We start from the raw sequence: 46,323 nt of genomic DNA on the forward strand, positions 1-46,323 counted from the left end.
GGCGGCGTGCTTGAGCTCATTGATTATATGGAAACTTATTCACCTGATGCATGGATGCTGAACTATTCAAACCCGGCCGCAATCGTTGCCGAAGCGACGAGAAGGCTGCGGCCGACATCAAAAGTGCTGAACATTTGCGATATGCCGATCGGTATCGAAGACAGGATGGCGCAAATTCTCGGGCTGTCTTCGCGGAAAGAGATGGTCGTCCGTTATTACGGTCTTAATCATTTTGGCTGGTGGACGTCAATCTGTGACAAAGACGGCAACGATCTGATGCCGGCGATCAAGGAGCATGTCAGGAAGTTCGGCTATATTCCGGAACATGAACATGAAAAGGCTGAGGCCAGCTGGAACGACACGTTCAAAAAAGCGCGGGAAGTATTTGAACTCGATCCTGAGACGCTTCCAAATACGTATTTGCAATACTATTTTTATCCCGATGATATGGTGAAAAAATCAAATCCTGAATTTACGCGGGCGAACGAAGTAATGGAAGGGCGGGAGACATTCATTTTCGGCGAGTGTGAAAAAATCGCAAAAGCCCAATCCAGCGCCGGCAGCAAAATCAAAATTGATGACCATGCTTCATATATTGTCGACCTTGCGCGCGCCCTTGCGTTTAATACCGGTGAACGGATGCTTTTAATCGTTGAAAATAACGGATCGATCCAAAACTTCGATTCATCGGCGATGGTTGAGGTGCCTTGCATTGTCGGCAAAAACGGTCCGGAGCCGATCACAATCGGCAAGATACCGCAGTTCCAAAAAGGGCTGATGGAACAGCAGGTGTCGGTTGAAAAACTTGTCGTTGAAGCCTGGATTGAAAAATCGTATCAAAAGCTTTGGCAGGCTCTGATTTTGTCGCGGACCGTGCCGAATGCAAGAACAGCCAAACTGATTCTCGATGATCTGATTGAAGCGAACAAAGCATATTGGCCGAAGCTCTCTGTGGAGAATCTTCAGCCGTCGCTTTAAGGATGAAAACGCCTGGGCTCCTGAGCCATACCGGTCAGCCCAGGCATATCTCCCATTTATTCTCGTATTTTATATAATAGAGACAGAGAATAAATGGGGTGAAAATGATGCAGTTGGAAGAATTAATGAACAAGCATTATAAAAAATTGAACGAAAACGACTTTCATGTTTTGAAATACATTTTGAACCATCAAGACACTTGCTACAAGCTGGGCATCAACGAATTAGCAAAGAAGTGCAATGTATCCCGCACATCGATTTTAAGACTTTCACAAAAACTGGACTTCAGCGGGTACAGCGAGTTCAGGGTGTTTCTGAAATGGGAGGCTGAGAAACGGGAAGAAGAGCGGGAAGATTGCCGTTCCTTTGAAAGCCTCATGAGGGATATGGAAGCAAGCATGAAGTATTTGAAAAATACGGATTTGCGAAAGATGTGTCAGCTTATTGACGAAGCGGACCGCATTTTTGTCTATGGTTCAGGTACGGCTCAGACGACGTGCGCTTATGAGCTGCAGCGAATGTTTGTTTCTCAGCACCGTTATTTGACGGTGATCAAAGATCAAATCGATTTCGATCTCATGTTTCCTGATTTTAGCCCGGCCGATCTGATCATCATCATTTCGCTGTCAGGAGAAACCCCGTCGCTGATTCCGCAGGCACAGTCTCTGTCGGCAAAAGGCATTCCTTTTATCTCTTTGACCAATTTGAAAAATAATCTGCTCGCCCAGCTCACGCCTTACAATCTCTATGCGCCGAGCCAGACGGTGACGGTTTGTCCAAAAACAGAGCTGACTGCTTTTGCGCCCTTTTTTCTCGTTGGGGAAGCGCTGTTTCGCAGTTATGTCGACTATGCTGAAGAAAAGAAAAATCAGGAATAACAGGGGGGATTCACATTGATGCAAAAAGTACAGCGGTTCGGAAGCGCCATGTTTGTGCCGGTTTTGCTATTTGCTTTTGCCGGGATCGTCGTGGGCCTCAGCACATTATTTAAAAATGAGCAGCTGATGGGATCGCTTGCCCGTCAGGACACCTTTTGGTATCAATTCTGGTATATCCTTGAGGAAGGCGGCTGGACCGTCTTCAGGCAAATGCCGCTGTTGTTTGCGGTCGGAATTCCGATCGCACTGGCGAAAAAAGCGCAGGCGCGGGCATGTTTGGAAGCGCTTACTACCTATCTGACCTTCAATTATTTTGTCAGTGCCATTTTGACTGTATGGGGCGGTTTTTTCGGTGTTGATATGACTCAGGAAGCCGGAGGAACAAGTGGTCTTGCGGAAATTGCCGGCATCAAAACCCTTGATACGAACATTATCGGGGCGATTCTGATTTCATCGATTGTCGTTTATATCCACAACCGCTACTTTGATAAGAAGCTGCCCGATTTTTTAGGGATTTTTCAAGGCTCTTCATTCGTCGTTATCATTTCATTCGCGATTATGCTTCCGGTAGCACTTGCGACCGCGTGGATTTGGCCGATGGTGCAGGGCGGCATTGCGTCGCTGCAAAGCTTTCTTGTCGCCTCAGGAGCCTTCGGTGTCTGGGTTTACACATTTTTAGAAAGAATTTTGATCCCTACGGGCCTGCATCATTTCATCTACACGCCGTTTGTTTTCGGCCCGGCCGTAGTTGAAGGCGGAATTGTCACCTATTGGGCGCAGCATCTCAGCGAGTTCTCAGCAAGCTCTGAGCCGTTGAAAGAGCTCTTTCCTCAAGGCGGATTCGCGCTCCACGGAAACTCTAAAATCTTCGGAATTCTGGGGATCGCGCTCGCGATCTATGTAACAGCCAAAAAAGAAAAGAAGAAAATCGTTGCCGGTCTGCTGATTCCGATCACGCTGACAGCGGTGATTGCGGGGATCACGGAGCCGATTGAATTTACGTTTTTGTTTATTTCGCCGCTGTTGTTTTTCGTACACAGTCTCTTGGCCGCGACGATGGCGACCTTGATGTATGCTGCAGGGGTGGTCGGAAATATGGGCGGCGGTTTAATCGAGATTTTAACACTCAACTGGATCCCTCTGTTTCATCAGCATGGCAGCACTTATGTTTTTCAAATTTTGATCGGCTTGTCTTTCACCGTCATTTACTTCTTCGTATTCAAGTTCTTGATTTTAAAATTAGATATTGCCACACCGGGGCGTGAAAAAGACCAGCAGCAGGAGACAAAATTTTATTCGAAAAAAGATTACAAGGCGAAAAAAGAATCCGAAAAAGAGGTTTCTGCGGCGCAGGAAATGGCTGAGACCGATCAGGCAGTTCTTTGCATCGAAGCGCTCGGCGGAAAAGAAAACATTGCTGAAGTGACGAATTGTGCGACAAGACTGAGAGTCAGCGTGTATGACGAGTCAAAAGTGGAGCCGGACAGTACGTTTAAGTCCTTCGGCGTTCACGGTGTCGTCAGAAACGGAAAAGCCTTGCAAATTATTATCGGTCTTTCGGTTCCGCAAGTCCGTGAAAGGGTCGAGAAGCTGCTGAATCAACCATAATTACGCCGGGGCAAATAGCATCTCCTGAAATGACAAATGCAAGCTGCAGAGACTTGCATGTGCGATTGGGGGATGCTCTTTTGATGCAGAGACAAGCTAACGCTTCACAGGTTATCCGCATTAGCTCGCTGCATGCCAATTATTATCTTTTTTTACAGTTCAGCACGTAAATTTCATTCTTCAGCTGTTCAGATGTTTTAATGACGACTTTTTCACTGTCCTGAAAATCCAATATGCCGTCGTATCTTTCAATGACTTCGTCAATATGTTTGAAGTGGCGGACGTGGGCGCGCGAATCGTAGTTAGGCACAGAAATCACCATATCGCTCCCTTGAGGAAGACTTGATAAAAACGCTTTGTCTTTCTCTATATGCTCTAACACTTCCAGCAAAACAAAAACATGATATTTTTGCAGCATCCGGACGATCGCCTCATCATATACATTTCCTTCGATGAAAGTAAACGAGGGATTATACCTTTTGGCTTCTTCAAGCATTCCTTTGGAAAAATCGATGCCTAAATATTTTCTGTATCCTTTGTCAAATAAAAGCTTTGCGAATCTTCCTGTGCCGCAGCCGATATCAACAATTGTTTCATCTTTGGACTCCGGCAATAAACGTGCAGCTTCTTCATACACCTTTCTCCAAGGGCTTTTTTCAAGCGGAATCAGATGTCGGTCAATAAATTGATCATAAAATTCAGCGGGCATTTCCGTTCCCATGTTTTTCACCTCGAAATCTTTTAAATCATCAGTAATAGAAATATATGTCCGGAAAGAAAATGTGTGCGGGAAGAACCCCGCCGGAAAAGAAAAATGGATCCATTCATCACCGTTCCTGCTGCTCTAAAAAATCTAGTATCGCGTCTGCTATTTCTTGTGCACGCGCATGATAGGTATGCCGTGAATGAACGAGATGGTAACCGTTGTCTGTGATACGCTGCCTTTCTTTTTCGTTTTGAAGATAGTATTTTGCTTTGTCATAAAAGTCTTCAACTTCACAAGCAATGAAATGGGTGCCGTCTTTAAAGCCAAGATCGAAAATATCTTGATTTGGCTCCGCCAGCAACAGCGTTCTGCAGGCAGGGGCTTCAAAAAATTTTAACAACGGGTAGCGGAGGGCGCTTCCGCATGTGAAAAATATCTTTGCTCTGTTCAATTCCTGGGCATACTTTTCATTCAAAAAAGCCTGCTTGATTTCTTCTTCATCAGTTATGACATTGCCGGGATGAGGGTGATGAACAAACCCTTTTTCATGCTTCATCGTCTGCAAAACAGCCTCCCTAAAAAGGTATTTTCCTTTTGGGGGGTATCTTTTGTTTCCTTCATGTACGAGCCCCATGAGCAAATAGTCTATCGTTTTCTTCAACTTCCAGTCCTTGAATATTTCTGGATCAACTGCCCATGGAACCCATCTGAATTTGTCTTTGTACTGGGGGAATTCATTTAAAAAATGCTCTTTTGTCACTGAAAAAATTAAATCAATTTGGTTTTCTTCGAAATAGCTGCTTCTGATCTGTTTATTAAAATGGGAATCGATCACAAACGCGCCGGTGGGGATGTTTGTATCCTTGAGCCCCCTAATGTTTGGGGACAATGAGAAGCCGTAGGCAATGTCGTAATGGAAAATGAAATCAGGACGAAATTGGATTCTGTTCAATATATCCGGAAGATAGCCGTCTGTATGCCAATACATGACTTCGGCAAACTCCTCCAGAGATTTCATCATTTTATACTTTACTTCATGTTTGGGCATGGTCTTCCAAAACGTTTTAATCAAAACTAATATTTTCAAGCATCTCCGCATTTCTTTCTCCTCTCAGGATATCTTCGTCATCTTTCCCTATTTAATATATGAGGATTAAAAATTGATGTTCAGGCAAGCGTTAAAAAGGCGGGGAATGGGGATTCAGCTTGAAAAATGTGCGGAATAAAATGAAAGCGGCAAAACAAAAAGGCGATGCACCTGAGATGCACGCCTTTTTTAATGATTTTCCCGTTCATTGGCTTCGTCCAGATCGATCCATTCCTGCGACCATTTTTCCATTCCTTTAAGGACCTGTTCGAGCGCCTGCCCTTTTTCAGTCAGGGAGTATTCGATCCGCACCGGGGTTTCTGGATACACGTGCCGGTGGATGATGCCCTCATGTTCGAGTTCTTTTAATCTTTCGGATAACAGCCTTCCGCTGATGGGAAGGGAAGATTCTATATGACAAAACCGCTGCGGGCCGTTAAGAAGCTGGTGAATGATGAATCCGTTCCAGCGCTGACTTATCATTTTCATTCCTTTTTCGAATTTCGGACATAAAGATGATAGGCTCATATTCCTCACCTCTCTAGGTCTATTATAACGGTATATTAATGAATGAGCAAAGCTCATAAAATGTCTTGACGTAAGTTTGTTATTTATATATACTAACTTACACAAAGTAAGTAACGAACGAAAAAAGGAGGACACTGCAGACTTCTTATGCGGATGATATGTTGATAGATGGATAAATTTGGCGTTCGTCATTGGTTTTAAAATAAAAAATGAACAAGAGGAGAAAATAATGAACAACAAATACGAATTAGGTGCATTTATTTTACGTTTGGTTACCGGTCTTACATTTTTGCTTCACGGGCTTTCTAAATTTCAAGGCGGGATTGAAAATACTGTAGGATTTTTCAGCAGTGTCGGAATTCCGGGCTTTCTCGCCTATATCGTAGCGATTATCGAATTGGCCGGAGGGGCTTTGATGATTCTCGGACTCGGTACGCGTGTGATTGGCCTTTTATTTGCGATTGTCATGCTGGGGGCCATTTTCACTGTTAAGCTATCCGCCGGTTTCATGGGAACAGATGGAGGCGCAGGCTATGAACTAGATGTAACGCTTCTTGCAATGTCTGTATACCTGGGCTTGAGCGGAAGCCGCATGCTGTCCCTTGGGGAAATCATCCTGAAATCAAGGAAAGAAGGAAAAACAGATGACGCAGCAAATCCACCCGGGCACTGAGCTCGGTTATGTCAAGCTGAAAGTGAGCCGTCTTGAAAGATCGGTTTCTTTTTACAGAGATGTGATCGGTTTTCAAGTATTAAAACGGGACGGCAAAACGGCGGAGTTCACAGTTGACGGGAAAAATCCGCTTCTGATCATTGAAGAGATTCCAAATGCTGTTGTGCTCCCTGAAAGATCGGCAGCAGGCCTTTATCATTTTGCCATTTTGCTTCCAAACCGAAAGCAGCTCGGCATGGCTGTGAAGCATTTGATTCGCTCAGGTATCGAACTCGGCCAGGGAGATCACCTTGTCAGCGAGGCGCTTTACTTGTCAGATCCTGATCAAAACGGAATCGAAATCTACCGTGACCGTCCGCGGGAGGGATGGAAGCGTGATGAGCAGGGAAACTACGTGATGGGCACGGAACCGGTTGATGTCCAAGGTCTTCTTGAAGAAGCCGATGGCCATGAATGGCAAGGTCTTCCCCCAGAAACAAAAATCGGACACGTCCATTTTCACGTCAGAGATTTGAAGCAGGCGAAAGAATTTTACCACTCTGTACTGGGATTTGATATCACAGGAGATTATCAAAACATGTCAGCGCTTTTCGTCTCTGCCGGAGGCTACCATCATCATATCGGTTTAAACATCTGGGCCGGACAACATGCGCCATTTGCTCCGCTTAATGCGGCAGGCATGGCGTATTACACGGTTCTTCTCCCGAGTCAAACGGAACTTGACCGCATCGTAAAAAAACTGAAAAGCTCAGGTTATGCCGTTGACCATCAAGAAAACGCTTGGTTTATTAAAGACCCGGCTTCAGGCATTGAGATCAGATTGACCGTTTGAAAAGGCGAAACTCCAGTTTCGCCTTTTTTTATGCGATTCAATCAAAGAACAACAAAAGCAAAGAATGAGAAAAAACAGACATTAATAACAAAGATTCAGGGGCAGCAGCTGTGTTAACATGAATTTGCAAATCTGGAAATGAAACAGGGGTGAGAATGGATGGCAAAAAGCCTGACTGGGAAGGCGAAACATCCGCCTGTCTGGAATCCGAACATTGACGGCGGGCGGTTTTGCAATCCCGTTCTGTTCATGGACTACTCAGACCCGGATGTCGTTCGGAAAGGCAGCGACTTTTTTATGGCGGCCTCAAGTTTTTCCTGTTTTCCCGGAATTCCTATTTTGCACTCGACAGATTTGGTGAATTGGTCTTTGATCAGCCATGTGTTTGACGAGCTCCCCTTCGGCGAATACGAGGCCCCCGCTCACGGCAAAGGAGCATGGGCGCCGAGCATTCGGTACCATAACGGGGAATTCTGGGTGTATTTCGCAACGCCTGATGAAGGAATCTTCATGAGCAAAACATCAGATCCGTTTAAAGGATGGGAGCCTCTCATACACGTCAAAAAGACAAAGGGCTGGATTGATCCTTGTCCATTTTGGGATGACGACGGAAATGCCTATTTGATTCATGCGTACGCAAACAGCAGAATCGGAATTAAGAGCAAGCTGAACCTTTGCCGAATGAAAAAAGACGGAACGGCTTTGGAAGACGATGGAGAGATTGTCTTTGACGGCACGATGAATCACCCTACGATTGAAGGGCCGAAACTGTATAAAAAAGACGGCTATTATTATATCTTTGCTCCGGCCGGAGGGGTGAAGACAGGCTGGCAGACGGTTTTGCGGAGCAAGCAGATTTACGGTCCCTATGAAGACAAGGTTGTCCTCCACCAAGGAAATACGGCCATTAACGGTCCGCACCAGGGAGGCTGGGTTGAGCTTGATTCCGAAGAATCATGGTTTATCCACTTTCAAGATTGCGGACCATTCGGCAGAGTTGTGCACCTTCAACCTGTCCGCTGGATCGACGGCTGGCCGCTGCTGGGCGAAGACATAAACGGCGACGGAATCGGCGAACCGGTTTTGCAATGGGAAAAGCCGAAGACGAACGCCAAAGAAGTGAAACAACCCTTTGACCATGCCAATGATGATTTTTCTTCAGATCGCCTTGCGCTTCATTGGCAATGGGAAGCGAATCCGAAGCAAGAATGGTACTCTCTCAGCGCCAGACCCGGCCGGCTTCGCTTGTACAGCCGCGGCATCCCGCATCCGTTCAAACTGAGCCGCCTGCCGAACCTTCTGATGCAGAAATTTTCGGGGCCAAGCTTCACAGCAACGGTCAAATTGTCGCTAAACGCCTTGTCGGAAACTATGATTGCCGGCTTGGCTGTCATGGGAAGGGAATACGCCTATCTCGGCTTTTCGAAATCGGAAAACGGTTATCGGCTTTCTGTATACGAAGGCCGTATGGAAGGTGAACAGGAAGATATCAAAACAGAAGAGCGCGGCGTACATACGGAAACGGTCTATTTGCGCGTGACTGTTGATGAACAGGCGGTCTGCCGTTTCAGCTACAGCATGGATCAGCGTCAATTCACACAGATTGGGGATTCGTTTCAGGCTGTTCCCGGGCTGTGGACAGGTGCCAAAGCAGGTGTATATTGCGCCGATACCGGAGGAGCAGACGGACAGGACGGCTGGTGCGATATCGATTGGTTCAGTGTCGAACCGGCAAGGGGGGAATGCCATGAACGGTGAACACACATATACGAACCCGGTGTTGACCGGCTTTCATCCGGATCCTTCAATCATCAGAGTCGGGGAAGATTATTACATGGTGAACTCAACGTTTCAGTATTTCCCGGCAATCGTTATTTCCCACTCTAAAGATTTAGTTCATTGGAAGATCATCGGCCACGGAATCACGGAAAATGACGGATTGGACCTGTCTGATATCAATGATTCGCACGGCATTTGGGCGCCCGATATCTCGTATCATGACGGAACCTTCTACATTTTCGCGACACACAGGCTGAACGGACCGACCGTCATCAATGGCCGAAAGCTGATCCGCAGGCAGATCATGATCAAGTCCAGCCGCCCTGAAGGGCCTTATTCAAAGCCCGTTTTCATTGATGAAGGCAGCGGCATCGATCCTTCTCACTTCGTTGACGGCGACGGGAAACACTATATGCTGCTCAGTCCTGCCTGCACGCTCTTTCCTTTAAATGACGAATGCACAGACATCTCCGGCGAGCCGGTTCAGATTTGGGAAGGGACCGGAAGGAGGGCGCCTGAAGGGCCGCATTTGCTGAAAAAAGACGGTTATTACTACGCGATATTGGCAGAAGGAGGCACCGGATATTCCCACTCGATCACGACAGCCCGCTCAACGCATTTGTACGGCCCTTATGAGCCCTGCCCGTATAATCCGATTTTAACGCAGACAGATCCGGATGCTCCGATTCAAAGAGCAGGGCACGGCAAGCTCGTTGAAACCCAGAATGGAGAATGGTGGGCGGTGTATCTATGCGGACGGCCCAATGAGGGAAAGTATACAACGGTTGGGAGGGAGACCGCTTTGGATCCCGTCGAATGGAAGGATGACGGCTGGTTTGTCATCAACAGCTTGAACGGCCCGAGCCTGATCCAGCGCGCTCCAAACCTTCCCCCGGTCAAATGGGATGAAAAGAATTTCGACGATTTTGACGATGATACGCTCGGTCTTGACTGGCAGTTTGTCAGAAATCCCGATCATTCCGGCTGGTCTTTGACCGAAAGACCGGGATATCTCAGGCTGTGGACAGGTGATTGGGATTTACACGACATCCGTGCAAAAAATACGGTCGTCAGAAGGGAAAAGCACCACCAATACAGCGCCGGTGTAAAACTCGACTTTTCACCTGCGGCGTCCGGCGAGCAAGCGGGGATCGTCTGCTACTACAGCACGAATAATTATTTGAAATGCTGCCTGACCTATGAAGAAGGATTAAAGATCAAGGTCGTGGAAAATCGCTCCGGCTTCCAAAAAACGCTGGAGGAAAAACATGCCGAGGCCGGCCCGCTGTTTTTAAAAGCTGTCATCAATAAGCAAAAGAGGGATTTTTACTACAGTTATGAAGGGAAGCATTGGCATCACGCAGGCGGTACTGATGACGCCCGTTTCTTAAGCGATGAGGGGTCGCGTGACGCAAAGGGCCATACGGGAACGATGGTTGGGGTATTCGCCAATAACGGCGGAAACGGCAGAAAGGCCGCCGCTGATTTTGACTGGTTCCGTTATACCGCATATTAAATGTCTCTGCTTTTTTTTCTGTATTGAAGCGGCGGGATGCCGACGATTTCTTTAAATACTTTATTAAAGTGGCTGATATGCTTAAAACCGGTATCCGCGGCGATGTCCAATATTTTCTCGTCTGTATCACGAAGCCGTTTTTTCGCTTCGCGGATTCTGATATGCCGGATATACTCCTGAAGATGAAAGCCGGTCACTTTTTTAAACACTCTGCTTAAATAGGATGGGCTGATATAAAATTGTCCGGCCAGCCCGTTTAACGTCATCGTTTCTTGAAAGCTGCCATTGATATATGAAGCGATTTCCGAGATTTTTTCATCCATCGGGTGAAGCGGCCGTGTTTGATTGCGTCCGCCACCCGCAAGGTTCCGGTAAATGGTGAAAAGCAACTGAAACAGCAGCGCCCTGACGACATCTTCGTACCCTTCTTTTTTCAACTTGCACTCCTTTTTCATCTCCATCAGCAGATGTTCGACTGCCGCCTGTTCACGGAGGGAAAATGCGATGAAATTTTGGTTTTCCGGAAACGGAAGAAGCCGATAATGGCTGCACTCAAGCAAAGGTTCAATGAAATCGTGCGAGAAATTAATCAGGATGCGTTCGAACTCTTGAACTTCCGTGCTTGACGTTCGGTGGAGGTCGTGGGGGTTGATGATGATCATTGAGCCTTTTTCCGCGGTATAGACGCTTTGGTTAATAAAATACGTGCGTTCTCCGCTGAGCAGATAATACAGTTCATAACCTTCATGAACATGCGGCGCGTTCATCTCGGTAAATCCTTTTCTCTGCATATATTGAATCGAAAAAGAATGCTCGGCTATGAAATATTTAGGATGGAGCATGTCGGGCATTCCTCCTTGAAAGCGTTTTCTTAACAAATGGGAGGGATCATATGAAAAAGTTATGTTGCCTGATCTTGATTTTGGTTTTTTCAGCGGGCTGTACTCAGCAAAAGGCGTCAACGGAAAAGGACGGGGCGCTTGAAATCGATTGGCTCGTACCGCTCCACACACCGCACCCTCCGAAGGAGAAGGCGCTCGATATCATTGAAGACAAAACGAATACAAAGCTGAAGCTCATCTGGGTTCCGGATTCAACAAAAGAAGAGCGGATCAATACAACCCTTGCAAGCGGAAGCATGCCTAAAGTGATGACATTGCCTGATCTTGAAGATTCAGCGGTTGTCAGCGCGCTGCGATCGGGAATGTTCTGGGAAATCGGACCTTATTTAAAAGACTATCCGAATTTAAGAAAACTTGATAAAACCATTTTAAAAAATATCTCGGTTGATGGCAAAGTTTACGGGATTTATAGAGAAAGGCCCATGGCCAGGCAGGGAGTCGTGATTCGGAAAGACTGGCTCGACAATCTCGGATTGGAAATGCCGGAAACCGTTGATGACCTTTATAAAATAGCAAAAGCATTTACAGAGCAGGACCCCGATCAAAACGGAAAAGACGACACGTTCGGTCTCTCCGACCGCAATGATCTCACCTTCGGAGCGTTTAAAACCCTGGCTTCATACTTTGGCGCACCGAATGAATGGGGAACGGACGAAGACGGAAATCTGTTCCCTTATTTTAAGCATGAGGCCTATAAAGACGCAATGGCATATCTGAAAAAGTTTTATGAAGAAGGCCTGATGAACCGGGACTTTGCGGTGACAAGCAAAACGCAGCAGCAGGATCTAATGATTCAGGGAAAAGCGGGAATCTATATCGGCGCGATGAGCGATGCCATGAACTTGCGTGATCAGGGACTCGCTTTGAACCCCGGCTTTCAGCTTGATATCGCAAACCGGATCAAGGGACCCGACGGCAAGGAGCGCACATGGGCGCTCGGCGGGCATGGCGGGATGTTCGCCATTTCGAAATCAAGCGTCAAGACTGAAGAAGAGGTCAAAAAAATCCTCGCATTTTTTGACAGAATCGCTGAAGAAGACCTCAACAATTTAATGTTGTATGGAATAGAAGGCGTACACTATGAAAAGAAAGGCGACAGCGGCTATTTTCGAAAACAGGAAAACTACCATCTGTGGGAAGCGGAAATTCAGCCGCTAAATCAGCTGATTGGCGTCAATAAACAAGCTTTAAAAAGCGCTGAAGATCCGCTCCGCGCCAAAAATGAAAAGCTTGAGGAGGACAACCGGGCAATCGCAGTCCAGAACCCGGCCGAACCGCTGTATTCTGCCACACAGATGGACAGGGGAACAGAATTGAAGAAAATCATGGATGATGCCACATTCAAATTTATTCTCGGGGAAATCAATGAAAATAGCTTTGATCAGGCAGTCGTGAAATGGGAGAAGCATGGCGGCGGAAAGATTATGAAAGAACTGAATGAGGATCTGAAAAAGGCAAACTAAACAGAGAACCCTTTCCGGCTTTTCAAAAGGAAAGGGTTTTTCATATCATGTTCGATCCAAGTTTATTTTCTTTAAATTCTGCAAAATAAACAATATAATTCCATCAAAGGACGAAAAGGAGGAAGCGATATGCAGACTGCCGTTATATATGCGCACCCAAATCCAAACAGTTTCAACGGAGCTATTTTACATCAAGTCATAAGGGCGCTTGAGGACGGTAAACATTCTTATGACGTCATTGATTTGTACAAAGACCGATTTGATCCCGTTCTTTTATTTGATGAAAAGAAAAGGCGGTCTGATATGAAACGTGACCCGGAAACCGCCGAATATCGAAGAATTGTCAAAAACGCCGACCATCTGATTTTCATTTATCCGCTTTGGTGGGGCGGGATGCCGGCGATCATGAAAGGATTTATTGACCGCGTTTTTGCCGCCGGAGAAGCCTATACATATCAAGGAAAGCTGCCAAAAGGCCTGCTGAAGGCGCGAACGGCAACGGTTTACTACACGGCTGACGCTCCGTCATGGTATTTGCGGTTTTGGCGGCGGGATGCCGACTGGGTGACGGTTAAAGATGTGATGTTGAGGTTTTGCGGCGTACGGCGGGTAAGGCGCCTGCTGTTTGCCGGCGTGAAAGACAGCACTGAAGAAAAACGCACGCAATGGCTTGACCGTGTCTACCGGTCTATAGCTCCTGCAGATCGGGGGATCAGCGAATGACAAAGGATCTGAAATGGCTGGATTGGGCAAAGGAAATTCAAGCCATCGCCCAGGCGGGGCTTGCCTATACAAAAGATGACTTTGATCGTGAACGTTTTGAGCGGCTTCGCGAGCTGAGCTGCGAAATCATCGCCGATTATGCGGAAACCGATTTCTCGAAAGTGAAAGAGCTTTTTGCCGGGGAATCGGGCTATCAAACGCCTAAAGTCGATGTGAGAGCCGTGATTTTTAAAGATCGCAAGATCCTCCTTGTCCAGGAAAAAGCAGACGGTAAATGGGCGCTGCCAGGCGGATGGGCAGACATCGGCTTTACGCCGAAAGAAATAGCGGTTAAAGAAACGCTTGAAGAGACAGGTTTGAAAGTCAAGGCGCATAAACTTCTGGCGGTCATGGATAAAAAGCGCCACAACCACCCCCCTTCCGCCTTCCACATCTATAAGCTGTTTATCTCCTGTCAAATTGTCGGAGGCAAGGCGGAAGCGGGAACAGAAACGCAAAACCTTGGTTTTTTCTCATTGGAGAATCTGCCTGAATTATCGGAAGCAAGGAATACCTATGAACAGATCGAATACCTTTTTGGAAAGTATGATGACGTGTATTGCGACTAGGGGAGGAACAGACAATGGATCAGTTGAAATACCCGATCGGCACCTTTTCCAAACCGCTTGAAGCGGACGAAAGGGAACGGGAAAAATGGATCGGCGATCTGAAGCAAGCGCCGCATCTCCTGAGAAGTGCGGTGGCGGGACTAAATGAAGAACAGCTTGATACGGCGTACCGGAACGGAGGCTGGACGGTCCGGCAAGTCGTTCACCATCTCGCCGACAGCCATATGAACGGCTATATTCGAAGCAAATTGGCGCTGACAGAGGAGGCGCCTTTGATCCGCACGTTTGACGAACAGAATTGGGCCGGACTTACCGATGCCAGAACGCTCGATCCGGATTTGTCGCTGACGCTTTTGAACACACTGCATCTGCGCTGGGCCGCTCTTTTTGAATCTTTGACAGAAGCGGATTTTGAAAAGCCGTACGTTTATCCTGACACAGGAGAGGAAATGAAGCTGTATCAAGCGCTCGCTCTCTATGTGTGGCACTCACACCACCATATTGCCCATATTACTGCACTTCGAAAAAGAATGGATTGGAACTGAAAAAACGCGCCTCGGCGCGTTTTTTGTTTGCCGTTTGTTTTCAGAGGGGATTGTTAACACTAACATAACAGCGGAATCGTTGATTTTTGCTTTTTCTAGCCGGTAAATTAAGGTAAGATATATGAGTTATCACCCAAAACGTGATGGATGTATCCTGTGATTAGAGAGAAGTGGTTTTTTATGAAAAAAAATGCGCTGGCGATTTTAAGGATCGCGATTCCGGCGGCTGTTCTTTTGTTCGTCTTTTTTCAAGCGAAAAAAGAACTGGCCGGGCTGTCTTTTAAAGAAACATTTTTGATTATCGATCAAATTAATCGGATTGACCTGTTTATCCTTGTTTTTCTCGGACTTGCCGCCATTTTGGCGATGACATTATACGATTTTGTTCTGGTCCGCTCCCTCGGAATGAAGGTTTCGAAATGGAAAACGATCAAGGTATCATGGATCGCCAACTCACTTAACAATGTTCTCGGGTTCGGCGGATTGTCCGGTGCAGGATTGAGAACGATCCTTTACAAAGAGCATGTTGATGATGTGAAGAAGCTGATCAGGGGGATCGCTTGGCTTGCGTCTTCGATTCTTCTCGGGCTGTCTGTCCTTAGCCTTCTCGTCCTTGCCGGGGTTCTGCCCGCCGGGGATCTGTTTACAGAAAAAACGTGGGTGCTGCTGGCTGTTACCGGTACGGCAATGATCGCTCCAGGTGCGGCCGTCATTTTAATGATCAAAAAGAAAAGAAGCGCAGGAGCCGAAAAGGGCATGCGGCTTACGGTCTTCTTTTCTTATTTGGGGGCATCGGTCATCGAGTGGTTTGCCGCTGCAGCGGTCATGTATTATTCCCTTGTGACGATGGGCGTCGAATTGGACGCAAAAACCGTCATCGGCGTATTTACGATTGCATCGGTAGCCGGAATGATCAGTCTCGTTCCCGGCGGATTCGGTTCGTTCGACCTGCTTTTTTTGGTCGGGATGAGCCAGCTGGGGGTTGATCAGGAAATCACTCTGACGGCGGTTGTGCTCTACCGGATCGCCTATTCGTTTATCCCTTTTGTGTTCGGTCTCATTTTTGCAGCAGCCGACTTGACTGGGAATACGATGAAGAAGCTCGAAGAAAAACCGATTATTGCCCCGGCAATAGAAACGACCAATATTTTGTTGATTTTACACAGAGCGCTGCTATTCAGACTGCTGAACGGTTCGCTTTCAGTCATCGCATTTTGCAGCGGAGCGATTGTGATCGCATCTGTGGCGCTGCCGATTGACAGGATTACATTGATACCGAATATTTCGAAGTTCATGCTGGTGTTTTTTAACGGTTTATCCCTCAGTTTCGGCTTGATTTTGCTGATCCTGCCGCTGGAGCTTTATAGGAGGACAAAGAGATCTTATTATATGACGCTGACCGCTTTGGCGCTTGCCTTTCTGTTCACGCTTTTTAAAGGCTTTAATATTAGCGCGGTCTTTATGATTCCTGTGGTGTTTTCCCTGTTTGTATTGCTGAGGTGGCAGTTTACAAGAGAGCGGGCTGTCTACACATTCGGACAAATCGCATGGGGAGCTTTTATCTTCCTCTTTACTTTGTTGAATTACAATATTATCGCTTCACACATTTGGGAGGGGCTCGGCCATCTTCTTGTGAAAGATTATTTCATTCACAGTGAACGCCATGTCAACTTTGCGACGGTTTTTGCGTTATTTTTCGTTCCGCTGTATTTCGCTGTTTTTATCTGGGCGTTTAACAGGAAAACGAAAGAGATCGGTGAAGAGCCTGATTCGGAGAAACTGGAGGCATTCTTAGAAGAAAAAGGAGGCAACGCTTTGAGCCATTTGGGCTTTTTGGGGGACAAGCGGTTTTTTTATTCAAGCGACGGGAATGCGCTGATTCAATTCGCCAAAGTCGGCCAGCGCCTCGTTGTGCTCGGCGACCCGTCCGGCCGGGAAGACTCGTTTCCGCTCGTGATCAAAGAATTCCTTCATGCGGCTGACCAAAAAGGGTATCTTGTCATTTTCTATCAGATCGAACGAGAAGACATGGCGCTCTATCATGATTTCGGATACCGCTTTTTCAAGCTTGGAGAAGAGGCGATTGTCGACCTTGACACCTTTACAATCAGCGGAAAAAAGCGGGCCGGATTAAGGGCGATCCACAACCGTTTTGAACGGGAAGGGTATACATTCCATGTCGAACAGCCGCCGTTTTCGGCAGAATTCCTCAATGAATTGAGGCAGGTATCTGATGAATGGCTCGGCCGAAAAAAAGAAAAAGGCTTTTCGCTCGGGTTTTTTCATGAAGATTATTTGCAAAAAGCGCCAATTGCCGTTTTAAAAAGCGAAGAAGGCGAGATCGTCGCGTTTATGAATATCATGCCGATGTACCGCGAAGGGGAAATATCCATCGATCTGATGCGCTATTCAAAGAAAGCACCGAAAGGAATCATGGATGCGTTGTTCATCTATTTATTTCAATGGGGAAAAGAACAGGGCTACACGGCCTTCAATATGGGAATGGCCCCTTTATCGAATGTAGGGACAACGTTTCAGTCGTTCTGGACGGAGCGACTGGCCGCCGTGATTTTCAACAATGTCAGCTACATGTACAGTTTTAGCGGACTGCGGTCTTTTAAAGAAAAATATAAACCGGTTTGGCGGGGGAAATATTTAGCCTATCGGAAAAACCGATCTCTCCCGGTGACGATGATCCTTGTGACAAGGCTGATCGGAAGGAGAACGAAGTGAGACCGTTTTTTAAAAACGGTCTTTTTTAGATTGCCATTGTAAGAAGCACTCAAAAGGCGGTATACTGCAAATGACTGGAAGGGAAGGATCGAATCGACAAATGGGGGAACAAAAATGAAGCAAATTGAAGTATTAAGATATGACGCATTTTCAAAGACGGCGGGTCAGGGAAATCCGGCGGGCATCGTGCTTGATGCAGACGGGTTGACCGATCGTGAGATGCAGAAGACCGCTGAACGGGCAGGCTATAACGAAACGGCTTTCCTGCTTCCGAGCGAGTCGGCTGACATAAGGATACGCTACTTTACGCCGGGCCATGAAATGAATCTATGCGGACATGCGACTGTTGCTTCTCTTTATGCGCTTCTGGAAAAAGGCGTGATCGAAGCCGGGGTGGAGCTGAAGGTCGAAACAAAAGCGGGCGTTCTTTCCGTGTATACCGCCTCTGACGACGATCGGCGGTTTTTGGTGACGTTGGAGCAGGCGCCTCCGTGTTTTCAGCCTTTCACAGGAAGCAGAAGCCAACTGGCGGAAGCGCTGGGGATCAGTGAAGCGGACTTTCATGAAGCATTGCCCGTTGTTTACGGGAGCACAGGGATATGGACATTGCTTGTGCCGGTGAAAGATTTGGCTGCGATCCGCAGGATGAAGCCCGTTCAAGCTGAATTTCCCAACGTTTTAACCGAGATGCCGCAGGCGTCTGTTCACCCGTTTTGCCTGGAGACGCTCCATCGGGATTGCCAGCTTCACGGCAGGCATTTTTCATCGCCTTATTCCGGAACGAGTGAAGATCCTGTCACAGGAACGGCATCAGGAGTAATGGGCGCTTATATGAAAACGTACGGAAAGGAACTCTGTGAAGAGGACCGGACTGTTTTTCTGATCGAACAGGGCCAGGAAATGGGGAAAGACGGGAAAGTGAAAATCGAAGTTGCGGAACAAAACGGCATCATGAAAGTGCGTATGACAGGAACCGCAGTGTTTGCTGAAAAGCAAAGCTTTGAGATGTAAAACAGGTACCGCCTTTTTTAACGAGTGATGATCATTGCAAACAGAAGCGGTAAACATTATAATCAACAATGATAATCATTTTCATTTAAGGGGGCGGCCACATGAACGACACGTTAGACATCCAAAGTATTCGCGATTGCGTCAGAAATAGAAGAACGATTCGAAAGTTTAAACAGGATCCGGTGCCGAAGGAAGTGGTGCTGGAACTCTTGGAAGATGCGATTTATGCTCCGAACCACAAGCTGACAGAACCGTGGCGATTCATTTATATCGGAACGGAAAGCGGGAAAAAGAAGCATGCCGACAATTTAAAAGCGGCGTTTAAAGAGCTCAAGCCGAATATGCAGGAAGAACAAATCAATAAGTTCAGGGAGCATATTCTCAGCGTTCCGGCTTTTCTCTTCGTTATTATGAAAGAAGACGAAAACGAACGGGTCAGACGAGATGATTTTGCAGCCGTCAGCTGTTTGATCCAGAATCTGCAGCTGCTCGCTTGGGAAAAAGGCATCGGCATGGTATGGAAAAGCGGGGAAGTTCTCTCTCATGAAACATTGCACAGGTTAATGGGACTGGAGCGCGATGAGCGGGTAGCAGCTCTCTTGCAGATCGGATATCCTGCGGAAATTCCTGAAGCGAAGCACAGGACCCCGGCCGCACAGCTTTTTACTGAATTAACTTAAAGAATGAGGCCCAGGAAACCCGGGCCTCGATTATTATTTTGACTGCCGCTTTTCCGCGCGCTTATCAGCTTCCTGCATGCGGGCTTGTGCTTCGCGGTCATCCTGATCGGCGAGCTCTGCAGAATATTCTTCGTACACTCCGTCAGCTTCTCTCTTATACTGATCAGGAACTTGAGGGAGTTTTTGCTTGTTTTTGTCACGGTTTTTGTGGATTGCATTTCTGCCCATATGATCACTCCTCATCAATAATCGGCCTGTCAAGCCTTATTGTTCGCTGATCAGGCTCCCGCTATGCATTACGATTTTTCCCTTGCGGCGCGCTCAGCCCTTTTAAATTCGCGCGAATATCTGACTTCCTGCGTCTTGTTGAGAGGGGATTTAAAACGCTCCCGTTTTTTCTTGTCAGCCATCTTTTCAAGCCTCCTCAAAACCTCAGTTATTCACAGGCTGTCCGTTTCAGCGGCATTTATACAAGTTTTAAGCTTCTTTTAACCGGCGGTTTTCCTCTTCGAATGTTCTCATGCTGTACAGCGTGTACAAATCTTTCGGGATTTCATACAGGTGAAATGTATCGCTGCCGGCCCAGTCAAAATCAGCTTTGACGGCATATGGGAGCTTTTCTGCCGCTTTAAGGGAGCGCATATTTGTTTTTCTGATTTTCATAAAAACGGCTTCGATTTGCTTTTCATAAAAAAGCTCGCAAAAAAACGCGTCTTTCGCCCGCTGGTTCAAGCCTTTTCCATGGTAAGGCTTGCCGAGCCATGTGCCAAGGAAGCCTTTTTGATCTTCGATTTCATACAAGCTGATGCAGCCGATCGGGTTTTCCCATTCATCAAGTATCGTTCGCGATATCAGCTTTCCCTGTTCTTCCGCTTCGATCATGTTTTTGACATGAAACATATACTCTTCAAGCGTCTCCGCTTTATTTCTGACAAAAGGGAAGACATCCGGATGAATCATCAGTTCAAAAAGTGCATAGCAGTCGGTCAGTTCCCGTTTCTTCAGCATGGCAGCCCCTCCTTAGTTTGAGGGCGGCTTTTACAGCAGAACGGGACGCGTGAATCCACCCTCGGAATTTTTTAATTTGCGGAAACAGTTGTCCGCGTATCTTGCACATCCATTAAAAAATTCGGGGTGGGAATCGAACCCACTAAAACCAGAGACCTGGTGGCGCACCATTTGCCTTCCCAGTACGTGTATGCTGCTAAAAAGATACTTACATTTTACGCAGCTGGGAAAGGAAAAGCTACAAGGCTTTTGCTGGAAAATGCCTTTTATGTCAAAAGGTTATGCAGGGCATCTTCCAGTTCGGGATATAAGAAATGATAGCCGTGCTGAAGCGCTTTTTTCGGAAGGACACGCTGTCCTTTCAGCACGAGCATGCTCATTTCTCCGAGGACGCCTTTTATCACAAATTCGGGTACCGGGAGCCAGTGGGGGCGTTTTTCTACTTTCGCGACGGTTTGTCCGAATGTTTCCATTTGAACGGGATTCGGTGCCGTGACATTGACAGGGCCGGATACCCGCGGCTGATCAATCGCTGATAAAATCATGCCGACAGCGTCTTCGATATGAATCCACGGCACCCATTGCTGCCCTGAGCCGATGCGTCCGCCTGCAAACAATTGATAGGGGAGCGCCATTTTCGGGAGCGCACCTCCGTCTTTTCCGAGCACCATGCCGAAACGCATCCAGACGGTGCGGATGCCAAGCGTTTCGATTGGTTCGGCTGCTTTTTCCCATAAAGCTGTCGTTCGGCTTAAAAAATCCTCATCCGAAACTGGAGATACCTCCGTGAATGTCTGTTCAAGACTGGTTCCGTAAATTCCGACTGCGCTTGCCTGAATGAGGGTGTTCGGCTTCTTCTGAAGACTTTGTATGATGCGGGCGGACTCCTGCACAGAGCGGAGGCGGCTTGTCGCGATCTCCGCCTTCGTTTTTTCATTCCAACGGCCGAAAAGCGATTTTCCGGCTAAATTGATCCAAACATCGATATCGGTCAGCTCTGTTTCAGGGCGGGCGCCGTTTTTTTGCCAGAGAACGTAAGAAGTGTTTTTTTGTTCGGTTTCAGCCGGTTTTCTTGTTAAAATATAGACGTGATGTCCCCGGGCGGTTAAGGCGTTTGTCAAATGCCTGCCGATAAAACCTGCCCCGCCGGCAATCGCGATCTTCATCATGATTCCTCCCTTTCATGATCATTAACCTTATTGTAAAAGAAGAAAACAAAAGAAGGGAGTTATTTATGCCATATATTACAAAGATTTCTGCCCAGAAAAACAATGAAGAGCGGGTCAATATTTTTCTGGATGAAAAATATGCGTTCAGCGTCGACCTGGACGTGCTTGTCAAGTTTGACCTGCGAAAAGGCAAAGAGCTTGATGAGCTTGATATCATTGAGATTCAGTACGGAGACGACGTTAAAAAAGGGTTCAAAAAAGCGCTCGATTATTTGTCATACCGGATGCGCTCGACAAAGGAAGTCAAAGACCATCTCAAGAAAAAAGGCGTCGCAGACGCCGCAATCACAGAAATTCTGCATATGCTTAAAGGTTATAAATATTTGGACGACCGCGAATTTGCGGCTGCATATGTCAGCACCCACAGAAAAACGAGCGGCAAAGGCCCCGATGTCCTCTTCAGAGAGCTTAAATTGAAAGGGATTGATGATGAACTGATTCAGGAAGCGCTCAGTTCGTTTTCGTTTTCCGATCAGGTCGGGGCTGCGGTCAAGCATGCGGAAAAACTGCTGAAAAAAGAAAAAAAACTGTCCTCCAAAGAGACGAAGCAGGCCATCGAACAGCACCTTGTCAGAAAGGGATTCTCCTTCGATGTCATCTCGGCCGCGCTTCAGGAAACGGATTACGAAAACGACGGCAGCGCTGAAAGGGAAGCGCTTGAGAAGCATGGGGAAAAAGCGATGAAGAGGTACGGTTATGACGGATCATACGAAACGAAAATGAAGGTCAAACAGTATCTCTTCAGAAAAGGTTTTTCTATCGACATGATTGACCAATTTTTAGATGAAAAGGGATGAGAATATGGAGAAAAGATACAGTGAAATGACTGCACACGAATTGCACCAGGAAATTGCGGGTCTGACCGAAAAGGCAAGAAAAGCGGAACAAATGGGGATTGTGAATGAGCTGGCCGTCCACGAACGGAAAATCGCGATGGCGAAGGCTTATCTTCTTAATCCGGCCGATTTTAAAGCCGGCAACGTATATGAAATTGAAGATGGGGGCGACGATTTCCATATCCGCTATTTAAACGGCGTCTTCGCCTGGGGATACCGTCTTTCGTCACCTGATCATGAAGAGGCTCTGCCGATTTCTTTATTAAAAGAAAAGGGCTAAGACAAAAGCTTAAACCCTTTTCTTACATGTTATCTTGTCCGGATGCGCGTGTTGCGCTGGAGAATGATGAGGTCCTGAGTCTGCTGCGTTTCTCCGTTCACCTGCGCGCGCGCATGCTTTGTGTTTGCCCATGGCTGCGGATAGTTTTGCGTTTTCATCTGGTTAAAATCGTTTGTATACGGTTTGCGATTTGCACACAAAAGAAATCACTCCATCCCAGAAAAGTTTAGCGTTTGCCGGAAGCCCTCATTCTTTCTTGCGGATGAGTATTTGTGCTTCCGTCAGGGCGCTTTGAAGCAAAATCATCTTTGGCCCGGGGCTCACCTTCAAATTTATTGTTGTTCATGTTCGGAAAGCCTCTTGATTTATTTCGCATCTCTTTTTAGGCTCCTCCAATCAAGTCCATAATGTTTGCGTCTTCGGTTCGGAAGACGTAAGGTTAGTATATGAAAAGGACGACGTTTTCAAAAAGAAAGTTTTTTCCTTAGGGAAAGGGGGAAAAGCCAAGTGGAAGAGTACTTTGAAAAGCTGACAAATGCGCTTCTTGAAAAAAATCATATGCTGAGTTACGCACAAGCCAGAACATGGGTTGAACTGCTGTGGGGGGATTTCGAGGTGACATTTGCAAAGGCCGGCCACCCGTACAGAGGAAAAGAGCTGACAGAGCGTGTCGTCAAAGAGTGGATTGAGCACTATGGCAGCAGGCTGCATTTATTTCAAAATGATAAGCCTTCTTACCATGATCTGTTCTCCGGAGACCGCGGACTGCTTCATTAAGCATTTCTTTAGAAAGGAATGATGGCATGAAAGCGATTGTCATTGGTTCTGGAATTGCCGGTGCCAGCGCCGCATATCATCTTGCGAAAAAAGGAGCCAGGGTTCTGGTGGCGGATGAAGGGCGTGAAGGCCAGGCGACAAAGGCCGGAGCGGGAATCGTCTGCCCGTGGTTTTCTTCCAGAAGCGAAGACTGGTACCGCTTGGCATTGGCGGGCGCCTCGTATTATCCTTCACTTGTTTCCCAACTGGAAGAGGACGGGGAGGCCGATCTGGGATACGCTAAAATAGGCGCGCTCCGCGTCAGCACCAATCGTGAAGCACTCGATCAAATAGAAAGAAAATTAAGAGACCTTACGCGCCGCGAGGCAGAAGCCGGTCAAATCGCCCGGTTAACGAACGCTGAAGCAAGAAAGCTTTTTCCTCCGCTTGCAGAAGGGCTGGAAGCCGTCTATGCAGAGAGCGGAGCCAGAGTCGACGGCCATTTGCTTCGAAACGCTCTCCTCCGGGCTGCAGAAAAACATGGAGCCGTTTTGAGGAATGGGAAAGCGAAGCTGTCATGCCAAAACGGCCGGCTGACAGGTGTTCATGTGGGCGACAGTTTTTTTTCGGCCGACAAGGTGATTTTGGCAGCCGGCGCCTGGGCCAATGAATTGCTAGGGCCGTTGGGGATAAAGCTGCCTTTGGAGCCGCAGCGCGGTCAAATCGCGCATTTAAAGCTGCCTGGTGAAAATACGGACAGCTGGCCGGTCATACTGCCTGATACTGACCATTACATTGTGTCATTTGCCGATTCCCGGGTCGTCGCCGGAGCGACAAGGGAAACAGGCTCAGGATTCGACTGCAGAATAACGGCGGGAGGTTTGCATGAAGTCCTGCAGGAAGCACTGTCTGCAGCGCCTAGTCTGCATCATGCAACAGTCGGAGAAGTCAGAGTCGGTTTTCGTCCGATGACAAAGGACTTGCTCCCTTTGCTCGGACATATCAAGGGAACGGATTTGATTGCGGCTGCAGGCTTTGGTCCCTCCGGTTTAACAATCGGTCCTTATGCAGGTTCTCTTGCGGCTTCTTTGGCTTTTGGAGAAGAGCCGGGCTTGAATTTGGAAAAATATGATCCGATGCGAAAAAATGTCATAAAACGGAAAAACGTTTAGGTTATCCTGTTTGATTCTAAAGGAATATCATTTTTTTACCACTTGTTCATAGATGTCTGATATAATGACAAAATAATCTTGTAGAAAATAGTACAGCGTGCCCACAGTTTTCCTTTTGTTGTGTGGGAAGCGGCTAGATTCAAGTATCCTGCCGGATGCCGGATGCAATTTTATTATGTCCAAAAGAGGTGCCTTTAAGTGAAGAAAGGATTCGTTTCAATCATTATTCCTTCATACAATGAAGCAAGCAATATTAAATTGATTTATGAATCGTTGAGGAACGAATTTCAATCCATTGATTATGATTATGAAATTTATTACATAAATGATGGAAGCACTGATCAAACATTGGAGGAAATTAAAAAACTAGCCGAAAAAAGCGAGCGTGTGAAATATATTTCGTTTTCACGGAATTTCGGCAAGGAGGCAGCCATCCTTGCCGGATTTCAGCATGCCCGCGGCGATGCCGTTGTGGTGATGGATGCGGATCTGCAGCACCCGACATACCTCCTGCACGATTTTATTAAAGGATTTGAAGAAGGCTATGATCAAGTGGTCGCCCAGCGCAACAGAAAGGGAGACAACCCTGTACGCTCCTACTTGTCGTCCCTTTATTACCGCTTTATCAACAATGCGGTAGAAGTCGATTTAAGGGACGGCGTCGGCGATTTTCGTCTTTTAAGCAGAAAAGCCGTCAATGCGATGCTGAAGCTGAGCGAAGGGAACAGGTTCTCAAAAGGGCTGTTTTGCTGGATCGGCTTTGACCAAAAGATTGTTTATTACGAGAACGTCGAAAGGAAAAACGGAAAATCCAAGTGGTCGTTCCGCCACTTGTTGAACTATGGAATCGACGGGATTGTGTCGTTCAACAACAGACCGCTGAGAATTTGTTTTTACGCCGGTATTTTTATCCTTTTTCTATCACTTATTTATATCGCGGCGACATTCATCAGAATCTTGAAATACGGTGTGATCGTTCCCGGCTATTTTACGATTATTTCCGCCGTCCTGTTTCTCGGCGGCGTCCAGCTTCTCAGCCTCGGAATCATCGGCGAATACATCGGGCGCATTTATTATGAGACGAAAAAGCGGCCTCATTACTTAATACAGGAGGCAAACATCGCTCATGGAGAAACTCATGAAAATCGTGAATCCTGAATTTATTCGCTTTGCCGTTGTCGGCGTAGTGAATACTTTGAATTATTATGCGGTTTATTTGCTGCTGCATGTTTTGCTTCAGTTGAATTATATGGTTTCGCATATTGCCGCTTTTCTCGTCAGCCTTGTGATTTCCTTTTTCTTGAACTGCTATTTTACATTTAAAATCAAGCCGACGCTGGCAAAGTTTTTGCAATTTCCGCTGACACAGCTGTTTAATTTGACGGTGTCTTCTTTGTTCGTCTACACGTTTGTGAATTTTTTTAAGATGAACAGTGAGGCAGCTCCGCTTGTCTCCATGTTTTTAACCGTTCCTCTGACATTTTTAGTGACAGGGAAGATTTTGAAAAAAGACAGGGGAAGAGTATGAAGAAAACAGTTTTTCTATTTGTGATCGCAAGCGTTGCAGTTTCCTTGGCCGCCCATTCTTTTTTTCTGTATGAATGGGCGCATGACCGCTATATGACCGGGAACGGCGACGGACTTGCACAAATGATCATTTTTAAATCGTTTCTTTTTGAGCAATACAAACAAGGGAACTTCTTTTATTCGTATTCTTTCGGTCTCGGAGGCGGCATCTACAGCCAGCTCGGTTATTATTTCACGACGTCTTTTGTCTTCATCGCTTCATTCGCGGCCGTTTTTCTGATGCAGCTTTTGCATTTGGCCGGGGATGCGGACCCTTTGTTTTGGGCGCAGGCCGCCGTATTCATCAGTGTCATCAAGCTGAGCCTGATCATTTTAGCGGCAGCGTATGCGTTAAACGGCATGGTGAAAAACAAGCTTGCCGCTTTTACGGGTGCGGTCTTGTACGGCACGTCGGTCATCTATTTCAGACACACGGTGTTCTGGGAGTTTTTCAGCGACGCCATGCTGTGGCTGCCGCTGCTTGTCGCGGGAGCCGAAAAAGTCATCAGGGAAAAGCGGACAGGGCTGTTTATTACGGCTTGTTCTTTGACGCTGATCAATAACTTTTATTTTGCCTATATCAATTTGATTTTCATTGCGATCTACGTCATCTTCCGCTGGCTGATCAGGCTTGACCCGGAAAAGGAGGCGCCGAGGTGGAAACAATTCAAGATGTTCGCCGCTTCATGCCTGATTTCTTTCGGAATCAGCGCAGTTTCCTTTGTACCTGCGGTTTACGGATTTTTAAACAATTTACGGCCGCCTTATGATCAATCTGTCGCTGTATACGATCTGACGGACAACATTCTGTTTTCCAGCCGCATTGTCTTGCTGCCGGCTGTCTTTATGCTGTTCTTGTTCGCATTTTCTTTCTACAAAAATAAAACGTTCAGGCTGTTTGCCTCAATCAGTGTGCTGCTTGTTCTTTTGCATTACAGCCCGCTTGCGGCAAGCGCGTTCAACGGTTTCTCTGCTCCGCAGAACCGCTTTGAATACCTGCTCGCTTTTACGATCGGGGGAGCGGCGGCCGCAGGAATGACCGAACTGAAAAACATCAGGCGAAAAGAGATGATCTGGTCCATCCTGCTCGTCCTTCTGATTTATATCGCGGTCATTTGGCGGAAAGACTTGGATTTATCACTGATGCAAAATTGGAGCATTGTTGTGCTTCTGTTCCTGACAATCGCCATCTTTACGGCGGCGGGGTTTCAATATAAGAAATCGCAGCTTTTTTTGCATGTCTGCATTTTATTATCGTCCGTTCTTGTGGCGAACACGTATCAAAAGTATATTCTGTCTGAGTCAAGCGGCATTAAAAACGTCTCAAAAAGCTATTTGACCAGCAATGAGTACAATGGCGAAGAACAGCGCCGCCTTTTGAACAACATTCGAAAAGACGATAACGGGGACCCGTACACAAGGGTCGACTGGATGAACGGCGTGCGCAACAATACTCCTCTGATGCAGGATTTTAACGGCTTCAGCGCCTACTCAAGCATTCTCAATCGCGACCTTCTTCTGTTTTATTGGGAAGACCTTCAAATCGATATGGGAAGGGAAAGCGTCAGCCGCTACGCATCGATGGGAGACCGGGCCAACTTGTACAGTCTGCTGTACGGCAAGTATTACATGACGGAAAAAAACAATGCCGCCATTGTTCCGTACGGGTTTATCAAAACGGATGAATCAGAGCACTACACAGTGTATAAAAACAAATACACCCTGCCGTTTATCCGGACGGCGCGAACGGTATTTACGGAAAAAGATTTAGCAGATGCGCCTGTTCTGGCGCGGGAACATGCGATGCTTGAAGGAATCGTGCTTGAGAATGGCGATAATGGAAAAGAGCAGCCGCCGAGCATTCCGGATTTAATGAAGCAGATGAAGCTGAAAACCGAAGGGGCGAGCTATCATAACGGCGTCCTCGACGTCACCGCCGAAAACGGAGGCATCGATCTCATTCCCGAAGGCGGTCTTCCGAAAGAAGGCGACTATTATGTCGGATTTTATTTAAAAAGCCTTGCAAAAGACCAGTTCTTCAACTTGCGGGTCAATGATTATGTAACATCAAGAAAGTCAAACCAGTCGATTTACAAAACAGGTGTTTACGATTTAACGATCAGGGTGCCGAAAACAGATAAAATTTCAATCAGGCTGCCAAAAGGGAAATATCAATTGGACCATTTGAGACTGCACCAGGAAGACTATCAATTGCTGAAAAAAGCGGCCGCCCAAAAAGCACCGGCCGCCGATTTGGACTGGCAGAACAATCAAGTGTCCATCATCTTTGACAATCAAAACGGAGACCGTTACATGGTACTGCCGGTTCCGTACGAAAAAGGCTGGGAAGTCACTGTAAACGGAAAAACGCAAACCGTTCAAAAGGCAAATTACGCGTTTATCGGATTTCCCATCGAAAAAGGGAAAAACGATATCCGGCTCGTTTATTACCCCCCGTACTTCAAAGCTACTTTGGCTGTTACAGTCATCAGCCTCATCATCGGAATCTGGTACGGCAGAAGGAGAAAAAAGCTTGGCTCTTAAACAGAGCCAAGCTTTAATTTTTTCTGAAGTTTTTCCTCGCTGAAAATCCATCCCGTATAAGAGGTGATTAATTCGAGCGAGTCCCTGTCGATGTGTGCGATCGCCACGAAAGGGTAGTGCCCTTTGCTGCGGTATCGCAGATCGATAAAGCGGACTTCGTAATGATCCTTATACGTATCGATCTCCCATTTGTAAACCGGTGAGAACGAAAGAAACGCCGAAATGTTCTTATCCTGTTTCGCGGCTTTCATCACGTCCGTATCCGGCACAGGCACCCTGTTGAATGTATCGACGATCACAACGTTTCCGTCCATGCTCCGTCCGACGTAAAAAGCCGATTTTGCTTTGACGGCGATTCGCCATTGCCTGAATTTCATCGTAGGAGAAATAATGATTTCTTCAATATCATCGATTTTTTCACGGAGCTCATGCTTGATTTTCCTCTGCATGAAATACCTCACCAGATAATAACCGGCCAAGACGATGTAAAGAGCCAAAAATGTATAGCCTTGATGCGCGCCTGCCAGCCAAAAGGCGATGGCTATGAGATGGCTGACGAAAATAAACGGATCAAATGTATTAATCAAGCCGAGCGCTACCCATTTCCTTGAAAAAGGTCTGATCGCCTGTGTTCCGTATGCATTGAAAATATCCACGAACACATGAAGCGCGACCGCGGCAAGGGTCCAAAGCCACAGGTGAAGCAGATTGGCTTCGTGATAAAACAGCATGAGAATGCCCGGAATCATCAGCGACCAGGCGAGAACAGCGGGGATGGAATGGGTGAATCCCCTGTGGTGCCTAATATAAACAGCGTTGTTTTTTAATTTCAAAACGGTATCGATATCCGGAGCCTGAGATCCGGCGATTGTCGCAATCATCACGGCTTGAGCCATTGATGGGTCCATTCCGACAACTGGATCAAGCGTCGCGATGCCTCCGAGTGCAACGCCCATGACAACATGTGTGCCAGTATCCATTGGTGACCTCCCCTAATGGTGCTAGAAAATCATTTTTATTTTCCAAAAACAGAACGAACGATGGACCTTGCCTGAAATATTTAACGCTTTTGCTTTCTTCACTTTTAATGTAACATGTTATCGTATATGCATATAGTTTACAACAAAAAGCCGAAGTAACAAAAGATCGGTATGCAAATGTGACGTGCACAGGCAAGGAGAAGTTTCATGATGGATCTGCAAAAGAAATTAGAGCAAAAAAACATCAAACAATTTCAAGAAGATTTAATTTCTTGGTATGAGCAAGAAAAAAGGGATCTGCCTTGGCGCTCAGACAGCGACCCTTATAAGGTATGGGTGTCAGAAGTGATGCTTCAGCAGACGAGAGTGGACACGGTGATTCCTTACTTCAACAACTTTATCGAAAAGTTTCCGACCGTTGAAGCGCTCGCTGAAGCCGACGAAGAAAAAGTGCTTAAAGCTTGGGAAGGACTGGGATACTATTCAAGGGTTCGGAACTTGCAGAGCGCTGTCAGGGAAGTTCACGAACGATACGGAGGAGTGGTCCCTCCTTCAAAAGAGGAATTCGGCAGCTTAAAAGGAGTCGGCCCTTATACAAGAGGCGCGGTGCTGAGCATCGCCTACAATCAGCCGGTCCCCGCGGTAGACGGAAATGTCATGCGGGTCATGTCACGGATTCTTTCCGTATGGGATGATATCGCAAAGCCTAAAACCAAAACCCTGTTTGAAAAAATTGTCGAAGCGTTTATTTCTGAGGAAAAACCGTCCGAGTTTAACCAGGGGCTAATGGAGCTGGGCGCTGTCATCTGTACACCGAAATCGCCATCATGCCTTCTCTGTCCCGTCCGAGAGCACTGTTCTGCTTTTGCAGAAGGCTGTGAAAAAGAGCTTCCGGTTAAAAGCAAAAAGAAAAAACCATCGGTAAAAACCCTTGCAGCCGTTGTCCTGACTGATGAAGAAGGATACATCTATATCCATAAAAGACCGGCAACAGGCCTTTTGGCAAACCTTTGGGAATTCCCGAACACAGAAACGCAGAAAGGCCTGAAGCACGAGCGCGAGCAGCTTGCGGCCTTCTTGAAAGAAGAGGCCGGAATAGAAGCTGAAATCGGTCCGCTTGAAGGGGTCGTAGAACACGTGTTTACACACCTTGTCTGGAACATTTCTGTCTTTTTCGGGAAAACGCTCGATCAACCTGATGATTCATACTTTAAAAAGGTCACGAAAGAAGAGCTCGCTGAATATGCCTTCCCGGTTTCACATCAGAAAATATGGAATATGTATATGAAATAGGCAGCTTGACTGTGCATGCTGCCCCTTTAGTCGTACTGGATGGTGGTGCCGTGCGTATAATCGGCTTCCCGGCGGTGCAGTCCGCCTCTTGCTTGGATTTCTTTCACAACCTCCAGGTACTCGGCATGCCCTTCTTCATTGAGGAATGGCATGATTTGTTGGAAGGCGTGGTGAAAATAAAGCAGCTCTGCATCTTTCCACTCGCTTTTCGGCGTGTGGTCGAGCTCGCTCATATCGCGTCCTACGTACATAAGGCGAATGCCTCCTTTTTAATCGTGTCATGAGCTATTTTTTATCAGATTTTCAATCACTATACTAGGAGATGAATGACAGATGGAACAAAGAAAATGTGCCCTTATTACAGGAAGCAGCCGCGGCGTCGGCAAAGCAGCCGCCCTGAGGCTTGCCGAAAACGGTTATAATATCGTCATCAACTATGCGAGAAGCAAAAAAGCCGCCCTTGAGACGGCTGAAGAAATCGAAAAGCTCGGTGTCAAAGCATTGGTCGTCAAGGCGAATGTCGGACAGCCGGCGAAAATAAAAGATATGTTTCAGCAAATCGAGGAAGCGTTCGGCAGACTGGACGTGTTCGTCAACAATGCTGCATCCGGCGTATTGCGCCCCGTCATGGAGCTTGAGGAAAGCCATTGGGACTGGACGATGAACATCAATGCGAAAGCTCTGCTATTCTGCGCACAGGAAGCGGCAAAGCTGATGGAGAAAACGGGAGGCGGCCACATTGTCAGCATCAGTTCGCTCGGTTCGATCCGTTATTTGGAAAACTATACGACAGTCGGCGTTTCAAAAGCTGCGCTTGAATCATTGACGAGATATCTTGCCGTTGAGCTTGCACAGAAAAACATCATCGTCAATGCGGTATCGGGAGGCGCGATCGATACAGACGCCCTGAAGCATTTTCCGAACCGCGAGGAACTTCTGGAAGATGCCCGGCAAAATACGCCTGCCGGCCGCATGGTTGAGATTAGCGACATGGTCGATGCGGTGGAGTTTTTAACGTCAGGAAAAGCGGACATGATCCGCGGACAGACGATCATTATTGACGGCGGCCGTTCATTGCTCGTATAAATTTTTCGCTTTCAATGAATAGGATATCATCCTCCTGCACAATCTAATGGTCGTGGAGGTGATATACAATGGCTAACCAACAATCCAAAACAAACGCACAAAAAGTAAGACAACAAAACCAAGCTTCTGCACAAGGTGGTCAGTTCGGCACTGAATTTGCCAGCGAAACTGACGCGCAGCAAGTAAGACAAAATAACCAACAAGCTGAGCAAAAAAAACAGCAAAACAGCTAATCACTGAAACAGGAAAAAGCACTTCACCATCGGATGAGGTGCTTTTTTCTTTTCGTTTTTGATCCGACAAAACTTCCGAATCTTAGCCAGAATCAGTCAAAGGACATCCGGCATGTATAGAGAAATGTTACTTAGGCAATAAATGGAGTAGAGCATAGAATGGAGGATCCCGAATGCCGGAATTTGAAAACTTGGTTCAAGGGCAGATGGAGATTATGGATAAGCTGTTGTATCTGCAAGCGGAGATTGAAAGATGCCAGAAAATTGAAAAAGAACTGGCTGCCCTTGAAAAGAAAGCCCAGCTTTTATCGATCCGTGAAGATATATCCCAGAAGCGGAAAGATCTTGCTCAAATTCAGGATTTGTTTCAAAAGCAGACGGAGCAGGTGATTCAGGCTTATCAAAGAATCGAAGCATGAGCCTCTCTTTATCGTTTTCAGAAAAGAGCCATTCCTGTTCAGGAGTGGCTGTTTTATTTTCATTTTTTATTTTCAAACGTTATAATAAATAAAAGAACTGTCGGACAGGCGATGTGACACACTGACTTGTAAGGCTTTTGCAAAGAAAGTAGGGGAGAAAACATGGGCTTTCCCAAGGAAGGAGAAACCATTCAAATTCATAGCTATAAGCACAATGGGCAGATTCATCGGATTTGGAACGAAACAACGATTTTAAAAGCAACGGAATTGTGCATCATCGGCGCCAATGATCGGACAATGGTCACAGAATCTGACGGCCGGACATGGGTGACGCGAGAGCCCGCCATTTGTTATTTCCATGCAAAGCAGTGGTTTAACGTCATCGGCATGCTTCGCGAAGACGGTATTTATTACTATTGCAACATCAGCTCGCCGTTTGCTTTGGACGATGAAGCCATCAAATACATCGACTATGATTTAGACGTAAAAGTCTTCCCGGATATGACGTATCATATTCTTGATGAAGATGAGTACGCGGATCATAAAAAGGCGATGAATTATCCGAAGGAGATCGACGGCATTTTAAGGTACCACTTAAATACGTTGCTGCATTGGATACACCAAAGAAAGGGCCCGTTTGCATCTGAATTTATTGATATTTGGTATGAACGGTATTTGCATTATACAAAATAATCCTAAAAAAACCTGTTGAGGCCAACAGGTTTTTTGCGGTGTACTCACACATCAAGATATAGAGGGGGGAAGACGTGTGGGGGTAATCAGAAGGTACATGGAATTTGTGAAGCCGTATAAATGGAAAATCGTTTTGACGGTTTTAATCGGTATTATTAAATTTTCTATTCCGCTGGTCATCCCGCTTCTGCTGAAATACGTCGTGGACGACATCATCCAGGGGAGCGGGACCGCTGAAGAAAAAACATCCACATTATTCATGGTAATGGCGGTTATGTTCGCCATTTTTTTGGTGCTTCGGCCGCCTGTCGAATACTATCGGCAGTATTTCGCACAGTGGACGGCAAGCAAGGTGCTGTATGATATCAGGGACAAGCTGTTTGCACACATTCAAAAGCTGAGCCTCAGGTATTATGCGAACACCCGCGCAGGAGAAATCATTTCAAGGGTCATCAACGATGTCGAGCAGACGAAAGAATTTGTCATTATCGGGTTAATGAATGTATGGCTTGACGTGATGACGATTTTTATCGCCATCGCCATCATGATGACGATGGATGTGAAGCTGACGCTTATTTCGATCGTGCTGTTTCCGCTTTACGGACTGTCTGTTAAATTCTTCTACGGCAGACTCAGAAAGCTGACGAGAGAACGTTCCCAAGCGCTGGCCGAAGTGCAGGGCCATCTTCATGAAAGGGTTCAGGGAATGCCTGTCATCAGGAGTTTTGCGATCGAGGATTATGAACAGAAGCAATTTGATCACGAGAACGGGAATTTTCTCGGTAAAGCAATCCGCCATACGGCCTGGAATGCCAAAACCTTTGCCGTCGTTAATACGGTTACAGACCTCGCTCCGCTGATCATCATTACGGTTGCGGGTTATCATGTGATTCACGGGTCGCTTACTGTAGGAACGATGGTGGCGTTTTTCGGATATATCGAACGCCTCTACAACCCGCTGCGCCGCCTGATCAATTCATCGACAACATTGACGCAGTCGATCGCATCGATGGACAGACTGTTTGAATTTATTGATGAACCGTATGAATTAAAAGATAAGCCCAATGCTGTAAAAGCAGAGCGATTAAAAGGAATTGTTGAATTTAAAAACGTTTCCTTCCAATACGAAAAATCGGAAGAAATGATTCTGCAGAATCTTTCTTTGAAAGCCGAACGGGGCGAAACGGTCGCGCTCGTCGGGATGAGCGGTGGCGGCAAATCGACGCTTGTCAGCCTCATTCCGAGATTCTACGATGTCTCAGCCGGAAGCCTGGAGATCGACGGCATCGATGTCCGCGATTATCAGGCGCGAAGCCTTAGAAACCAAATCGGCATGGTGCTTCAGGATACGTTTTTATTCAGCGAATCGGTACGCGAAAACATATCGATCGGAAATCCCGAAGCTTCGATGGAAGACATCATTGAAGCGGCAAAAGCCGCCAATGCCCATGATTTTATTATGGAACTGCCGCAAGGCTATGATACAAAGGTCGGAGAAAGGGGCGTCAAGCTGTCCGGAGGCCAAAAACAGCGGATATCAATCGCCAGGGTGTTCCTGAAGAACCCGCCTCTCTTAATTTTGGATGAAGCGACGTCAGCGCTTGACCTTGAAAGCGAGCACTATATCCAGGAAGCGATGGAAAAGCTCGCGAAAGACCGGACGACCTTTATCGTTGCCCACAGATTGTCGACGATTACCCACGCTGACAAAATCGTCGTCATCGAAAACGGACGTGTCGCGGAAGTCGGCACACATGACGAATTAATGAGCCGCGACGGCCACTATAAGCATTTATTCACCATTCAAAAATTAAACTAAAACCGCAAAAAGCCTGACTTTCGTTTGAAGCCGACGGATGTCAGGCTTTTTCTTTCCCTGCAAATTTCGTACATATTTCCTATCTCGTCTAAATACAATTTAAAAAATACAAGCTCCGGAGGTGTATAAGTGACAAAAGAAAAATTGCTTGAAGTATCGGATTTATCGATTTCGTTTCAAATGAAAAAGTCCGAAACCCCGATTGTGCAAGGCGTTTCTTTCGATCTCCATCCCGGAGAAATCATGGGAGTCGTCGGAGAGTCCGGCTGCGGCAAGAGCGTCACCTCTTTGGCTTTAATGGGGCTGAACGCAAACACCCGGACGACGGGCCGGATCAAGTTTCAAAACAAGGACCTTCTCATGCAGTCTGAAAAAGAATGGAGACAGATGCGCGGCAATGATATCGCGATGGTTTTTCAAGAGCCGATGACCTCCCTCAATCCCCTTTTCACAATTGGCGATCAACTAACAGAAGCACTCTCCAGCCATACCAATATTCATAAAAAAGAAGCAAGAAGAAAAGCCGTTCAAATGCTGGATACCGTCGGCCTGCCGAGGGCGGACCAGCTGATGAAACAGTATCCCCACGAACTGTCGGGAGGCATGAGGCAGCGGGTCATGATCGCAATGGCATTAATTTGCGAACCGAAGCTGCTGATCGCCGATGAACCGACAACAGCTCTCGACGTCACCATCCAGGCTCAGATTCTGTCCCTGCTGAAGAAAATGAATGCCGAATTTAACACAGCCATTCTCCTCATTACCCACGACCTTGGCGTCGTTCACAATACATGTGAACGCGTGATGATCATGTATGCCGGCCGGATCGTTGAAGAAGGCGGTGTCACCACTGTTTTTGACAGCCCGAAACACCCTTATACAAAAGGCTTGTTCGCCTCTATTCCGGCATTTACAGGCAAATCCGAGCGTCTCTCTTCGATTGAGGGGCAGGTGCCGAAACCGGGATCGATTAAAAAAGGCTGTATGTTTGCGCCGAGGTGCCCTCATAAACACGAACGCTGCATTGAGGAGGAGCCCGGATTGAACAGGCTGGCGGATGATCATGCTGTAAGCTGCTTTCTCTACGAAGAGGAAGGTGCTTTAACATGAATCAAGAACTGCTGAGCGTCCAAGAGCTGAAAACATATTACCGCGTGTCCGGCAAGAAAATCGTGAAAGCGGTCGATGATGTTACACTGTCAGTCAAAAAAGGCGAAATCGTAGGGATCGTCGGGGAATCCGGCTGCGGAAAATCAACCTTGGGAAAGTCGATATTGCGGCTGACCGAACCGACTTCTGGAAAGGTGACATTTCTCGGGCAGGAGATGACCGGCCTTGATGCAAAAGAGCTTCGCAACATGAGAAGGCATATACAAATGATTTTTCAAGATCCGTACGCTTCTTTGAATCCGCGCATGAAAATAAAGGATATTTTGGAGGAACCGCTGATTGTTCATAAACTCGGAACGAAGGCGGAAAGGAGAGAAGTCGTTCGCTCGATGCTTGAAATTGTCGGTCTTGAGGCTTCATACGGCGACCGATATGCACACCAATTCAGCGGCGGTCAGAGGCAAAGGATCGGTATTGCAAAAGCGCTGATCACAAAACCAAAATTAATCATTGCTGATGAGCCTGTTTCCGCGCTTGATGTATCTGTTCAGGCGCAGATCTTAAATCTGCTGTCTGATCTGCAGGAGGCATTCAATTTAACGTTTCTGTTTATTTCTCATGATCTCGCAGTCGTTCGCTATATCAGCGACAGGGTGGCCGTAATGTATTTCGGAAAGATTGTCGAGATGGCGGACGCCGACGCGTTATTTAGAGAACCGAAACACCCGTATACCGAAACACTGTTAGCGGCAGTACCCGTCATCGGCAAAGGAGAAGCGGTTCATACGGCACCGGATATTGCCGCGCCCCGCATGAGTGAAAAGGGCTGTCCTTTTTACAGCCGATGCATGAAGCGGGCAGCCGTCTGCCTTGAAGCGGAGCCGCCGCTTGAAGAGACTGCGGACGGGCATTATGCTGCATGCCATTTTACCAATAAGGAGGCTGTTCGATGAAAAAGAAAAGCTGGCTGATCTGTTTGGGAATGATTCTGTCCGTTTCCGCTTTTTTAATGGGATGCTCCGGTAACGAAAGCGGAAAGAATGACGGAGGGACGAACGGCGGAAAAGATACGCTGATCATCGGCAGAGGCGGTGATTCAACATCGCTTGATCCAATCACAACAACAGAAGGCGAAGCGTTTAAAGTGACGATCAATATGTTTGAAACCTTGCTGAATTACGGAGAACAAGACACAACGCTGAAGGAAGGCCTTGCGGTGAAATGGGACGCTTCAGATGACGGTATGACCTACACACTGGAGCTGAGAAAAGGCGTGAAGTTCCATGACGGAACGGATTTTAATGCAGAAGCCGTCAAATACAATTTTGAGCGGTGGATGAACGGGGATGAAGAAAAATTTCCTTACTACGGCATGTTTGGAGGCTATAAGAAAGATGAAGGACATGTCATCAAAGACATAAAAGTTCTCGACGACCATAAGATTCAGTTCATTTTAAAACGCCCGCAAGCGCCGTTTTTAAAGAACCTTGCCATGACTTCCTTCGGGATTGCAAGTCCTGCCGCCATCGAGAAATACGGCGAAAAATTCAGGGAGCACCCCGTCGGCACGGGCCCTTACAAATTTGTCGAATGGAAGCCGAACGACCGCATCGTCCTTGAGAAAAATGAAGACTATTGGGATCAAAGCAAACCGAAATTGCAGAAGATCATTTTCAGAGCCATTCCTGAAAACTCAGCCCGCTTAAATGCATTGAAGACTGGCGAAATCGATCTAATGGATGGCGTCAATCCGTCTGACATCGAAAGCATCAAAGCAGACGCCAATCTGAAAACATTTGAAAGGCCTTCAATGAACGTCGGGTATCTCGGAATGACAACGACGAGAAAGCCATTTGACAATAAGCTGGTCCGCCAGGCACTGAACCATGCTGTTGATAAACAGGCGATTATCGATTCCTTCTACGGAGGTCTCGCAGAATCTGCCAAAAACCCGCTCCCTCCGTCGCTTGAAGGGTACAACGATCAGGTTAAGGAATATCCGTATGATTTAAAAAAGGCAAAAGAACTCTTAAAAGAAGCCGGATATCCAGACGGATTTAAAATGAAGCTTTGGGCAATGCCTGTTCCGCGGCCGTATATGCCGGACGGTATGAAAATAGCTGAAGTGATTCAATCAAGCTTTGAAAAAATCGGAGTCAAAGCGGAAATCGTCACTTACGACTGGGCGACCTATCTGGATAAGGTGAGCAAAGGGGAAGCTGATGCGTTTTTGATGGGCTGGACCGGCGACAACGGAGATCCGGACAACTTCATCTATACGCTGCTTGATAAAGATAATATCGGCGGTAACAACTATACGTACTTCAGCAATGACGAGCTTCATGACATCTTAATCGAGGCGCAGTCAGACCCTGACCAAAAGAAGCGAAATAAACTGTATCAAGATGCGCAGGAACTCCTCCATGAAGAATCGCCTTGGATTCCGCTTGTCCATTCCACACCGATTTTGGCCGGTTCAAAAGATATCGACGGATATGTTCCGCACCCGACAGGGAGTGAAGTATTGTCCGGCGTAGAGTTTAAATAGGTGGTGACAGCCATTGCTTGCGTACTGTTTAAAACGGACGGCCATGCTGATCCCCGTTCTCATCGGCATGACATTGGTCGTTTTTTCGATCATCCGCTTTATTCCCGGAAACCCCGCCCAGGTTATTCTCGGTCAGAGGGCGACAAAGGAAGCGGTGCAGCAGCTGACCGTCCAGCTCGGCCTTGATCAGCCGTGGTATGTGCAATACGCCAGATATATCGGGGATTTGCTGAAAGGGGATCTCGGGACATCAATCCGCACGGGAGCGGCGATTACGCAAGAAATAAAGCCATATTTGTTCGCCACTCTCGAGCTCGCTTTTTTCGCCATGCTGATCGCAGTGTTTGTAGGCGTGAATGCCGGAATCATCAGCGCGTGGTTTAAGAACTCGGTATTCGACTATATCGCGATGCTGGTTGCTTTAATCGGCGTGTCGATGCCGATTTTTTGGCTCGGTTTGATGGGCCAGTGGTTCTTTTCGATCGAGCTCGGCTGGCTGCCGACAACGGGAAGGGAGAATGTCAGAAATCCGGTCGAATCCTTTACCTACATTCATACACTGGACACCCTTCTGCACGGAAGATTTGATCAGTTTACAGAAGCCATCCGCCATCTCATTCTGCCGGGAACCGCTCTTGCTACCATTCCCGCCGCAATCATTGCGAGAATTACGAGAGCCAGCATGATAGAGGTGCTGCAGTCCGATTATATCCGCACGGCAAAAGCAAAAGGTGTGCATATGTTTTTCGTCATCTATAAGCACGGTTTAAAAAATGCGTTCATTCCGGTATTGACCGTCATCGGTCTGCAAACCGGACTTTTACTGGGCGGTGCAATTTTAACGGAGACGATTTTTGCCTGGCCCGGCATCGGCCGGTACATTTATGATGCGATCAGCTACCGCGACTACCCGGTTATCCAATCGGGCATCCTCGTGATCGCCTTCATCTTCGTCATGATTAACTTCATCGTTGATCTGCTGTACGCCGTCATCGATCCGAGAATTAAATATTAGGAGGCGGGAAATGTGGTTGTGCTTCAAAATGAACAGCAGAGGGAGGACGTGAAGGTGCGTTCGCCTTTGGCGGAACATATTCGGCGGTTCTTTGAGCATAAACTGGCTGCCGCCGGCACGATTTTAGTCGCGCTATTTATCCTGCTGGCCATCGTCGCACCGCTCGTCGCACCCTACGGATTAAACGATCAGTCACTGTCAGACAGGCTTGCCGCTCCGTCAGCGGAACACCTTTTTGGAACAGACGATTTTGGCAGAGATATTTTTTCAAGGGTGCTGTACGGTGCGAGGCTGTCTTTATGGGTCGGCTTTTTCTCCTGTCTGGCATCGGCCTTGGCGGGGACATTGTTAGGGCTGATCGCCGGTTTTTACGGCAGATGGGCTGATGTGTTGATTTCGCGGCTGTTTGATATCATGCTCGCGTTTCCGAGCATTCTGCTGGCGATCGCCATTGTTGCGATTCTCGGGCCTTCTCTTGAAAATGCCCTGATTGCCATCGCCATCATCAACGTTCCGACGTTTGGCAGGCTCGTTCGTTCAAAAGTACTCAGCATCAGGCAGGAGGAGTATATCTTATCAGCGCGGGCTGTCGGGATGTCCAATATAAGGCTGATGTTTAAACATATTCTTCCTAACAGCATGGCCCCGGTTATCGTTCAAGCGACACTGAATATTGGAACGGCGATTATAGAAGCAGCGGCGCTCGGATTTTTAGGGTTGGGGGCGCAGGCGCCGAACCCCGAGTGGGGAAAAATGCTTGCGGATGCCAGGCCTTATTTGGCGCAGGCCCCGTGGACATTATTTTTTCCGGGATTTGCGATCATGCTGACCGTGCTCGGCTTTAATCTGATGGGAGACGGCCTGCGCGACACCCTTGATCCGAAAATGAAGGAAGGAAAATAAAAAACCGGTTAACGTATTCGTTAACCGGTTTATTCTTCCTCAACCTCAAGTTCGCTGTCTTCTTTGTGGTACGTCTGAAAGCTTGAGAGCAAGGTTTCCAAATGCTCAAGCTGTTCTCGGTATTCTACAGCGCTCGCCATAATGGTCAGCATATTGTAGTCCAACAGTTCTTCTTTTAATTTGTCCTGGTTTTTCAGGAATGATTCGGTCAAGTGCTGTTTGTACACGTCTCCTTCTTCGTGAAGGTCGACGTGATCCTGCGTTTTGATCCTGCCGACGAATCTCATTAAAATTCGCTCGTGCCAATGGAGAAGATAATCTAGCTCTTCGACCAGCGTTTCTTGAAATTCTTCAGGCATATGATAAAACTCGTTTTCAAGCCGGTGCAGCTTTTTCAGGGCATCAAGCGCACGGTTGGATGCAATGATCGCCTGTCTGAACAGCACGAGCTTTCGCTGTTTTACATATGTTGAACGTTTTAAGTAGCTTCTTTCTTCTTTGTAAAGCAAGTAAAGGTGGTCGACCTTCATCATTTTTTCTTTCAGTTTTTCAATGTCTTCTTTCAGCATGGAATGTTCCGTTGTCTTCCGCGTCAACAATCTGATCCATTTAATGACTTCATCTGTATTCTCAACAATATGGCTGACGAGCTTTGTTTCATATTTAGGCGGCAGAAAAATCAGGTTGACCAAGAACGCAGACAATACGCCCAAAATAACCGTTCCGGTTCTCACCAAGGCAAACCATAAAAAGTTGTCGCCGGAGCTCTCCAATATGGCAATAACGGTGACAAGAGCGATCGAAATCGTATTCTCAATCTTCAGCTTCAAGTTGATCGTAATGACGATTACCGCCGTCAATCCGATAATGATCGGACTGGGTTCAAAAATAAGTCCAAAAATAATGGCTGTGGCAGCTCCGATAATGTTCGCCTGTACTTGATCGACAATCGTCAAAAATGAACGATAGATCGAAGGCTGTATCGCGAAGATAGCCGCGATTCCCGCGAAGACAGGAGTCGGAAGGCCGAGCCAAGACGCGAGGTAAAGCGCAAGCGTAATGGCAATGCCTGTTTTGAAAATACGGGCACCAAGTTTCATTAGGCTGTACTTGCATCCCTTTCTATAATAAAATTCGTTCCTTACAGAAAATGAATTGTAGTGAACATTCCCTCTCTGTTAATTTGCCAAACAATAAAGTAATATACAGCGATCTTCCGAAATATTCAACCCATTTTTAAGAAAAAACAAATCATTGACAAAAAAGAAAAACAAGCCAACGGAAAGTGCCTGTTCACCGCGTTTCCAAAGTGCTCCGCATTTGATAAAAAAGAGAGCGGACCCGCTCTCTTTTTACATGCGCTGTTTCAATTGTTTAAATGAGTCATCCACGGCTTGAAGCGTAGCTTTAATGTCCTCTTCTGTGTGCGCGGTGGTGATAAACCAAGCTTCATATTTTGAAGGCGCAAGATTGATTCCGTGCTCAAGCATCAGTTTGAAAAAGGCCGCGAACATGTCTCCGTCCGTATTTTCGGCTTGCTCATAGTTTTCGACTTTTTCGTTCGTAAAGTATACGGTGAGCGCACCTTTAAGACGGTTGACAGTGATATTGATGCCATGGGTTTCGGCATGTCCCAGGATGCCTTCTTCAAGCATGGCGCCGAGGCGGTCAAGTTTTTCGTATGTGCCTTTTTCTTTCAGCACTTCAAGGCAGGCGATGCCTGAGAGGATGGAAGCCGGATTCCCCGCCATCGTACCCGCTTGATAAGCAGGTCCGAGCGGTGCGACTTGTTCCATAATCTCTTTTTTGCCTCCGTAGGCGCCGATCGGCAGGCCGCCGCCGATGATTTTGCCGAGCGCCGTCAAATCAGGTTTGACGCCAAGAAGATCCTGGGCGCCGCCGTACATAAAGCGGAAAGCGGTGATGACTTCATCGTAGATGACAAGCGCTCCTGCGTTATGTGTCAGTTCATTGACCTGTTCGAGAAATCCGCTTTTCGGTTCAACGATCCCGAAGTTTCCGACAATCGGTTCAACGAGGACTGCCGCAATATCGTTCCCCCATTTATCGAGCGCTTCTTTATAGCTGTCGATATCATTGAAAGGGACGGTAATCACCTCGTTTGCGATGCTTTTTGGAACACCCGCAGAATCAGGTGTGCCGAGCGTTGACGGTCCTGAACCAGCCGCCACCAGCACAAGATCGGAATGGCCGTGGTAGCAGCCGGCGAACTTGATGATTTTCGTTCTGCCTGTATAGGCCCGGGCGACGCGAATCGTCGTCATCACGGCTTCCGTTCCCGAATTGACGAATCTGACTTTATCCAAGGCAGGAATCGCTTCCTTAAGCATCTTGGCAAATGTTACTTCATGCTTTGTCGGCGTACCGTAAAGCACCCCGTTCTCAGCAGCTGTTTGAATGGCTTTCGTGATATGCGGGTGGGCGTGGCCCGTAATAATCGGTCCGTATGCGGCAAGGTAGTCTATGTATTTGTTGCCGTCCACATCCCAAAAATAAGCGCCGCTTCCCCTTTCCATCGCGACGGGAGAACCTCCGCCGACCGCTTTGTAAGACCTTGAGGGGCTGTTGACGCCTCCGACTATATGTTGAAGAGCTTCTTCATGAAGCTTTTCAGATTGAGTATGCTGCATAATATCCTCCTCATTTTTGCACCTTTTATCTATTTTATATTGTAACACGAGGCGGACAGAGCGCAAAAAAGAAGCCGCCGAATATTTGAACAAGAGGGCGCTGTTTTTTATAATGGGGGAAAGCAAGCGATTAAACATAACAGGAGGCAAAACAATGACTGTTGAAATTGGACAAAAGGTGCCTGATATTGAACTGCTAGGTGATCACGGAGAAAAAGTAAAGCTGTCGGATTTTGAAGGAAAGTATGTCGTGCTCTATTTTTACCCGAAAGATATGACGCCGGGGTGCACAACGGAAGCGTGCGATTTCAGAGACCGCTATGAAAGCTTTGCTGAACTTGATGCCGTCATCATCGGAGTCAGCCCTGACGATCAGGGAAGACATGAAAAATTCAAGCAAAAACACGATCTGCCGTTTCTGCTGCTCGTCGATGATGAACACAAGCTCGCTGAAAGCTTTGACGTATGGAAGCTGAAGAAGAATTTCGGCAAGGAATACATGGGTGTCGAACGGTCGACATTCCTGATTGATAAAGAAGGCCGCCTTGTGAAAGAGTGGCGGAAAGTAAAGGTAAAAGACCATGTCACAGAAGCGCTTCAAGCAGTAAAAGAAATCGCGGAAGCATAAAGCTCTCAGGGGAGGCCGGACTGTATTTTAGTTTGGTCTCTTTTTACGCTCATATTCGTCTGTCTGATCGGCCATGCTGATCATAGCGGCCTTTTTCGCCTTAAAAATAGCTTTTTCACAGGGATTGGAATTGACAAAGATTCTGATCAGGAGTTACACTAATTATAAACGTTATAATGTAAGAATTTTTTTTAGAAGAGAGGTGCATGACGATGGCTGAACATAACCTGAAAGAAGCGTTGGAAGCGTTGAAGGAAACCGGGGTGCGAATTACTCCTCAACGTCATGCCATTCTGGAATTTCTCGTGAATTCTATGTCTCATCCAACTGCAGATGATATATATAAAGCTCTGGAAGGGAAATTTCCAAACATGAGCGTAGCAACGGTCTACAACAATTTGCGGGTTTTTAAGGAATCAGGGCTCGTTAAGGAATTAACGTACGGAGATTCCTCCAGCCGGTTTGACTTCGTGACTTCCGAGCATTATCACGCAATTTGCGAACGCTGCGGGAAAATCGTCGACTTTCATTATCCCGGCCTCGACGAAGTGGAGCAGCTTGCTTCACATGTGACAGGATTCAAAGTCAGTCACCATAGACTGGAGATATACGGTTTATGTCAGGAATGCGACAAAAAGGAAAGCCATTAAAAAGAGCTGGCCGCTTTTTTAACGGTCAGCTTATTTTTGTTGCAGCATTTACTGAGACTTTCGATTATACGATTCGTTAAACTCTTTTCCTTCGAGGTTTTTGTCCAGTGTCAGAGGCTCCCTGCAATGCATGCACATATCGACCCGGCCTAAAATCTTGGTCGGTTTTTCACAGTTTGGACAGATGACTTGAACCGCTTTCGTTGAAAGCATGCCGATCCAAAAATAAACCGCTGTGCTCAACAAGATAGACAATACCCCCAAGATCATAAACACCGACATCAAGAGGATCGAGGACCTAAAAAAGATCCCGACATACATAATAATGAAGCCTATAAATACAAGGCTCAACGCAAACGTTCTGATTTTGTTGATTTTACTAGAGTATTTGGCCATATCCATCCCCCTGTCTCTAATATAGCATATCAAAGATGTGTTATTCTTTAATTAAAACGAATCAATTGGAAAATTTCTATAGAGAGTTTTGGGGAAATTGATTATAATAATTCAATGTGTTTTCAAAATAAAGGAGTTTTTATTGGCTCGTAGAAATAGGTAGAAACAAGAGAGAAGCTTTTAAGCAACGTATTTACATCGTATTGGAGGAATGGTGATGGAAAATCTTCTCCGTCCGATTTACCAAGAAAGAGCAAGCCGCCCTGACACACTCGCTGTCATGCTGATTGAGAGGAGAAATCAAACCTCATCTGCCACAGATAATTTTGATGCGGCATTGTTGATTATCGTTAATAAGGCTGAAGACCCTGTATTCGTGAAGCATTATGAGTTCGACGGAAAAACGGCTTCTCTTCATATTATTTCTGTTGAACAGCTTCAGGAATGGATTTTGCTCGGAACAAACAGAAGGATCATAGACTGGGTCCTCAACGGAAAGGTGCTTTTCGACCGAAACGAATTTATCGCCAAGCTGATTGAGCAGCTCAATACGTTTCCGTTTTCTGAAAGAAAACTAAAAATTGGACTTGAATACGGGAAATTAATCAGAAGATATATAGAAGGAAAATCGTTTTTTGAAGATGGTCAATTTTTGGACGCCTACAATTCCATCGTACACGCCCTCCATCATTTGGCCAGAATCGAAGTGATCGATAAGGGTTTTCACCCTGAGGTTACGGTATGGAACCAAGTCCGCCACATGGAACCTCAGGTATATAAATTGTATAAGGAATTAATTGAGAGCAATGAAAGCTTGCAAAAACGACTTGAGTTATTATTCCTCGCAAGTGATTTTCTCATTCATTCAAAAGCCGAAATCGGGGCCGCCCATATTCTCAATGTCATGGATGGAAAAGCGGTTTGGCAATTTGCCGATCTTCTCAAGCATCCGGATCTCAAGTATTTCACGGCAGATCTGGGAGTCATACTGGAGTTCTTGGCTGAAAAGGATTTAGTCGGAGTCAAGCCGATTGAGACAAAGGGCCAAAAGATTTTTCATCGAGGATATTTTATTAAAAAAAGTGTTGACACTAATTCATAACGGTGATATATTATTAAGCGTCGCTGTTAGCGGAACGGTTTTTGAACTGAAAGCAGCAGCGACGAAAAAACAAAAAAACATTTGACACTCCTTGTTGAAAATGTTATACTAATAAAGTCGCTTCGGACAGGAGCGGAAATGATCTTTGAAAACTAA

Annotated in this window: 49 protein-coding genes and 1 pseudogene (1 of these 50 cut by a window edge); 35 read left to right on the top strand and 15 right to left on the bottom strand. The window is 46.7% G+C overall.

Annotated elements, in window-relative coordinates; translation table 11 throughout:
• From glvA to BTA31_RS04415, 3 genes are all read left to right on the top strand, one after another.
• Window positions 1–978, top strand: the 3' portion of a protein-coding gene (gene glvA, locus BTA31_RS04405; protein WP_043925870.1) for a maltose-6'-phosphate glucosidase. The gene continues 372 nt to the left of window position 1, outside the view; 978 of the gene's 1,350 nt are visible here — the last part of the coding sequence; its start codon lies off the left edge, out of view; the stop codon is at window positions 976–978.
• A 107-nt stretch (window positions 979–1,085) separates the two neighbouring features.
• Window positions 1,086–1,856, top strand: a complete 771-nt coding sequence (locus tag BTA31_RS04410; protein ID WP_043925869.1) for a MurR/RpiR family transcriptional regulator — start codon at window positions 1,086–1,088, stop codon at window positions 1,854–1,856.
• A gap of 15 nt (window positions 1,857–1,871) precedes the next feature.
• A complete protein-coding gene (locus BTA31_RS04415) occupies window positions 1,872–3,464 on the top strand; it encodes an alpha-glucoside-specific PTS transporter subunit IIBC (protein ID WP_094777402.1) in 1,593 nt (530 codons plus the stop codon).
• Window positions 3,465–3,606: 142 nt separating this feature from the next.
• Here BTA31_RS04415 and BTA31_RS04420 read toward each other — a convergent pair whose 3' ends face one another.
• From BTA31_RS04420 to BTA31_RS04430, 3 genes are all read right to left on the bottom strand, one after another.
• The gene (locus tag BTA31_RS04420) at window positions 3,607–4,185 is read right to left on the bottom strand and encodes a class I SAM-dependent methyltransferase (protein WP_076789205.1); all 579 of its coding nucleotides are present in this window, start codon (window positions 4,183–4,185) and stop codon (window positions 3,607–3,609) included.
• Window positions 4,186–4,291: 106 nt separating this feature from the next.
• Window positions 4,292–5,269, bottom strand: a complete 978-nt coding sequence (locus BTA31_RS04425) for a glycosyltransferase family protein (protein ID WP_076789208.1) — start codon at window positions 5,267–5,269, stop codon at window positions 4,292–4,294.
• Between the two features lie 177 nt (window positions 5,270–5,446).
• Window positions 5,447–5,785 (bottom strand): winged helix-turn-helix transcriptional regulator, encoded by a 339-nt coding sequence (locus tag BTA31_RS04430; protein WP_043925864.1) that lies wholly within the window; start codon window positions 5,783–5,785, stop codon window positions 5,447–5,449.
• A 229-nt stretch (window positions 5,786–6,014) separates the two neighbouring features.
• Here BTA31_RS04430 and BTA31_RS04435 point away from each other — a divergent pair, with 229 nt between their 5' ends.
• The 4 genes from BTA31_RS04435 to BTA31_RS04450 all read left to right on the top strand — a co-directional run bounded on the left by BTA31_RS04435 (window position 6,015) and on the right by BTA31_RS04450 (window position 10,585).
• The gene (locus BTA31_RS04435) at window positions 6,015–6,458 is read left to right on the top strand and encodes a DoxX family protein (protein WP_076789213.1); all 444 of its coding nucleotides are present in this window, start codon (window positions 6,015–6,017) and stop codon (window positions 6,456–6,458) included.
• On the top strand, window positions 6,430–7,290 hold the full coding sequence (locus tag BTA31_RS04440; protein ID WP_076789218.1) for a VOC family protein: 861 nt from the start codon (window positions 6,430–6,432) through the stop codon (window positions 7,288–7,290). The genes BTA31_RS04435 and BTA31_RS04440 overlap by 29 nt, the downstream gene beginning before the upstream one ends.
• Window positions 7,291–7,449: 159 nt before the next feature.
• Window positions 7,450–9,048: a glycoside hydrolase family 43 protein gene (locus BTA31_RS04445; RefSeq protein ID WP_076789222.1), complete on the top strand. Its 1,599-nt coding sequence runs from the start codon at window positions 7,450–7,452 to the stop codon at window positions 9,046–9,048.
• Window positions 9,038–10,585 carry a glycoside hydrolase family 43 protein gene (locus BTA31_RS04450; RefSeq protein WP_076789226.1) on the top strand — a complete coding sequence of 516 codons (1,548 nt, stop codon included), beginning with the start codon at window positions 9,038–9,040 and terminating at the stop codon, window positions 10,583–10,585. Before BTA31_RS04445 ends, BTA31_RS04450 begins: the two co-directional genes overlap by 11 nt.
• On the opposite strand, the gene BTA31_RS04455 is transcribed toward BTA31_RS04450, so the two are convergent.
• Window positions 10,582–11,427 carry an AraC family transcriptional regulator gene (locus tag BTA31_RS04455; RefSeq protein WP_083698263.1) on the bottom strand — a complete coding sequence of 282 codons (846 nt, stop codon included), beginning with the start codon at window positions 11,425–11,427 and terminating at the stop codon, window positions 10,582–10,584. The genes BTA31_RS04450 and BTA31_RS04455 overlap by 4 nt on opposite strands.
• A 50-nt stretch (window positions 11,428–11,477) precedes the next feature.
• On the opposite strand from BTA31_RS04455, the gene BTA31_RS04460 reads away from it, so the two are divergent.
• The 7 genes from BTA31_RS04460 (at window position 11,478) to BTA31_RS04490 (ending at window position 19,250) form a co-directional block, all read left to right on the top strand.
• The gene (locus BTA31_RS04460) at window positions 11,478–12,950 is read left to right on the top strand and encodes an extracellular solute-binding protein (protein ID WP_076789234.1); all 1,473 of its coding nucleotides are present in this window, start codon (window positions 11,478–11,480) and stop codon (window positions 12,948–12,950) included.
• Window positions 12,951–13,079: 129 nt separating this feature from the next.
• Window positions 13,080–13,673, top strand: a complete 594-nt coding sequence (locus BTA31_RS04465) for an NAD(P)H-dependent oxidoreductase (RefSeq protein WP_076789237.1) — start codon at window positions 13,080–13,082, stop codon at window positions 13,671–13,673.
• Window positions 13,670–14,281 (top strand): NUDIX hydrolase, encoded by a 612-nt coding sequence (locus BTA31_RS04470; protein WP_076789240.1) that lies wholly within the window; start codon window positions 13,670–13,672, stop codon window positions 14,279–14,281. The genes BTA31_RS04465 and BTA31_RS04470 overlap by 4 nt, the downstream gene beginning before the upstream one ends.
• A 14-nt stretch (window positions 14,282–14,295) precedes the next feature.
• A complete protein-coding gene (locus tag BTA31_RS04475; protein WP_076789244.1) occupies window positions 14,296–14,826 on the top strand; it encodes a YfiT family bacillithiol transferase in 531 nt (176 codons plus the stop codon).
• Window positions 14,827–15,006: 180 nt separating this feature from the next.
• Complete coding sequence (gene mprF / locus BTA31_RS04480; RefSeq protein ID WP_043925856.1) at window positions 15,007–17,559, top strand: bifunctional lysylphosphatidylglycerol flippase/synthetase MprF; 2,553 nt, start codon at window positions 15,007–15,009, stop codon at window positions 17,557–17,559.
• 114 nt (window positions 17,560–17,673) lie between these two features.
• The gene (locus tag BTA31_RS04485; protein WP_076789249.1) at window positions 17,674–18,570 is read left to right on the top strand and encodes a PhzF family phenazine biosynthesis isomerase; all 897 of its coding nucleotides are present in this window, start codon (window positions 17,674–17,676) and stop codon (window positions 18,568–18,570) included.
• A 101-nt stretch (window positions 18,571–18,671) separates the two neighbouring features.
• Window positions 18,672–19,250, top strand: coding sequence for a nitroreductase family protein (locus BTA31_RS04490; RefSeq protein ID WP_076789254.1), 579 nt, complete (start codon window positions 18,672–18,674; stop codon window positions 19,248–19,250).
• Window positions 19,251–19,283: 33 nt separating this feature from the next.
• On the opposite strand, the gene BTA31_RS04495 is transcribed toward BTA31_RS04490, so the two are convergent.
• The 4 genes from BTA31_RS04495 to BTA31_RS04510 all read right to left on the bottom strand — a co-directional run bounded on the left by BTA31_RS04495 (window position 19,284) and on the right by BTA31_RS04510 (window position 21,424).
• Window positions 19,284–19,478, bottom strand: a complete 195-nt coding sequence (locus BTA31_RS04495; RefSeq protein WP_076789258.1) for a YfhD family protein — start codon at window positions 19,476–19,478, stop codon at window positions 19,284–19,286.
• Between the two features lie 68 nt (window positions 19,479–19,546).
• Window positions 19,547–19,660, bottom strand: a complete 114-nt coding sequence (locus BTA31_RS04500; protein WP_076762437.1) for a YfhE family protein — start codon at window positions 19,658–19,660, stop codon at window positions 19,547–19,549.
• 67 nt (window positions 19,661–19,727) lie between these two features.
• Complete coding sequence (locus BTA31_RS04505) at window positions 19,728–20,258, bottom strand: GNAT family N-acetyltransferase (RefSeq protein ID WP_076789263.1); 531 nt, start codon at window positions 20,256–20,258, stop codon at window positions 19,728–19,730.
• 266 nt (window positions 20,259–20,524) lie between these two features.
• Complete coding sequence (locus BTA31_RS04510; RefSeq protein WP_076789266.1) at window positions 20,525–21,424, bottom strand: TIGR01777 family oxidoreductase; 900 nt, start codon at window positions 21,422–21,424, stop codon at window positions 20,525–20,527.
• A 68-nt stretch (window positions 21,425–21,492) separates the two neighbouring features.
• Here BTA31_RS04510 and recX point away from each other — a divergent pair, with 68 nt between their 5' ends.
• Together recX and BTA31_RS04520 are read left to right on the top strand one after the other, a co-directional pair.
• Window positions 21,493–22,284, top strand: a complete 792-nt coding sequence (gene recX / locus BTA31_RS04515; protein WP_076789325.1) for a recombination regulator RecX — start codon at window positions 21,493–21,495, stop codon at window positions 22,282–22,284.
• Between the two features lie 4 nt (window positions 22,285–22,288).
• The gene (locus tag BTA31_RS04520; RefSeq protein ID WP_076789271.1) at window positions 22,289–22,603 is read left to right on the top strand and encodes a YfhH family protein; all 315 of its coding nucleotides are present in this window, start codon (window positions 22,289–22,291) and stop codon (window positions 22,601–22,603) included.
• 29 nt (window positions 22,604–22,632) lie between these two features.
• On the opposite strand, the gene BTA31_RS04525 is transcribed toward BTA31_RS04520, so the two are convergent.
• Together BTA31_RS04525 and BTA31_RS04530 are read right to left on the bottom strand one after the other, a co-directional pair.
• Window positions 22,633–22,803: a YpzG family protein gene (locus tag BTA31_RS04525; RefSeq protein ID WP_003179922.1), complete on the bottom strand. Its 171-nt coding sequence runs from the start codon at window positions 22,801–22,803 to the stop codon at window positions 22,633–22,635.
• A 26-nt stretch (window positions 22,804–22,829) separates the two neighbouring features.
• A complete protein-coding gene (locus BTA31_RS04530) occupies window positions 22,830–22,979 on the bottom strand; it encodes a small, acid-soluble spore protein K (RefSeq protein WP_003179924.1) in 150 nt (49 codons plus the stop codon).
• A 131-nt stretch (window positions 22,980–23,110) separates the two neighbouring features.
• Between BTA31_RS04530 and BTA31_RS04535 the strand changes: the two genes are divergently transcribed.
• From BTA31_RS04535 to BTA31_RS04555, 5 genes are all read left to right on the top strand, one after another.
• Complete coding sequence (locus tag BTA31_RS04535; protein ID WP_076789276.1) at window positions 23,111–23,380, top strand: YfhJ family protein; 270 nt, start codon at window positions 23,111–23,113, stop codon at window positions 23,378–23,380.
• 26 nt (window positions 23,381–23,406) lie between these two features.
• Entirely contained in the window at window positions 23,407–24,531 is a 1,125-nt protein-coding gene (locus tag BTA31_RS04540; RefSeq protein WP_076789279.1) for an NAD(P)/FAD-dependent oxidoreductase, read from the top strand.
• Between the two features lie 198 nt (window positions 24,532–24,729).
• A complete protein-coding gene (locus BTA31_RS04545) occupies window positions 24,730–25,689 on the top strand; it encodes a glycosyltransferase family 2 protein (RefSeq protein ID WP_043925848.1) in 960 nt (319 codons plus the stop codon).
• Window positions 25,658–26,059 (top strand): GtrA family protein, encoded by a 402-nt coding sequence (locus BTA31_RS04550; protein WP_076789282.1) that lies wholly within the window; start codon window positions 25,658–25,660, stop codon window positions 26,057–26,059. The genes BTA31_RS04545 and BTA31_RS04550 overlap by 32 nt, the downstream gene beginning before the upstream one ends.
• Window positions 26,056–28,641 carry a YfhO family protein gene (locus tag BTA31_RS04555; protein WP_076789284.1) on the top strand — a complete coding sequence of 862 codons (2,586 nt, stop codon included), beginning with the start codon at window positions 26,056–26,058 and terminating at the stop codon, window positions 28,639–28,641. Before BTA31_RS04550 ends, BTA31_RS04555 begins: the two co-directional genes overlap by 4 nt.
• Here BTA31_RS04555 and BTA31_RS04560 read toward each other — a convergent pair.
• On the bottom strand, window positions 28,638–29,621 hold the full coding sequence (locus BTA31_RS04560) for a metal-dependent hydrolase (RefSeq protein ID WP_043925845.1): 984 nt from the start codon (window positions 29,619–29,621) through the stop codon (window positions 28,638–28,640). The genes BTA31_RS04555 and BTA31_RS04560 overlap by 4 nt on opposite strands.
• Before the next feature lie 207 nt (window positions 29,622–29,828).
• Here BTA31_RS04560 and mutY point away from each other — a divergent pair, with 207 nt between their 5' ends.
• A complete protein-coding gene (gene mutY / locus BTA31_RS04565) occupies window positions 29,829–30,914 on the top strand; it encodes an A/G-specific adenine glycosylase (RefSeq protein WP_076789287.1) in 1,086 nt (361 codons plus the stop codon).
• Between the two features lie 26 nt (window positions 30,915–30,940).
• Here the strand turns inward: mutY and BTA31_RS04570 are convergent, their stop codons facing one another.
• Complete coding sequence (locus BTA31_RS04570) at window positions 30,941–31,165, bottom strand: hypothetical protein (protein ID WP_043925843.1); 225 nt, start codon at window positions 31,163–31,165, stop codon at window positions 30,941–30,943.
• Between the two features lie 82 nt (window positions 31,166–31,247).
• On the opposite strand from BTA31_RS04570, the gene fabL reads away from it, so the two are divergent.
• From fabL to BTA31_RS04620, 10 genes and pseudogenes are all read left to right on the top strand, one after another.
• The gene (fabL, locus tag BTA31_RS04575; RefSeq protein ID WP_043925842.1) at window positions 31,248–32,000 is read left to right on the top strand and encodes an enoyl-[acyl-carrier-protein] reductase FabL; all 753 of its coding nucleotides are present in this window, start codon (window positions 31,248–31,250) and stop codon (window positions 31,998–32,000) included.
• Between the two features lie 83 nt (window positions 32,001–32,083).
• A pseudogene (locus tag BTA31_RS04580) lies at window positions 32,084–32,233 on the top strand (gamma-type small acid-soluble spore protein); the annotation flags it as partial.
• A gap of 173 nt (window positions 32,234–32,406) precedes the next feature.
• Window positions 32,407–32,652 (top strand): YgaB family protein, encoded by a 246-nt coding sequence (locus BTA31_RS04585; RefSeq protein ID WP_003179940.1) that lies wholly within the window; start codon window positions 32,407–32,409, stop codon window positions 32,650–32,652.
• Window positions 32,653–32,814: 162 nt separating this feature from the next.
• On the top strand, window positions 32,815–33,345 hold the full coding sequence (gene ntdP / locus BTA31_RS04590) for a nucleoside tri-diphosphate phosphatase (RefSeq protein WP_003179942.1): 531 nt from the start codon (window positions 32,815–32,817) through the stop codon (window positions 33,343–33,345).
• A 76-nt stretch (window positions 33,346–33,421) separates the two neighbouring features.
• Window positions 33,422–35,164, top strand: a complete 1,743-nt coding sequence (locus tag BTA31_RS04595) for an ABC transporter ATP-binding protein (RefSeq protein WP_076789291.1) — start codon at window positions 33,422–33,424, stop codon at window positions 35,162–35,164.
• Between the two features lie 129 nt (window positions 35,165–35,293).
• Window positions 35,294–36,274 carry an ABC transporter ATP-binding protein gene (locus BTA31_RS04600; protein ID WP_076789295.1) on the top strand — a complete coding sequence of 327 codons (981 nt, stop codon included), beginning with the start codon at window positions 35,294–35,296 and terminating at the stop codon, window positions 36,272–36,274.
• Complete coding sequence (locus tag BTA31_RS04605; protein ID WP_076789298.1) at window positions 36,271–37,227, top strand: ABC transporter ATP-binding protein; 957 nt, start codon at window positions 36,271–36,273, stop codon at window positions 37,225–37,227. Before BTA31_RS04600 ends, BTA31_RS04605 begins: the two co-directional genes overlap by 4 nt.
• On the top strand, window positions 37,224–38,822 hold the full coding sequence (locus BTA31_RS04610) for an ABC transporter substrate-binding protein (RefSeq protein ID WP_076789301.1): 1,599 nt from the start codon (window positions 37,224–37,226) through the stop codon (window positions 38,820–38,822). Before BTA31_RS04605 ends, BTA31_RS04610 begins: the two co-directional genes overlap by 4 nt.
• Window positions 38,823–38,835: 13 nt before the next feature.
• The gene (locus BTA31_RS04615) at window positions 38,836–39,837 is read left to right on the top strand and encodes an ABC transporter permease (RefSeq protein WP_076789304.1); all 1,002 of its coding nucleotides are present in this window, start codon (window positions 38,836–38,838) and stop codon (window positions 39,835–39,837) included.
• 12 nt (window positions 39,838–39,849) lie between these two features.
• A complete protein-coding gene (locus tag BTA31_RS04620; protein ID WP_076789308.1) occupies window positions 39,850–40,740 on the top strand; it encodes an ABC transporter permease in 891 nt (296 codons plus the stop codon).
• A 29-nt stretch (window positions 40,741–40,769) separates the two neighbouring features.
• On the opposite strand, the gene BTA31_RS04625 is transcribed toward BTA31_RS04620, so the two are convergent.
• Both BTA31_RS04625 and BTA31_RS04630 read right to left on the bottom strand, forming a co-directional pair.
• Window positions 40,770–41,840 (bottom strand): FUSC family protein, encoded by a 1,071-nt coding sequence (locus BTA31_RS04625; RefSeq protein ID WP_043925835.1) that lies wholly within the window; start codon window positions 41,838–41,840, stop codon window positions 40,770–40,772.
• Window positions 41,841–42,092: 252 nt separating this feature from the next.
• Window positions 42,093–43,391, bottom strand: coding sequence for a glutamate-1-semialdehyde 2,1-aminomutase (locus BTA31_RS04630; protein WP_076789311.1), 1,299 nt, complete (start codon window positions 43,389–43,391; stop codon window positions 42,093–42,095).
• Window positions 43,392–43,545: 154 nt separating this feature from the next.
• Between BTA31_RS04630 and bcp the strand changes: the two genes are divergently transcribed.
• Together bcp and perR are read left to right on the top strand one after the other, a co-directional pair.
• Window positions 43,546–44,019, top strand: coding sequence for a thioredoxin-dependent thiol peroxidase (bcp, locus tag BTA31_RS04635; protein ID WP_076789315.1), 474 nt, complete (start codon window positions 43,546–43,548; stop codon window positions 44,017–44,019).
• A 212-nt stretch (window positions 44,020–44,231) separates the two neighbouring features.
• A complete protein-coding gene (perR, locus tag BTA31_RS04640) occupies window positions 44,232–44,669 on the top strand; it encodes a peroxide-responsive transcriptional repressor PerR (protein WP_003179961.1) in 438 nt (145 codons plus the stop codon).
• Window positions 44,670–44,717: 48 nt separating this feature from the next.
• Here perR and BTA31_RS04645 read toward each other — a convergent pair whose 3' ends face one another.
• Window positions 44,718–45,065: a YgzB family protein gene (locus tag BTA31_RS04645; protein WP_076789318.1), complete on the bottom strand. Its 348-nt coding sequence runs from the start codon at window positions 45,063–45,065 to the stop codon at window positions 44,718–44,720.
• A 217-nt stretch (window positions 45,066–45,282) separates the two neighbouring features.
• Between BTA31_RS04645 and BTA31_RS04650 the strand changes: the two genes are divergently transcribed.
• Complete coding sequence (locus BTA31_RS04650; protein WP_043925832.1) at window positions 45,283–46,167, top strand: nucleotidyltransferase-like protein; 885 nt, start codon at window positions 45,283–45,285, stop codon at window positions 46,165–46,167.
• Window positions 46,168–46,323 lie beyond the last annotated feature (156 nt).

Origin of the sequence: Bacillus haynesii (assembly GCF_001969855.1) — a bacterium.
Lineage (GTDB): Bacteria > Bacillota > Bacilli > Bacillales > Bacillaceae > Bacillus > Bacillus haynesii.

Bases quoted from the DNA above. Each gene is read 5' to 3' on its own strand.
- BTA31_RS04410 (WP_043925869.1), top strand. From the start codon at position 1,086: ATGCAGTTGGAAGAATTAATGAACAAGCATTATAAAAAATTGAACGAA.
- BTA31_RS04420 (WP_076789205.1), bottom strand. From the start codon at position 4,185: ATGGGAACGGAAATGCCCGCTGAATTTTATGATCAATTTATTGACCGA.
- BTA31_RS04425 (WP_076789208.1), bottom strand. From the start codon at position 5,269: ATGCGGAGATGCTTGAAAATATTAGTTTTGATTAAAACGTTTTGGAAG.
- BTA31_RS04430 (WP_043925864.1), bottom strand. From the start codon at position 5,785: ATGAGCCTATCATCTTTATGTCCGAAATTCGAAAAAGGAATGAAAATG.
- BTA31_RS04435 (WP_076789213.1), top strand. From the start codon at position 6,015: ATGAACAACAAATACGAATTAGGTGCATTTATTTTACGTTTGGTTACC.
- BTA31_RS04440 (WP_076789218.1), top strand. From the start codon at position 6,430: ATGACGCAGCAAATCCACCCGGGCACTGAGCTCGGTTATGTCAAGCTG.
- BTA31_RS04445 (WP_076789222.1), top strand. From the start codon at position 7,450: ATGGCAAAAAGCCTGACTGGGAAGGCGAAACATCCGCCTGTCTGGAAT.
- BTA31_RS04450 (WP_076789226.1), top strand. From the start codon at position 9,038: ATGAACGGTGAACACACATATACGAACCCGGTGTTGACCGGCTTTCAT.
- BTA31_RS04455 (WP_083698263.1), bottom strand. From the start codon at position 11,427: ATGCTCCATCCTAAATATTTCATAGCCGAGCATTCTTTTTCGATTCAA.
- BTA31_RS04460 (WP_076789234.1), top strand. From the start codon at position 11,478: ATGAAAAAGTTATGTTGCCTGATCTTGATTTTGGTTTTTTCAGCGGGC.
- BTA31_RS04465 (WP_076789237.1), top strand. From the start codon at position 13,080: ATGCAGACTGCCGTTATATATGCGCACCCAAATCCAAACAGTTTCAAC.
- BTA31_RS04470 (WP_076789240.1), top strand. From the start codon at position 13,670: ATGACAAAGGATCTGAAATGGCTGGATTGGGCAAAGGAAATTCAAGCC.
- BTA31_RS04475 (WP_076789244.1), top strand. From the start codon at position 14,296: ATGGATCAGTTGAAATACCCGATCGGCACCTTTTCCAAACCGCTTGAA.
- mprF (WP_043925856.1), top strand. From the start codon at position 15,007: ATGAAAAAAAATGCGCTGGCGATTTTAAGGATCGCGATTCCGGCGGCT.
- BTA31_RS04485 (WP_076789249.1), top strand. From the start codon at position 17,674: ATGAAGCAAATTGAAGTATTAAGATATGACGCATTTTCAAAGACGGCG.
- BTA31_RS04490 (WP_076789254.1), top strand. From the start codon at position 18,672: ATGAACGACACGTTAGACATCCAAAGTATTCGCGATTGCGTCAGAAAT.
- BTA31_RS04495 (WP_076789258.1), bottom strand. From the start codon at position 19,478: ATGGGCAGAAATGCAATCCACAAAAACCGTGACAAAAACAAGCAAAAA.
- BTA31_RS04500 (WP_076762437.1), bottom strand. From the start codon at position 19,660: ATGGCTGACAAGAAAAAACGGGAGCGTTTTAAATCCCCTCTCAACAAG.
- BTA31_RS04505 (WP_076789263.1), bottom strand. From the start codon at position 20,258: ATGCTGAAGAAACGGGAACTGACCGACTGCTATGCACTTTTTGAACTG.
- BTA31_RS04510 (WP_076789266.1), bottom strand. From the start codon at position 21,424: ATGAAGATCGCGATTGCCGGCGGGGCAGGTTTTATCGGCAGGCATTTG.
- recX (WP_076789325.1), top strand. From the start codon at position 21,493: ATGCCATATATTACAAAGATTTCTGCCCAGAAAAACAATGAAGAGCGG.
- BTA31_RS04520 (WP_076789271.1), top strand. From the start codon at position 22,289: ATGGAGAAAAGATACAGTGAAATGACTGCACACGAATTGCACCAGGAA.
- BTA31_RS04530 (WP_003179924.1), bottom strand. From the start codon at position 22,979: ATGCGAAATAAATCAAGAGGCTTTCCGAACATGAACAACAATAAATTT.
- BTA31_RS04540 (WP_076789279.1), top strand. From the start codon at position 23,407: ATGAAAGCGATTGTCATTGGTTCTGGAATTGCCGGTGCCAGCGCCGCA.
- BTA31_RS04550 (WP_076789282.1), top strand. From the start codon at position 25,658: ATGGAGAAACTCATGAAAATCGTGAATCCTGAATTTATTCGCTTTGCC.
- BTA31_RS04555 (WP_076789284.1), top strand. From the start codon at position 26,056: ATGAAGAAAACAGTTTTTCTATTTGTGATCGCAAGCGTTGCAGTTTCC.
- BTA31_RS04560 (WP_043925845.1), bottom strand. From the start codon at position 29,621: ATGGATACTGGCACACATGTTGTCATGGGCGTTGCACTCGGAGGCATC.
- mutY (WP_076789287.1), top strand. From the start codon at position 29,829: ATGATGGATCTGCAAAAGAAATTAGAGCAAAAAAACATCAAACAATTT.
- BTA31_RS04570 (WP_043925843.1), bottom strand. From the start codon at position 31,165: ATGTACGTAGGACGCGATATGAGCGAGCTCGACCACACGCCGAAAAGC.
- fabL (WP_043925842.1), top strand. From the start codon at position 31,248: ATGGAACAAAGAAAATGTGCCCTTATTACAGGAAGCAGCCGCGGCGTC.
- BTA31_RS04585 (WP_003179940.1), top strand. From the start codon at position 32,407: ATGCCGGAATTTGAAAACTTGGTTCAAGGGCAGATGGAGATTATGGAT.
- ntdP (WP_003179942.1), top strand. From the start codon at position 32,815: ATGGGCTTTCCCAAGGAAGGAGAAACCATTCAAATTCATAGCTATAAG.
- BTA31_RS04605 (WP_076789298.1), top strand. From the start codon at position 36,271: ATGAATCAAGAACTGCTGAGCGTCCAAGAGCTGAAAACATATTACCGC.
- BTA31_RS04610 (WP_076789301.1), top strand. From the start codon at position 37,224: ATGAAAAAGAAAAGCTGGCTGATCTGTTTGGGAATGATTCTGTCCGTT.
- BTA31_RS04625 (WP_043925835.1), bottom strand. From the start codon at position 41,840: ATGAAACTTGGTGCCCGTATTTTCAAAACAGGCATTGCCATTACGCTT.
- BTA31_RS04630 (WP_076789311.1), bottom strand. From the start codon at position 43,391: ATGCAGCATACTCAATCTGAAAAGCTTCATGAAGAAGCTCTTCAACAT.
- bcp (WP_076789315.1), top strand. From the start codon at position 43,546: ATGACTGTTGAAATTGGACAAAAGGTGCCTGATATTGAACTGCTAGGT.
- perR (WP_003179961.1), top strand. From the start codon at position 44,232: ATGGCTGAACATAACCTGAAAGAAGCGTTGGAAGCGTTGAAGGAAACC.
- BTA31_RS04645 (WP_076789318.1), bottom strand. From the start codon at position 45,065: ATGGCCAAATACTCTAGTAAAATCAACAAAATCAGAACGTTTGCGTTG.
- BTA31_RS04650 (WP_043925832.1), top strand. From the start codon at position 45,283: ATGGAAAATCTTCTCCGTCCGATTTACCAAGAAAGAGCAAGCCGCCCT.